Genomic DNA, 57,671 nt, shown 5'->3' with positions numbered 1-57,671 from the left:
CGACGACGAGTACGTCCCCGTGTCGTGGGACGAGCTGACGACGTTGCTGGCGAACGAGTTCCGGCGAGTGATCGACCGGCACGGCAACTCGGCGATCTACGGCGGTTCGTACGGCTGGGCCAGCGCGGGGCGGTTCCATCACGCGCAGAGCCAGGTGCACCGCTTCCTCAACGTCCTCGGCGGCTACACCCGGTCGGTGCACAGCTACTCGCTCGGGGCGACCGGCGTGATCATGCCGCACGTGGTCGGGACGCACTGGAAGCTGTTCGCGCGGTCGACGTCCTGGGAGAACATCGCCGAGCACACCGAACTGCTGGTGAGTTTCGGTGGTGTGCCGCTGAAGAACACCGGCATCAATCACGGTGGGACGAGCGATCATCCGACACGCGGTGCGCTCGACGCACTGCGGGAACGCGGCGGCCGGATCGTGTCGATCACGCCGCTGCGCGACGACGTGCACGGCGAGCACGAGTGGATCGCCCCGGTCCCCGGCAGCGACGTCGCGCTCATGCTGGGGCTCGCGCACACCCTCGTGACGGAGGGGCTGCACGACGAGGACTTCCTCGCCCGGTACTGCACGGGCTACGACCGCTTCGAGCGGTACCTGCTCGGGGAGACCGACGGCGAACCGAAATCGGCGAGGTGGGCCGAGGCGATCACGGGTGTCCCGGCGAGCGACATTGCTGCGCTCGCGCGCGAAATGGCGGCGCGGCGCACCCTCGTGACGGTCACGTGGTCGCTGCAACGGACGCGCTTCGGCGAGCAGGCCCCGTGGATGGGGGTCACGCTCGCGGCGATGCTCGGTGAGATCGGTCTTGCGGGAGGCGGTTTCGGGCACGGCTACGGATCGATGAACGAACCCGGTCTCGCGCCGGTGCCGTATCCGCTGCCGACGCTGCCGCAGGGAATCAACCCGGTGAAGACCTTCATCCCGGTCGCCGCGATCTCCGACATGCTCCTCCATCCCGGCGAGGAGTTCGACTACGACGGGCAGCGGCTCACCTACCCGGACGTCAAGCTGGTCCACTGGGCCGGGGGCAATCCGTTCCACCATCATCAGGACATCGGCCGGTTGCGCCGGGCGCTCACGCGTCCCGACACGATCGTCGTCCACGACCCGTACTGGACGCCGATGGCCAAGCACGCCGACATCGTCGTGCCGTCCACGACGTCGCTCGAGCGCGACGACCTCAGCTGCACCCGCAACGACCCGCTGCTCGTCGCGATGCACGCGGCGGCGCCGCGACACGCGGATGCGCGCGACGACTACGACACCTTCGCGGCTGTCTCGGCGAAACTCGGTGTCGCCGAGAGGTTCACCGAAGGCCGCACGGCGCAGCAGTGGCTCGAGCATCTCTACGACCAGTGGCGCGACTGGGTGCTGCGCGACGGCGGCGAGGCGCCGGAGTTCGGCGAGTTCTGGGCGCGCGGCCATGTCCGGATGCGCACCGAGGACGGCCTCGTCGCGTTCGAGGACTTCCGCCGCGACCCCGACGGACATCCGCTCGCCACTCCGAGCGGGCGCTTCGAGATCTTCAGCGACACGATCGACGGCTTCGGCTACGACGACTGTGCGGGCCACCCACGGTGGTACGCGCCCGACGAGTGGCTCGGCGGCGAGCGCGCTGAGCGGTACGCTTTGCACCTCGTCGCCAACCAGCCGAAGACGCGATTGCACAGCCAGCTCGATCACGGCGGCACGAGCCAGGCGTCGAAGGTGCGCGGGCGCGAGCCGATCCGGCTGTACCCCGCCGACGCCGCCGAGCGCGCCCTCTCGGGCGGCGACGTCGTGCGCGTCTTCAACGATCGCGGCGCGTGCCTCGCGGGCGTCGTGCTCGACGACGGCGTGCGCCGTTCCGTCGTCCAGCTCGCGACCGGCGCCTGGTACGACCCGCTCGACCCCGGCGACCCGAACGCCATGTGCGTCCACGGCAACCCGAACGTCCTCACCGCCGACGTCGGTGCGTCGTCGCTGTCGCAGGGATGCACGGGCCAGCACGTGCTCGTCGAGATCGAGAAGTGGACGGGCGACCTCCCGCCGATCCGCGCATACGATCCGCCGCCGGTCGCGGCGGGCAGCCGATACAGCGAGTGACGAGAGAAGGCGAGTCACGAGAGACAGGTCAGGGCCAGTGCATGTGAGCGACGAACTCCGCAACACCGAGTTCGAGTCGACGGACGTCTACGTCGTCGGCCGCGACATCGTTCGCGAACTCGCATCCGCCGTGATGGCCGACGACGCGATCCACCACGACGTCGACGCCGCGAAGGCCGCCGGTTACGACGATCTCGTGGCGCCCCCGACGTTCACCGCGCTCGTCCAGGCCGAGGTGATCAAGGCGATGATGGACGAACTCGGTGTCTCGCCCGACCCGCACGCGATGGTGGCCGTCCACACCGCGGAGAAGATCGTCGTCGAACACCCCATCGTCGCGGGGGACCGGTTGCGTGCGTCGATCCACATCACCGACGTGATCGAGCGAGGGCCGGCGAGCTTCGTCAGCACGGTCTCCGTCGTCCGCGACGAGAAGGGCTCACCCCGGGCGACGATCGAGTCGTCGATCGTGGTGAGCCCGCACCCGAACGAGGCCGCCTGACCACTCGTTCGCCCGGGCCTGCTCGTTCGACTCGAGCTACTCGCTCGGCTCGAGCTTCAGCGAGACCGAGTTGATGCAGTACCGCTGATCGGTCGGCGTCGGGTAGCCCTCGCCCTCGAAGACGTGACCGAGATGGCCGTGGCAACTCGCGCACAGCACCTCGACGCGGCGCATCCCGAGCGAGTCGTCGGCGCGCAGGATCACGGCGTCGGAGTCTGCGGGATCGAAGAACGACGGCCAGCCGCAGTGCGACTCGAACTTCTCGGTGCTCCGGAACAGCTCGGCACCGCACCCTCGGCAGCGATACACGCCCTCGGTCTTCGTGTCCGTGTACTCGCCCGTGAACGGGCGTTCGGTGCCCGCCTGCCGCAGCACCGCGTACTCCTCGGGAGACAGCCGCTCGCGCCACTGCTCGTCGGTGAGATCGACCTGTGGCTCGCGGGCGACGGGTTCGTTCTGTGCAGCGCTCATGCGTCCACGCTAATACCTTCGACCGCTCGCCCGCCGAGACCGCTGGTCAGCGACCACCGAGACCTCCGGTCAGCGGACGGAGGTCTCGGTTCGCTCGTCCGGATCCCGAGTGGCGGCGGGGGAGAGCCACGCCGGGTCGATCCCGGACTCGAGCCTGCCCTCCTTGCGTGCGACGAGGTACCGGCTCACGAGCACACCCGCGACGACCACGATGAGCAGGCTCCACGCGAGCGTCGTCTTCGTGTACTCGATGTTGCGGCCCACCTCGTTGAAGCGGTGGACCCACCAGTTGTCGAACGTCAGGAAGCCGTACACGGCCAGCCACGCGGGCCAGTTGCGCATCACCGAGTTCTTGAGGACGACCGACATCACGAGCGGGAAGAGCAGCATCGAGTAGTACATCTGGCCGAGCGAGCCGAGCAGCCAGGACGCGACGAGCAGCAGCCCGCCCGCCGTCACGACGAAGAACACCTCGTCTTCGCGGTAGTAGCGCCACAGCAGCCACAGCGCGACCAGCACGAGGATGCCGAGGACGATCCGGAAGAACCAGATCAGCGGATCGGGCAGCCCGAAGTACAGACCGTTTCCGGCGATCGAGCTGTTGTAGTAGTCGCGTGCCTCGCCGACGTACGGCATCGTCCGGCGGATGTAGTCCATCGGATCGGCGGACAGCGGCCACGCGACGACGTTGAGCACGAGCGGGATGCCGACCGCGGTCACCAAGACCTTCCACTGCCCGCGCACGAGGGGTAGCAACAGCAACGGCGCCAGCACCGGTTTGATCGCGAACGTCACGCCCAGGGCGGCGCCCGCCCACAGATCGCGGCGTCGCAGCAGCAGGAGCAGGAAGACCATCTCCGCGAGGAAGATCAGGCCGTTGATGTTGGTGAAGATCAGCGTGTTGGTGACGGTCTCGGAGCTGAAGGCCGCGAACACGAGAATCGGTGCGGCGATCGAGGACAGCGTGAGATCGAACAGCCGCAGCAGCAGGTACAGGCCGACGAGCACCGCGATCGCGTTCGCGCCGATGAACAGCCATCGCGACCGTTCCGGATCGATCACCGCGAGCGGCGCCATGAGCAGCGTCCCGGACGGCGGGTAGAGATAGTGCGGGTCCACCGACCCGAAATCGGCCGTGTAGACGGGCCGGTTGTTGAGGAACGCCAGCGCGGCGTTGTACACCGGACGGAAGTCGTCGGTGATGGATCCGTCCACCGCCTTGACGATCACGCGGTGCAGCACTGTCATGATCGCGAGAGGCCACATCGCGTACCGGATGACGTCCGCGGTCGTCCGTCCGGTGCGGGGCTCGAGCAGGCGTGAGAACACTACGGCACGGTACACCGAGCGGGGTGGCCTCTCGGTGCACCACCCCTGGGCCGGGGGCGTCACGCCGGGCAGGCGCCACCGTTCGGCGGCAGTGTTCCGTCTGCGAGGTATGTCCCGATCGCACGGCGCGCGCACTCGGAGGACGTGGCCGGGTGCCCGCTCCCGTGCCACGTGAGCGTCGAGACCGGCGCGCCCGTCGACGAGATCGCACCCGTCGCGGCGGAGGCTGCCGATCCGACGGCCGGGTCGGCAAGGCCGCTCAACGCGAGCACCGGAACACCGAGCGCGTCCGGCAGCGACGGCGCGGTGGACGACGGCCACGCGCTGCACGCAAGCATCCGCAGGGCCGCGGTCTCGCCGAAGACCGGGTACTGCTCGCCCCACTCGTCGACGAGGGAGCGGACCCGATCCGGTGACGGCCACTGCGTCGTGTCGCTGCACCGCGCGACCCACTGGCCGTCCGACGGGCCTGCGTCGGCCGCCAGCGCGCGCAACGGCGCGGTGTCGCCGCGCACCGCCGCGGAGAACGGTTCGGCGAGCGAGTCCACCCGCGCCCGCGGATCGGGCTGTGCGAGCGCTGCCGACAGCGCCGCGACGACGGGAGGGGCGGTGAGATCGCCGAGGGTGCCCGTCGCCGCCGCGCGCACGACGCCGTCGATCGCTGCGCGAGGGTCGGGCCCGAGTGCACACGCCTGTGCCGTGCACTGCCGGGCGAACGCGTCGAGTGCTGCCTCGAGGCCCTGCAACCGGAGATCGGTGGCCGTCGCGGCGTCCGCGAGCACGGGCTCGGGGGAGTCGAGGACGAGCCGCGAGACGCGATCGGGGAACTGCGCCGCGTACGATAGCGCGACCGTCGCACCGTTGCCGGTGCCGAGCAGCGCGAGAGTGTCGACGCCCCACGCCGAGCGCAGTGCGTCGAGATCGGTCGCGGCGGAGTCGGCGCCGAACGCGAGTTCGTGCGGCTGGAGATAGTCGGTGCACGAGATGGTCGCGGCGACGGCGAGCTCGCTCAGCGTGCCGACGCGGTCGGTCTCGCCCGCCGCCAGGGTGCGCAGGCCGTTTCGCGTGTCCGGTGGCAGGCAGTCGATCGGGGTCGAGCTTCCGATGCCCCGGCGGTCGACCGCGACGATCGGATGCTCGCGCGCGAGATCACCGAGCCCGCTGCGCAAGAGCTGCCCGAGCTGTGTGCCGGACGGCGTGTCCGAGCCCGACGTCAGGACCAGTGGCGGTGCGTCGGCGGGGGTCTCGGGCGTGCGCGCCCGCATCGCGCCCGCCGTGAAGGTGCCGGGCCGCTCGCCCGACGCGTCGATCGGCGCGTCGAAGGCCGCGCAGTCGATCGTGATGCCGGGGACGTCGCCGACGCCGAGTGCTGCGATCCGTTCCGGTGCACACGGCACCCACGCGAGATCGGTGAGCGGCGCTTGCGGCTCGGGCGGGCCCGCGGGCTCCTCGCCGGGCGCGTCCTCGGTGGGGGCAGCGGGGGCGGGCGCACGTTCGACGGCGACGTCCGGACGCGCCGACGGCCCGGCAGAGCAGCCCGCGATCACGGCGGCGAGGACGCCGAGGAGCACGACCGCCCGTCCCGGCGCGGACACGCCCCACCGAGAGTTGCCGGACCGATCCGTCACCCACACCCGACCCATGACCGACAGCGTGCCAGGTCGATCCACCCCGCGCTCCGCGCCCCGGGGTCAGCGCGCACGAACCCACCGGACGAGCAGCGTGCCGTCGTCGTCCGCGAGCACGGCCTCGGGCCGCATCGCGCGCACGGCGTCGGCCGTCGACTCCGCGATCCGGCCCGCGCCGCCGGCGACCAGCATCGGCGACGTCGTCAGACACAACTCGTCGACGGCGTCGTCGGCGAGCAGTGCGCCGAACAGCGTCGGGCCGCCCTCGCACAGCACCCGCACGAGACCGCGCTCGGCGAGGAGCCCGAGAAGATCGGCGCTGGGCACCGACCGTGACCGGGTGCGCACGACATCGGCACCCGCGGCCCGCAGCGCCGCGACGGCATCCTCGTCCGCGTCGCTGCCGACCACGACGATCGGCGCCACCTCGGTGTCCGTCGTCAGGCGCCCGGCCGGATCGATCCGTCCCGACGCCGACACGACACAGACGGGAGGGACCGCGGCCTGCCCTCGCGCGAGCCGCGCGGCGCGGGTCGCGTCGTCGATGCGGACGCCACCGTAGTTCTCGTCCCGTGCGGTGCCGGCCCCGACGACGACGACGTCGGCGAGGCCACGCAGTGCCGAGAACACGCGGTGATCGGCAGGCGTACCGAGCCCGGCCGAGCGGCCCCCGAGGGTACGTGCGCCGTCGATCGACGCCACGAAGTTCACCCGCACCCACGGCGCGGCGGTGTCGGGGTACGCGTACAGCGCATCGAGATCGGGGGTGGCGTCGACAGGTTCCGAGCCGTCGGTGGGTGTGATGCAGGTCGCATGGAGGAGGCTGTGCACAGAAGAGATCACAGCATGCCGATATCCTGAACGTCATGCATTCACGCCTTGTCGACCGGAGCCCTGTGGTACCGGCAGATCAGCTCACTGCGCAGATGGTGCCGCCGGCGATGTTCGACGAGGTGAGCTTCGCGTCCTACATTCCCGACCCCGCGCAGCCGAGCCAGGCGGAGGCGGTCGCGAAGGCCGAAGAGTTCGCGGCGAAGGTCGGCAAGATTCGGAGTGGCGGCGGCCGTCGCGGGTTGTTCGGCAAGAAGACCCCCGCCGTCGGTGCAGGTCTGTACCTCGACGGCGGATTCGGTGTCGGCAAGACCCACCTGCTCGCGTCGATCTTCCACACCGCCCCGTCGCCGAAGGCGTTCGGGACGTTCGTGGAGCTGACGCACGTCGTCGGCGCGCTCGGCTTCAATCAGGCCGTCGAGGAACTGTCCCGCCACAGCGTCCTGTGCATCGACGAGTTCGAGCTCGACGATCCCGGCGACACGATGCTGATCTCGCGCCTGCTCAGCGAACTCTCGAACCGCGGCGTCTCCATCGTGGCGACCTCGAACACCTTGCCCGGCCAGCTCGGTGAGGGGCGTTTCGCCGCACAGGACTTCCTGCGCGAGATCAAGCAGGTCGCGTCGATCTTCGAGCCGATTCGCGTCGACGGTCCCGACTACCGCCACCGCGATCTGCCGCCCGCCCCGGATCCGGTCTCGTCCGACGAACTCCGGGCGACGGCGGACGCGACCCCCGGCGCGACACTGGACGACTTCGACGAGCTGTGCGCGTACCTCAGCACGCTGCATCCGTCGCGATACAAGAAGCTCGTCGAGGGCGTCTCGGCCGTGTACATCGACGGTGTCCACGCCGCACCGGATCAGTCGGTCGCGCTGCGGCTCGTCGTGCTCGCCGACCGGCTGTACGACGCGAGCATCCCGGTGACGGTCTCGGGCGCCAAGCTCGACGAGATCTTCACGCCCGAGATGGTGGCCGGCGGCTACCGCAAGAAGTACCTCCGCGCCACGTCGCGTCTGCTCGCGCTGTCGCGGTTCGAGGTGACGGCGGGCTGACCCGGCCCCTCAGGAGCGCAGGTCGCGCTGCATCACGTAGTCGTGGTGCAGTTGCGTCCCGACGCGAAACGTCTTGGTTCCGGCGACGGCGAAGCCGTGCTTGCCGTAGAAGCGCTGTGCGCGGGCGTTCTGCTGGTTGACGCCGAGCCACAGCCCGGCGCGGTCGCGGCCGCGGGCGTGCTCCACGACGGCGTCCATGAGCCCGCTCGCGACACCCTGGCCGTGTCGGCCCGGCAGCACGTAGAACTTGCTGATCTCGGTCGTCGGCCGCAGATCGACGACGGCCGCGACGTCGGGATCGACCGGGTCGCCGTCGATCAGCATCGCGTAGCCGACGATGTGTTCGCCCTCGGACGCCTTGAGGACGGTCCGCGCGGGATCGGTGAGGTAGTCGGCGAAGCGATCGACCGAGAGCATCTCGTCGACGAAGGCCGCGATGTCGTCGTCGGTGCTGCCGGGCGGGCAGGCCAGCGGGAACGTCGCGGCGGCGACGTCCGCGATCTCTTCGGAGTCCCAGATTCCTGCTGGTGCGACTGCGACCGTCATGGCTACCTCTCGTGTCGTCCGGGCGGGGGAGCGGCCGCGCCGGGCGGTCGTCCCACTCCATCGAAGCACCACGCGCCTCGCGAGGATGCGCCGGGACCGCCCGAGCGAGGCCGCGTGTTGCGGCGATCGCGCGCCGTCGCTAGCATTCGTCGCTATGACGCGCATTCTCGTAGTTCTCCGCCGCCGCGGGGTCTGAATCGGACCGACCCCCCGCTGCGGGTCGTCGAGCTACGCGTTGGTCCTCCTTCTCGGATCAGGAAGACCACTCTCATGCGCACCACCTCCACTCTGTCTCGCACCACTGCTTCTCGAACGGCCCCGTCGCGTACGGCTCCGTCTCGTTCCAGCGCTGCCTGCGCGACAGCCCCGATGCCGATCGCGGACCTGCTTCCGCGCGGGTTGCGTGACGAAGCACGTTGCACCGATCGGGAGTCGCTGCGCCGGACTTATTGCCCCGCAGGGCCGTTCGCTCTGCTCTCGTGGCGTTCTCGCGGCGCCGCCGCCGGTAGCACCCGGTACGAGGCCGAACTCACGACGGCGCGCGGGCGGCGCTGCGGCGAGGCCACCGCGACCGGCCCGCTGGCGGCACTGACCGCGATGCTGCACGACGCCGGCACGCGGATCGAGATCCTCGAGTTCCACCAGCGGCCGGACGGCGGACGCCACTCGACGTCCGTGCGCTGCGAGTCGAACGGCCGCACGTTGTGGGCGTTCGCGGACGACGAGGATCGCACCCGCTCCGCTCTCGGTGCCCTGCTGGCGGCCGCCAATCGATTCGCGGCGCTGCCCGAGGCGTGAGGGTTCTCCGGTTGTCGGAGGACAGACGACAGTAGGGCGGGCCCGGAACTTCCGGACCCGCCCTACTGGTGGTGCGCGATACTGGGATCGAACCAGTGACCTCTTCCGTGTCAGGGAAGCGCTCTCCCGCTGAGCTAATCGCGCGAGACGACACCGCGGTGCGGTCCTCGGCACTCTCGTGACGAAGAACCGCACCGCGGTCTCGGTGGAGCGGATGACGGGATTCGAACCCGCGACCCTCACCTTGGCAAGGTGATGCGCTACCAGCTGCGCTACATCCGCATGCGATCCGGCGAACCGTGTTCCGGTGAGCCGAACCGAGTTCACCTGCCCCGCAGGGCAAGCGTTCGTACCCCGAAGGATACGTGACACTGACCGTGGCCCGTGTCGTCCGGCCCGAAGGCCGTACTGCCTGGCCCGAAGGCCGTGGTGCGCGATACTGGGATTGAACCAGTGACCTCTTCCGTGTCAGGGAAGCGCTCTCCCGCTGAGCTAATCGCGCGAGGTGGAGACGGGAATCGAACCCGTGTGCACGGCTTTGCAGGCCGTTGCCTCACCACTCGGCCACTCCACCGTGAAAGGTTGAGTCCACCCTCTCGAGCGGATGACGGGATTCGAACCCGCGACCCTCACCTTGGCAAGGTGATGCGCTACCAGCTGCGCTACATCCGCATTCGTGCCTCGCCCGGTTCTGCTCTGCTGGGCGAAAGTCAACGCACAGCCTAGCCGATCCGGTGAACACTGGCGCTCCGGGGGTACCCGCTGGGTGACTCCCGGTGCGGTTGAGAACACTAGCCCAGGGTCGCGACGAACCACAAATCCGCAGGTGGGCTACCTGACGGGGGATCGTGTGCACGCCGGATTCGCGGCGGCGTCGAGACCCTCCCCGCGAGCGGTCGCCGATTTTCGTCGGCCGCCGTGCGCGTGCTAGTGTTTCGCTTCGTTCGGCCCGCTTCGGCAGGCCCGACGCGGTCTCGTAGCTCAGTGGGAGAGCGTCCGCCTCACACGCGGAAGGTCGCTGGTTCGAAACCAGCCGGGACCACTCACGAACGGCGGCCCGGTCACCTCGAGGTGACCGGGCCGCCGTCGTCGTCGGAGAAGGATGCTCGCGAGAGCGAGCGATTCAGACGCGCTCGCGGGCGTCGTACGCGGTCTCCTGGTGCATCGCGACGTCCATGCCCGAGTACTCATCCTCTTCGTCGGCACGCAGGCCGATCGTCTTGTCGAGAACCTTGGCGATGATCCACGTGACGCCGAACGCGTACGCACACGTGACGCCGATGCCGACGAACTCACGCCACACGATGTCCCAGCTGCCGCCGAACAGGATGCCCTCGATGCCGGCGGGCGACCCCGCGTAGCCGATGAGGATGACGCAGACCGAGCCCACGATGCCGCCCATGCCGTGCACGGCGAAGGCGTCGAGCGACTCGTCGATGCCGAGCTTGGTCTTCCACGTGCACGCCCAGCAGACGATCGCACCGCCGGCGAAGCCGACGACCAGCGCGCCGATCGCCTCGACGGCGTCCGCCGACGGAGTGATCGCGACGAGACCGGACACGAGACCCGAGGCGGCACCGAGCGTCGTCGGCTTGCCGTTGCGGATCTTCTCGACGAGGCAGAAGCCGAGCATGCCCGCGCACGCGGCGAGCAGCGTCGTCAGATACACGTACTGCGCCAGGAAGTTCGCGCCACCGGCCGTGCCGCCGTTGAATCCGAACCAGCCCATCCACAACAGGCCCGAGCCCAGCAGGATCAGCGGGACGTTGTGCGGGCGCGTCGCGCTCTCGCGGCGCGGGCCGAGCACGAGCGCGAGCGCCAGCGCGCCGAGGCCGGACGCCATGTGGACGGCGGTGCCGCCCGCGTAGTCGTGCAGGCCGAGGTCGTTGCGCATCCAGCCGCCGACCGTGCCGAGATCCTCGTCGTCCGCGGCGAAGACCCAGTGCCCGAGCGGCAGGTACACGAACGTGACGTAGAGGGCGGCGAAGACGAGCCACGCGCCGAACTTCATGCGGCCGACGGCACCCGACGCGACGATCGCGATCGTGATGCCCGCGAACAGGATGTAGAAGGCGAACCAGAACGGATCCGCGAGTCCGCCGTCGCCGGGATCCTCGTAGATACCGGCGAAGCCGAGGTGGTCCATCGGATCACCGAGGATTCCGAGGCCGCCGATCGAGTCGCCGACGACGAATCCGTGGCCGTAGAGGACGTAGATCACGGAGGTGACGGCGAGAGCGCCCATCACCATCATCATCATGTTCAGCGTGTTCTTCGTGCCGACCATGCCGCCGTAGAACAGTGCCAGACCGGGGAACATGACGATCACGAGCGCAAGAGCCGCGAGCATCCACGCGACATCGGCTGCGGGCATAGCTTCTCCTCGGACGTCGTCGACGACGACGTGCGGGAGCACCGCACGTCGTCGCACAGAAAAAGGGTGGGGGCTCGCACCGGCAGAGCGGCTCCGTTGCCGTCCGGGCGAGTGGCGTCATCATGTCCGACTCGGCGGGGATTCGCGCGTCGAACCGGACACCGAAACGCGTCTTCACGGGTCTCCGACCAGGTTCTGTGACGAGCGTCTCGCTTGGTGACGGGTGCGCGACGCTCGGTACTCTCGGGCATGTGGAGAACGGACCGCGCACCGACCACGTCCCGGCTCCCGGCGACGACACCGCCGAGCGCGGGGCCGCGGTGGACGGCGGCGAACGCTCCGTGTTCCGGCGGATCGGCGACGGGATCGGGCGCAGGCGCGCGGCGATCGCGAGCAACCGCACTCTCGACCTCACCTACCGCGCGATCGTGGGTGTCGTCGGCACGATCGTGCTCGTCGTGGGCATCATCGCCATCCCGTATCCGGGGCCCGGCTGGCTGATCGTGTTCGCGGGCCTCGGCATCCTCGCGTCCGAGTTCGACTGGGCGCACCGCATCCTCCACGTCGTGCGCGGTAAGTACGACACCTTCATGGCGTGGTTCGGCCGCCAGTCGTGGTTCGTCCGTGGCCTGGGGGCACTGGGGACGGCTGCGGTCGTCGTCGCGACGCTGTGGGTGCTCGGCACCTTCGGCCTCGTCGGTGGCTGGGTCGGCCTGCACCAGCCCTGGCTGCAGAGCCCGTTCTGACCGTTCACCCACAGGAAACAAACTGGTGGGAACATTTCCGCACGAGGGGAGCGGGATGAACGACGATGACGAATGGCCGGTTGTCGGTGCCACCGGTGCACGCTTCGGCTCGGCGGGCAGGCGCAAGCGCCGTGACCGCGCGCGCACGCAGGCGGCGGCCGAGCCCGTGGCGACCGCCGCGTCGGAGCCGCTCGCGCAGGAGACGACGACCGACCAACGCCCGAGCGAAGGCGTGCCGCAGCCGGCGCAGCAGCGTCGGCCCGAGCGGCCCGCCGCCGATTCGGCGACCGAGGAGTTCTCGCTCGTGCGTCCCTTCGTCCGCAGCGGCGGCAGGACCCGGCCGCGGGTCGAGCTCGAATTCGAGACGCTCGTGTCCGCGACCGCCGACGCGAGCGCGCAGGGCGATCACCGCGTGGTGCTCGAGCTGTGCACGTCACCGCGCTCCGTCGCGGAGATCGCGGCGCTGGCCCGGATGCCGATCGGCGTCGCACGCGTGCTCGTCGGCGACCTCGCGTCGTCGGGAGACCTCGTGGTGCACGCGACGGTGGGGACCGAGGGGCCGGGCCGGGAACTGCTCGAACGGATCCTCCAGGGAATCCGCTCGATCTGAGGCCGCTCCACGCGTCGCGGGCGGGACGACGTCGTCGGGGGAGTCGGGCGCCGGACTAGCATGGTCACGCACGGTGGCTGCCGACGAGCAGCCGTCCCACCGCCATCCGAGGAGACAGCAGTGACCACGCCCGTACCCGACACCTCAGCCGCCCTCGTCCGGGTCGCGGCGGGGACCACGGCGGGCGCCGCGGTCCGGGAAGCCGGATACCCCACCAAGGGTCCCGACACGATCGTGGTCGTGCGCGACGGCGAGGGCCGGCTGCGTGACCTCGCGTGGACGCCCGACGCCGACGTCGAGGTGGAACCGGTCGCCGCGAGCACCGACGACGGGCGCAGCGTCATCCGGCATTCGGCCGCCCACATCCTCGCGCAGGCGGTGCAGCAGGAGTTCCCGGACGCGAAGCTCGGCATCGGCCCGCCGATCACCAACGGCTTCTACTACGACTTCCAGGTCGAGCGGCCGTTCACGCCCGAGGATCTGGCGAAGCTCGAGAAGCGGATGAAGCAGATCGTCAAAGGCGCGCAGCGCTTCTCGCGCCGCGTCGTCGACTCGGTCGAGGACGCCCGCACCGAACTCGCGAACGAGCCGTTCAAGCTCGAGCTGATCGACGACAAGTCCGGCATCGACGACCCCGAGATCATGGAGGTCGGCGGCTCCGAGCTGACGATCTACGACAACCTCGACCCCCGTACCGGCGAGCGCGTGTGGGGCGACCTGTGCCGCGGCCCGCACATCCCGACGACGAAGTTCGTCCCCGCGTTCAAGCTGACCCGCAGCTCCGCCGCGTACTGGCGCGGCGATCAGAACAACGCCGGCCTGCAGCGCATCTACGGGACGGCGTGGGAGTCGAAGGAAGCGCAGGAGCAGTACCTCGAGCTGCTCGCCGAGGCGGAGAAGCGCGATCACCGGCGGCTCGGTGCCGAACTCGATCTGTTCAGCTTCCCCGACGAGCTCGGGTCGGGGCTGCCGGTGTTCCATCCCAAGGGCGGCATCATCCGCACCGAGATGGAGAACTACTCGCGCCGGCGGCACACCGAGGCCGGCTACGAGTTCGTCAACACCCCGCACATCACGAAGGGTCACCTCTTCGAGGTGTCGGGCCACCTCGACTGGTACCGCGAGGGAATGTTCCCCGCGATGCACGTCGACGAGGAACTCGCCGAGGACGGCACCGTCCGCAAGCCCGGCCAGGACTACTTCCTCAAGCCGATGAACTGCCCGATGCACAACCTCATCTTCCGTGCGCGTGGCCGCTCGTACCGCGAGCTTCCGTTGCGGCTCTTCGAGTTCGGCAGCGTCTACCGCTACGAGAAGTCGGGTGTCGTGCACGGACTGACGCGCGTGCGCGGCATGACGCAGGACGACGCGCACATCTACACGACGCGCGAGGACATGCGCAGCGAGCTGTCGAGCCTGCTGCGGTTCGTGCTCGATCTGCTGAAGGACTTCGGGCTCGACGACTTCTACCTGGAGCTGTCGACGAAGAATCCCGACAAGTACGTCGGCGACGACGAGACCTGGGACGAGGCGACCGCGACGCTCGCGGAGGTCGCGGCCGACTCGGGCCTCGAGCTCGTTCCCGATCCGGGTGGGGCCGCGTTCTACGGCCCCAAGATCTCGGTGCAGGTCAAGGACGCGCTCGGCCGGACCTGGCAGATGTCGACGATCCAGCTCGACTTCAACCTGCCGGAGCGGTTCGAGCTCGAGTACACGGCGTCGGACGGGACGAAGAAGCGTCCCGTGATGATCCACCGTGCGCTGTTCGGGTCGATCGAGCGGTTCTTCGGCGTCCTCACCGAGCACTACGCGGGTGCGTTCCCGGCGTGGCTCGCGCCCGTGCAGGTCGTCGGCATCCCGGTGGCGGAGAACTTCGAGGAGCACCTCCTCGGTGTCGCCGCGACGCTGAAGGCGGCCGGCGTCCGTGCCGAGGTCGACACGAGCGACGACCGGATGCAGAAGAAGATTCGCACCCACACGACGCAGAAGGTCCCGTTCATGCTGCTCGCGGGCGAGCGCGACGTCGAGGCCGGTGCGGTGAGCTTCCGGTTCCGCGACGGAACGCAGGTCAACGGTGTACCCGTGGACGAGGCGGTCGCGGTGATCACCGGCTGGATCGCGCGGCGTGAGAACGTCTCGCCCACCGCGGCGCTCGTGCGGCCGGAGGAGACGCAGTGACCTCGGCGGCCGGGGGAGCCTCGCGCGACGAACGCGAGCTGCCCGGCACCGCCGAGCTGATCGACGTCGGCGCCGGCGAACCGGATCGGCTGCAACGGATCTGGTCGCCGCACCGGATGTCCTACATCACCGAGGCGCCACGGCCGGCGGGCGGTACGGGTGAGCCGTTCCTCGACATCCCCAAGATGGCGGACGAGGACGGGCTCGTCGTACGCCGTGGCGAGAGCGTGTACGCCGTGCTCAACCTGTATCCGTACAACCCCGGGCACCTGATGGTCGTGCCGTACCGGAAGGTGGCGGCGCTCGAGGCGCTCACGGCCTCGGAGTCGGCGGAGCTCATGGCGTTCACGCAGTGCGCGCTGCGGGTGATCAAGTCGGTGTCGAATCCCGACGGATTCAACGTCGGCCTCAATCTCGGTGCGGCGGCGGGTGGTTCGCTCTCCGAGCACCTCCATCAGCACGTCGTGCCGCGGTGGCGCGGCGACGCGAACTTCATCACCGTGCTCGGCGAGACGAAGGTGATGCCGCAGTTGCTGCGGGAGACGAGGGCGCTGCTCGCCGCGGCATGGGAGACACTCGCGCCGGAGCCGGCCGGCGACGATGCCTGACCGGCTCCTGCCGGCCACGACGCGCGAGCGGCACCCCGCCGCGGGGCCGCTCGGCGCGCATTCGTGGCACGATGCCTCGGTGGAATCTACGAACTCGGTGCGATCAACGAATGGGGGCGGCTCGTGCTGAGTTTCTTCGGCCGCGCGACCGTGTCGAAGGTGACGGCGCCGATCGGCCGGGCGCTCATCCGGACCGGCCTGACGCCCGACGCCGTGACGATCGTCGGCACCGTCGCGTCCGTGGGCGGTGCGCTCGTGTTCTTCCCGCAGGGCCAGCTCTTCTGGGGCACGCTGTGGATCTGGGCGTTCGTGATGTTCGACATGCTCGACGGCGCGATGGCGCGGGCCCGCGGCGGCGGCACGAGATACGGCGCCGTCCTCGACGCGACGTGCGACCGGATCGCCGACGGCGCGATCTTCGCGGGCCTCGCGTGGTGGGCCGTGTACGACGAGCAGAGCAGGCCGCTGCTGATCGCGACGCTGATCTGTCTCGTGACCTCGCAGGTCATCTCCTACGCCAAGGCGCGCGCCGAGGCCAGCGGCCTCACCGCCGACGGCGGCTGGATCGAGCGTCCCGACCGGCTGATCATCGTGCTCGTCGGCGCCGGGTTCACCGGGCTCGGTGTCGACTGGGCGATCCACGTCGCGATGTGGCTGCTCGCCGCGGGCAGCATCGTGACGGTGCTGCAGCGTGTGCTCGCCGTCCGCAACTCGCCGGGTGCCCGTGACCGGCTGCCGATCGCGCCGACGACGGCCGACGACGAGGCCGACGGGCCGGGTGAGCGTGCATGACGGCCGCCGAGACACTGTCGGACCTCGGGTACGCCGCCGGTTGGCGGCTGGTGCGGGCGCTTCCGGAATCGGTGGCGACGACACTGTTCGATCGCGGTGCCGACCTCGCGTCGCGCGGTGGTGGTCCCGACCAGCTTCGTCGCAACCTGGCGCGGGTCGTGGGCACGTCCCCCGAGGCCGTGCCGGACGAGCTGCTCCGTGACGCGGTGCGTTCGTACGCGCGGTACTGGCGCGAGGCGTTCCGGCTGCCGTCGATGGACCTGCCGGCCGTGGCCGATGCGATCGAGGACTCGATCGCGGGCAAGGAGCACGTCGACGCGGCGATGGCCGCCGGGCGCGGCGCGATCCTCGCGCTGCCCCACAGCGGCAACTGGGACATGGCCGGAGTGTGGTGCGCGCAGCGGTACGACGGCTTCACGACGGTCGCCGAACGGCTGCGTCCCGAGTCGCTCTACCGGCGGTTCGTCGAGTACCGCGAGAGCCTGGGCTTCGAGATCTTCCCGCTCAGCGGCGGTGAGAAGCCGCCGTTCCCGCAGCTCGCCGAGCGCCTCCGCGCGGGCCGCATCGTGTGCCTGCTCGGCGAACGCGACCTCGCGCGTCGTGGTGTACCGGTGACCTTCTTCGGCGAACCGACGCGGATGCCGGCCGGTCCCGCGAAGCTCGCCGAGGAGACCGGTGCCGCGCTGCTGCCCGTCCACTGCTGGTTCACTCCCGGCGGATGGGGCTTCTCCGTCGACCCGCCGGTCGACGTCGCCGCCGGCACCGCTGCAGCGACGCAGGCACTCGCCGACGTCTTCGAACGCAACATCGCGGCGCACCCCGCCGACTGGCACATGCTGCCGCCGCTGTGGCTCTCGGACCTCTCGCAGGGGCGGCTCGAGCGCATGGGCGAGACGCGGGCGGAGGACACGTGAGGATCGGAATGGTGTGCCCGTACTCGCTCGACGTACCGGGCGGAGTCCAGGCGCACGTCGTCGATCTCGCGCGGGTGCTCATCGAACGCGGACACCACGTCTCCGTGCTCGCCCCGGCCGCCGAGGACGCCGTGCTGCCCGAGTTCGTGGTCTCCGCAGGCCGCGCCGTTCCCATCCCGTACAACGGCTCGGTCGCGCGACTCAGTTTCACGCCCGTCGCGAGTGCCCGTGTGCGCAAATGGATCTCGCGTGGCGAGTTCGACGTCCTGCACATCCACGAGCCGAACGCCCCGAGCCTGTCGATGCTCGCGTTGCGGCTCGCGGACGGCCCCATCGTCGCGACCTTCCACACGTCCACGACGAAGTCGCTCGTGCTGAGCACGTTCCAGGGCGTGCTCCAGCCGTACCTCGAGAAGATCAGCGGCCGGATCGCCGTCTCGGAACTCGCGCGGCGCTGGCAGGTCGAAGCGCTCGGGTCCGACGCCGTCGAGATCCCGAACGGCGTGGACGTGCCGGCGTTCGCGGACGCGCCACTGCTCCCGGGATACCCGCGCCGGGGCGGAACGGTCGCGTTCCTCGGCCGCTACGACGAGCCGCGCAAGGGCATGGCCGTCCTGCTCGAGGCGATGCCCGGGCTGCTCGAACGGCACCCCGACCTCGAGGTCCTCGTGATCGGGCGCGGCGACGACGAGAAGCTGCGCCGCGAAGCGGGCCGCGCGCTGTGGCCGCACCTGCGTCTGCTCGGCCAGGTCACCGACGCGGAGAAGGCGTCGGCGCTGCGCAGCGCGGACGTGTACTGCGCGCCGCACCTCGGCGGCGAGAGCTTCGGGATCGTGCTCGTCGAGGCGATGGCGGCCGGAACGTGCGTCGTCGCGAGCGAACTCGACGCGTTCCGGCGTGTGCTGCGCGACGGCGAGGGCGGCATGCTCGTCCCGGTCGGCGACTCCGCCGCGCTCGCGACGGCGCTCGCCCGCGCACTCGACGACGACGACGAGCGGGCGAGCCTCGTGGCCGCCGGGCGCAGGCTCGTCACGGCGTACGACTGGCCGGTCGTCGCCGAACAGATCCTGCGGGTGTACGACACCGTCGTCGTCGGCGGCCAGAAGGTCAGAATTCGTGAGGTGCGCTCGTGACGTTGTCGGCCCTGACCGTGTTCGTCGTCGGGCTCGTGGCGCTCGTCGTCCTGATCGTCGGGCTGTGGGCGTACGGGACGGCGAACCGGCTCGACCGTCTCCACGTGCGCTCGGACCTGTCGTGGCAGGCGCTCGACGCCTCGCTCGCGCGGCGATCCGCCGTCGTGCGTGCCCTCGCCGCGACCCTGCCGGCCGGTCGGCGCCGGCCGATCGTCGCCGCGGCGGACGCCGCCGAGCGAGCGGACCGCGGTGATCGCGAGCGCGCGGAGAACGCCCTGTCGGCCGTCCTCGCGGACCTGGACACCGAGACGCTGCGCCCGCAACTCGTCGCCGAACTCGCGGACGCCGAGGCACGGGTGCTCATCGCACGGCGCTTCCACAACGACGCCGTCCGCGACACACTCGCGCTGCGGACGCGCCGGCTCGTGCGCTGGCTGCACCTCGGCGGAACCGCGCCGCTTCCCGTGTACTTCGAGATCTCCGAACGCACGTCCGCCGCGGGCCGCGTCGAGGGTTTCGAACTCGACGCGACGCGAACCTCGGCGCGCGTCGTCGTCCTCGACGACCGCGGCCGGGTGCTGCTGCTCCGGGGACGTGATCCGGCGGTCGAGGGCGTGCACTTCTGGTTCACGGTGGGCGGCGCCGTCGAGAAGAGCGAGACGCTGCGCGAGGCCGCTGTCCGCGAACTCGCCGAGGAGACCGGACTGCGCGCGGACCCCGCCGCGCTGCGGGGACCGATGTGGCGCCGCGTCGCGGTGTTCTCGTGGAACGGCGAACTGATCCGGTCGGAGGAGTTCTTCTTCGTGCTGCCCGTGCCGGAGTTCGCGCCCGTCTCGGACGGCTTCACCGAGGTCGAGAAGCGCACGATCACCGATGCCCGCTGGTGTGACGCGGACGGCATCCGCGCACTCGACGCGGCCGGGGAGACCGTCTACCCGCGAGACCTCGCGGACTCGCTGCGCGAGGCGGGCGAGATCGCCGCGGGTGTGGGCGACGTCCACGTCCGGCAGATCGCCTGACGACCGACCCTCCGGCCGTGCGGGCCAGCATCCCCGCACTGGCTACCGACAGCGCCGCGGCGACGCCCTAGAATCGGTGGCGAGTGCGCCGCCGCGCGCCGCGTCGCGCCGCTGCGCGACCATCCGTTTCCGATGCATCTTCAGGAGAATTCGCTGTGAGCACCCCCGACACCACATCCACCACCGGCACCGCGCGCGTCAAGCGCGGAATGGCCGAGATGCTCAAGGGCGGGGTCATCATGGACGTCGTCACCCCCGAGCAGGCGAAGATCGCCGAGGACGCGGGCGCCGTCGCCGTCATGGCGCTCGAGCGGGTTCCCGCCGACATCCGTGCGCAGGGCGGCGTCTCCCGGATGAGCGACCCCGACATGATCGACGGCATCATCTCCGCCGTCTCCATCCCGGTCATGGCGAAGGCGCGGATCGGCCACTTCGTGGAGGCACAGGTCCTGCAGAGCCTCGGCGTCGACTACATCGACGAGTCCGAGGTCCTGACACCCGCCGACTACGAGAACCACATCGACAAGTTCGCGTTCACCGTGCCGTTCGTCTGTGGTGCGACGAACCTCGGCGAGGCGCTCCGCCGCATCACCGAGGGTGCGGCGATGATCCGCTCGAAGGGCGAGGCGGGGACGGGCGACGTCTCCAACGCCACGACCCACATGCGGCAGATCCGGCAGCAGATCCGCCGCCTCACCTCGCTTCCCGAGGACGAGCTCTACGTCGCCGCCAAGGAACTGCAGGCGCCGTACGACCTCGTCGTCGAGGTCGCGAAGGCCGGCAAGCTCCCCGTCACGCTGTTCACCGCCGGTGGCATCGCGACTCCCGCGGACGCCGCGATGATGATGCAGCTCGGCGCCGAGGGCGTGTTCGTGGGCTCGGGCATCTTCAAGTCGGGCAACCCGGCGCAGCGTGCTGCCGCGATCGTCAAGGCCACGACCTTCCACGACGATCCCGACGTGCTCGCCAAGGTCTCGCGCGGGCTCGGCGAGGCGATGGTCGGCATCAACGTCGACGACATCCCGCAGCCGCACCGGCTCGCCGAGCGCGGCTGGTGACATCGGGGGAGACTCCGCACCCGCACGACCCGCACGACCGACCCGCGAGCGCTTCGCTCGCGGGTCGTCTCGTCCCGCTCGCTCTCGCGATGGCACTGGTCGGCGCATCGTTCGGTGCCGTCTCCGTCGCGGCCGGAGTGTCCTTGCCGCAGACGATCGCTCTCTCGGTGATCGTGTACGCGGGTGGGGCGCAGTTCCTCGTCGTCGCGGCCGTCGCGGCGGGGGCGGCCCCGGCGGCGATCGTCCTCGCCGGACTCGTCGTCAACGCGCGGCACCTGCCGTACGGGCTCGTGCTGGCCGATGTGCTCGGCGCCGGAGGCTCCCGATGGAGCCGCGTGCTCTCGGCGCACCTCATGACGGACGAGGCGACGGCCTTCACGATCGACCAGCTGCGCCGCCACGGCGATCGCGCCGCGGCACGCCGGCTCTTCCTCGTCGCGGGTGCGGCCCTGTTCCTCGCGTGGAACGCGGGAACCGCGATCGGTGCCGTCGGCGGCAATCTCCTCGGCGACCCCGCCGCGTGGGGGATCGACGCGGCGTTCCCGGCCGCACTGCTCGCTCTCACCGCCGGAGCGTGGCGCGCCCGAATCGACCGCCGCGTCGCCCTCGCCGGGGCGGCGGTCGCCGTCGTCGCGACGCCGCTGCTGCCGGCGGGGATGGGCGTGCTCGCGGGACTCGCCGGGCTCCTCGTCGCCGGGCGCGGCGGGTTCGATCCCGACGGCGCGCCCTCCGGAGCGGTGGGTGCGCGATGAGCTGGTGGGTGATCGCGGCGCTCGCCGCCGGGACTTTCGCGTTCCGCGCCGCCGGGCCGCTCGTGCGGTCGCGCGTGCACGTCCCGCCGCGCGTCGTCCGGGGGCTCGCGCTCGCCGCCACGGCGCTGCTCGTCGCGCTCGGCGTGACGCAGACCGTGTACGACGGCTCGTCCTTCGCCGGCTGGGCCCGCGTCGCCGGGGTTCTCGTCGCCGCCGTTCTGGTGTGGCGCAGGGCACCATTCGTGCTGGTCGTGGTGGGTGCCGCAGCTTCGGCGGCGATCCTCCGGGCCCTCGGCGTCGCCTGAGGCCGCCGCATTACGATCGGAGCGCAGCACGGACGAATCCCGCTGCGCCCTCGATCGGAAGGAGTCCCGTGTCGGGCACGATCACCTCGATCCTCGAACTCGAGCGGCTCGAACGTGACATCTTCCGCGGCAACGCGATCGAGACGACGCTCGTCCGCACCTTTGGCGGTCAGGTCGCGAGCCAGTCGCTCGCCGCGGCGGGCCGCACGACCGAACCCGAGTTCGTCGTCCATTCGCTGCACGGTTACTTCCTGCGGCCGGGTGATCCGTCGATCCCGACGGTGTATCTCGTCGACCGGATCCGCGACGGCCACTCGTTCGTCACACGCCGCGTGCGCGCCGTGCAGGACGGCCGAGCCATCTTCACGATGGCGGCCTCCTTCCACCACGGCGACGAGGGGATCGAGCACCAGGACACGATCCCGGACGTACCCGATCCGCTGTCGCTCCCGCACGTGACCGACGGCGGCGATCCCGAGCAGCTGTGGATCGCCCGGGAATGGCCGCAGTGGGATCTGCGGTTCGTACCGCGCGATCGCGTCGAGCCGCTGGGCGGTTCCGCGGGACGGCAGCAGCTGTGGTTCCGTTCCCTCGAAGAGCTGCCGGACGATCCGATGTTCCACGTCTGCACGCTCGCGTACCTCAGCGACATCTCGCTGCTCAACACCGCGCGCGCCGCGCATCCCCCGGGCCAGCTGCTCCAGCTCGCGTCCCTCGATCACGCGATGTGGTTCCTGCGGCCGTTCCGCGCCGACGACTGGCTGCTGTACGATCAGCTGGCGCCGTCGTCCGCGGAAGGACGCTCGCTCACCCAGGGACGCATCTTCGACCGGTCGGGCACACTCGTCGCCGCGGTGACGCAGGAAGGGCTCACGCGCCACCTGCACGAGTGAGCGCGGCGGACGTGCGGGTTCAGGGCACCGCCGTGCCGGTGCGCACCGCGGGCCGGTCGGGATGGTCCCAGCGGACCTCGACGTCGGCGGGCGGAGCGTCCTTGTCGGCCGCGAGCAGCGGCGCGACGGTCCACTCGTCGTCGGTGAGCCGGCGCAGCGTGCGTTCGGTCATCGCGAGCCGCACCGTGACGTCGAAGCCGAGTCCCTGTCCCAGGAGCATCGGGCCGAACACCACGAGGGTGTGCCGCCCGCGAGCGGCGACGGTGTGCTCCCGTGCGGAGCGATCCGTGCGCTCGTCCCACAGCCGCGGCAACCACTCGCCGCGGTCGTGCAGCGCCCGGACGACCTCGCGATCGAGCCCCGCGTAGTCGAACCATGCAGTGCGATAGGACAACTCGTCTCGGTGCCCGTACTCGAGCCGCAGCGATGCGGGCCGGACGTAGTCGTGGAGATCGACGACGTCCGCCGACCCGCCTTCCGCGATCTCGGCGTCCGCGATCTCGGCGGCGAGCTCGCCCGGGCGCGCGGCGTCGGGCGCGGACACCGCGACGACCGCACGGGGGCGGGCGAGGCGCGCCCGGCCGGCCACCTCACGTGCGAGCGCACTGCGCGTCGTCGGACGATAGAGCACCACGACTCGATTGTGCCGCGCGACGGACGCCCGAACGGATCCGGCGTACCCGCGCGATAGGCTCGAACGCCTGAACCGGGCGAACAGGAGGAGCGAGTGGTCGCGATCGAACAGGTGCTGCGCCTGGAACGCCTCGAACGAGACATCTTCCGCGGCGCGACGTCGCCGAGCGTGTTGCAGCGGACCTTCGGCGGACAGGTCGCCGGGCAGGCGCTCGTGTCCGCTGTCCGCACCGTCGACGACGAGTTCGTCCCGCACTCGCTGCACGGCTACTTCCTGCGTCCCGGGGACCCCTCCATCCCCACGGTGTATCTCGTCGATCGGCTGCGCGACGGACGTTCGTTCGTCACGCGGTCGGTCGACGGGGTCCAGAACGGCGAGACCATCTTCTCGATGTCGGTGTCGTTCCATCGCGGCGACGACGGCATCGAGCATCAGGATCGGCAGCCGGTGGTCCCCGATCCCGACGAACTCGTCGATCTCGCGACGGTCGCCGAACTCGCCGACGCGCCGATGTTCCAGGAGTGGAAGGAATGGGACATCCGCGTCGTGCCGCGCGAGCGCACCGAGACGCTGCCGAACCTCGCGGCGCAGCAACGCGTCTGGATTCGCTATCGCGACCGGCTCCCGGACGATCCCGCTCTGCACGTGTGCGCGCTCGCCTACATGAGCGACATGACGCTGCTCGACTCGTCGCGCGTCCCGCATCAGGACGATCGGCTGCAGCTCGCGTCGCTCGATCACGCGATGTGGTTCCTGCGGCCGTTCCGGGCCGACGACTGGCTGCTCTACGACCAGACGTCGCCCTCGGCCGGTCTCGGCAGGGCCCTGACGCAGGGGCGTATCTTCGACAGGGACGGCCGCCTCGTCGCGGCCGTCGTGCAGGAAGGACTCACGCGGATCGCGCGTGACGCACCACCCCCGTCCGGGGCGGACGAGCGACAGGAATCCGACACTCACATGAACCTCGAGAAGCCGTGACCCGACCGCTGATCGGCGTCCTCGCACTGCAGGGCGACGTCCGGGAACACCTCGCCGCACTGACCGAGTCCGGTGCCGACGCCACCGCCGTGCGCAGGCCGGAGGAACTGGGCAAGGTCGACGGCCTCGTGCTTCCCGGCGGCGAATCCACGACGATGAGCCGCCTGCTCGAGATCTTCGACCTGCTCGAACCGCTGCGCGAACGGCTCGCGGCGGGGATGCCCGCGTACGGCTCGTGCGCGGGGATGATCCTGCTCGCGAGCGAGATCCTCGACACCCGGCCGGACGCCCGGCATCTCGGCGGCATCGACATGACGGTGCGGCGCAACGCGTTCGGCCGCCAGGTCGACTCGTTCGAGACCGACCTCGACTTCGCAGGCATCGCCGGCGAGCCGGTGCGGGCGGTCTTCATCCGAGCGCCGTGGGTCGAGCGCGTCGGCGACGACGTCGAGGTCCTCGCCAGGGTTCCCCACGGCGACGACACCGACGCCGACGCCGCGGGCCGGATCGTCGCGGTGCGTCAGGGCGCGGTCGTCGCCACGTCCTTCCACCCCGAGGTCACGGGCGATCGGCGCGTCCACGAGCTGTTCGTGGACATCGTCCGCGAGAGCTGACGCGCTCGGCCCGGCGGCAGAGGTGCGTCAGGACGCGAGCCGCACGTACGCGTTGAGCAGTGCCGCGCCGTCGTCCGCGTCGTCGATCGTGACACCGAACGGACGTTTGCCGGTGCGCCGCGCCATGATCGCCGGCCCCGAGCGCAGCACGACCACCGTGCCGTGCGGCGTTGTGCGGTAGCCCCACCCGCCCCACTGGGCGGGAACGATGTCGACGACCTCGGCGCGCGAGATGTCGCGGGCCGGGATGCGCCGCCACGGAACGCCCCACGACGAGACCGTGAGGCCGTCGCGGTCGACGCGCACCGTCACCGACGCGAGTGCGCCGCCGAGGACGGCGACCACGACGAACAGCGCGGCGAGCCACCACTGCCCGAACAACGCGGCGACGACGGCGCTCGCCGTCACGACGAGCGCGGCACCCAGTGCGACGCGGGAGCGGGCGTGTTCGATCCAGACGGCGTGCTCGCCGGCGTGGAGTGGCGGGTCGAGCCGGGGGACGAGCCCGCTCGGGCGCGCCGTCCTGGATCGGGGGAGCGACGCGAACGCGAGTGCGCCCCACACGAGGCCCGCGAGCGGCAGGACGATCCACCAGCCGAGGACGGCGTCGGCGGGTGCCTCCGCGGCGGTCGTGACCACGGCGGAGGCGATGTACGTCGCCGCGACGATCCACGCGACCAGTGCGGCGGCGGGTATCCAGAGCCCGGCGTCGGCGGTCGTGCGGGCGGCGGCCACGATCGCGCCGATCGCCGCGAGTCCGCACACGGCGAGCGTCGCGGCGAAGAAGGCGGTGGCGTCGGTGAATCCGTCGGCGGTGGTGCCGGACCAGTGCGTCGCGAGAGTGCCGGGGAGGTCGTCGCGCAGGACGAGCCACACCAGCACCATCGCGACGACGGGGACGGCGGTGGACACGGCCGCGATCGTCGCGGTCCGGATGCGGTCGGGGTGTGATGGTGAGCGGGTCACGAGCGTGCGGTCTCCTCCACGAGTCGGGTCATCAGGTCGGTCGTCATGCCGACGCGGCGGGCGCTCTCGACGAAACGGCGCGCGGCTTCGCGGACCTCGACGTGCGCCGAGTCCGCCGCGGCGGTGACCGTCGCGCCGCGGCCGCGCCGGACCTCGATCAGTCCCTCGTCGCGGAGTACCGCGTACGCCCGCAGCACGGTGTGCAGCCCGACGTCGACCGAGTTCGCGAGGGTGCGTGCCGTCGGCAGGCGATCGCCGGGCGTGAGTTCGCCCCGTGCGAGGGCGCCGCGGATGGCACCCGCGATCTGCTCGGCGAGCGGGATCGCCGAGGAGTGATCGATACGGAACAGCATAGTTCGCATTGTATGCGAACAATACGAACGGCGCGACGGCGCGGTCCGGATCCGTCCCGTCGCGTGCTGCGGGTACGATCGGCACAGCCGAACAGCCTGCGAACGCGAGGAAGACAGCGCGGGTTCGCTGCAGCCGTCTGTTCACCGCACGCGAAAGGGGCACCACACGCATGAGCGGCCACTCCAAATGGGCCACCACCAAGCACAAGAAGGCCGCCATCGACGCCAAGCGCGGCAAGGCCTTCGCGAAGCTGGTCAAGAACATCGAGGTGGCGGCCCGGACCGGCGGTGGCGATCCGGCGGGCAACCCCACGCTGTACGACGCGATCCAGAAGGCCAAGAAGTCGTCGGTCCCCAACGACAACATCGAGCGCGCCCGTAAGCGCGGCGCGGGCGAGGAAGCCGGCGGCGCCGACTACCAGACGATCATGTACGAGGGCTACGGCCCGAACGGTGTCGCCGTCCTCATCGAGTGCCTCACCGACAATCGCAACCGCGCCGCGGGCGAGGTCCGTACCGCGATGACGCGCAACGGCGGCAACATGGCCGACCCGGGTTCGGTCGCGTACCTGTTCACGCGCAAGGGTGTCGTGACGCTCGAGAAAAGCGGGCGCACCGAGGACGACGTGCTCATGGCCGTGCTCGACGCGGGTGCCGAGGAGGTCACCGACCTCGGCGAGTCGTTCGAGATCGTCTCGGAGCCGACCGATCTCGTCGCCGTCCGCACCGCGCTGCAGGACGCCGGGATGGACTACGACTCCGCCGATGCGGACTTCCGCGCCTCGGTCGAGGTACCCGTCGACGCCGACGGCGCCCGCAAGGTCTTCAAGCTCGTCGACGCGCTCGAGGACTCCGACGACGTGCAGAACGTCTATACCAACATCGACGTCTCCGACGAGGTTCTCGCCGAACTCGACGCCGACTGACTCGCTCCCGGGCCGTGCGTGTCGCCGCCGCGTTCGCGGGCGGCGCGCGTTAGGCTGTCGAACAACTGTTCGCAGCGTGGAGGGGTGTCGGTGGTGCGAGTACCGGTGGTGCGAGTGCTGGGGGTCGATCCCGGTCTGACTCGGTGCGGTCTCGGCGTCGTCGACGGCGGCCGTGGCCGTGAGGTGGACCACGTCGACGTCGGCGTCGTGCGTACGCCCCCCGATCTCGACCTCGCCGCTCGCCTGCTCCGAGTCGCCGACGGCGTCGAGGAGTGGCTCGACCGGCTTCGGCCGGACGTCGTGGCGATCGAGCGCGTGTTCGCGCAGCACAACGTCCGGACGGCGATGGGGACGGCACAGGCGGGCGGTGTCGTGGCGCTCGCCGCGGCGCGGCGCGGCATCGCGGTGCACTTCCACACGCCCAGCGAGGTGAAGGCCGCGGTGACGGGCAACGGCTCGGCCGACAAGGCGCAGGTGACGACGATGATCACCCGCATCCTGCGGCTCGAGACCGCCCCGAAGCCCGCCGACGCCGCCGACGCACTGGCCCTCGCGGTCTGTCACTGCTGGCGAGCCCCGATGATCGAACGCATGGCGCGCGCGGAAGCCGCTGCGCAGGAACAGAAACGACGCTACGAGGCGCGGCTGGCCGCAGAGCGGGCGCGCACCGGCACGGTACGGAAAGCGAGTTCTCGATGATCGCGTCGGTACGCGGCGAGGTACTGGACATCGGCCTCGATCACGCGGTGATCGAGGCCGCCGGCGTCGGCTATCGCGTCAACGCCACCCCCGCGACCCTCGCGACCCTGACGCGCGGCAGCGAGTCGGTGCTCGTGACGTCGATGATCGTCCGCGAGGACTCGATGACGCTGTACGGCTTCCCCGACGGCGACTCGCGCGAGCTGTTCACACTCCTCCAGACGGTCACGGGAGTCGGGCCGCGGCTCGCGATGGCGGTCCTCGCCGTCCTCGAACCCGACGCGCTGCGCGCGGCGCTCGCCGACGGCAACACGGCGGCCCTCACGCGCGTGCCGGGTATCGGCAAGCGCGGTGCCGAGCGGCTCGTCGTCGAACTGCGCGACAAGGTCGAACTGCGGGCGGGCACGTCGGCGACACCGGGTACGGCTGCCGCCGGGTCGCCCGTGCGCGAGCAGGTCGTCGAGGCCCTCACCGGACTCGGGTTCGCCGCGAAGGCGGCCGAGTCGGCGACCGACAGCGTCGTCGCCGACGATCCCGCGATCGGAACGTCGGCCGCGCTGCGCGCTGCGCTCTCGCTGCTGGGCAAGCGATGAGCGCCGACGATCGCGCGGCTGCCGACGGCCGCGACCTGTCCGGCGGCGAGGTGACCGACACCGTCAGCGCCGAGTACCTGGCGAGCGACGGCGACATCGAAACGAGCCTGCGCCCCCGCAGTCTCGACGACTTCGTCGGCCAGCCGCGCGTGCGCGAACAGCTCCAGCTCGTGCTGCGAGGTGCGACGCAGCGCGGCAGCGCGCCCGATCACATCCTGCTGTCCGGGCCGCCCGGACTGGGCAAGACGTCGATGGCGATGATCATCGCCGCCGAACTCGGGACCTCGCTGCGGCTGACGTCGGGCCCCGCACTCGAGCGTGCGGGCGATCTGGCGGCGATGCTGAGCAATCTCGTCGAGGGCGACGTGCTGTTCATCGACGAGATCCACCGGATGGCGCGCCCGGCCGAGGAGATGCTCTACCTGGCGATGGAGGACTTCCGCGTCGACGTCGTCGTCGGCAAGGGGCCCGGCGCGACGTCCATCCCGCTCGAGGTCGCGCCGTTCACGCTCGTGGGCGCGACGACCCGCTCCGGCGCGCTCACCGGGCCGCTCCGCGACCGGTTCGGCTTCACCGCGCACATGGACTTCTACGAGACCGACGAACTCCGCCGCATCCTGCTGCGCTCGGCGAGGATCCTCGGTGTCCGCATCGACGACGACGCCGCATCCGAGATCGCCGGGCGTTCGCGGGGAACGCCGCGCATCGCCAACCGGCTGCTGCGGCGCGTCCGCGACTACGCCGAGGTCCGTGCCGACGGGCTCGTGACGCTCGACGTCGCCCGCGCCGCGCTGACCGTGTACGACGTCGACGAACTCGGCCTCGACCGGCTCGACCGCTCGGTGCTCGCGGCGCTCGTGCGGAGCTTCGGCGGCGGCCCGGTCGGTGTGTCCACCCTCGCGGTTGCCGTGGGGGAGGAGCCCGCGACCGTCGAAGAGGTCTGCGAGCCCTTCCTCGTGCGCGCCGGGCTCGTCGCGCGCACACCGCGCGGGCGCATGGCGACCGCGGCCGCATGGGAACAACTCGGCCTCGAACCACCCCCCGAGGCAGCTGCCGGAACTGCGGTGCGGGCGCACGAGGACCAGACCGCATTGTTCGAGGCCGACTGAGCCGACGAGGCCAGGCCGACGGGGCCTGACGTGCGACGCGTCGGTGGCGGTGGCGGACGCGATGCGGCATGGCACACTGGTGAGTTGTGCGGAGCGATCCGGCCCCCGCACGGCGGCGATCGCCCGTCCCGTACGCCCGAGACGAAATCCCGAGGTTGTGACTTTTCGATGGACCTACTCTTTCCGCTGCTGATCCTGCTGCTGCTCGTCCCCATGTTCCTGGGAATCCGACGGCAGAAGAAGGAGATGGCGAAGACCGCGGAACTGCAGGACGCGCTGCAGATCGGCGACCGCGTCGTGACGACCGCGGGCCTGTACGGCACCGTGCGTTCCCTCGCCGACACGACCGTCGAGCTCGAGATCGCGCCCGGCGTCGTGAGCACGTGGTCCCGCATGGTCGTCCGTGAGCGGATCACGGACGAGCCGACGCCCGGTGGCATCCCCGCCGACGAGATGATCGTCGACGAGCAGGCGCCCGGTCGCTCGGACCGCGACACGAACTGATCCCGCGCGTCACACCGACCGCCCGCGGTGACGGTCGGTGTGTTCTCGCGCGTACGGCAAGCCCCTGAGCCCGTGATCTCGAGGAGACAACGACATCGTGGCACCATCGTCCGGACCGCGTCCGGTCCGCACTCTCACCGTGTTCGCGGTGATCGTCGCGGCGCTGTACGCGCTGGTGTTCTTCACCGGTGACCGATCACCGGAACCGAAGCTGGGTATCGACCTCGAGGGCGGAACCCGGGTCACCCTGACCGCCCGCACCCCGGACGGCAGCGCCCCGTCGCAGGACAGCCTGCGGCAGGCACAGAGCATCATCGAGTCGCGAGTCAACGGCCTCGGCGTGACGGGCTCGGAGGTGATCGTCGACGGCGACAATCTCGTGATCACGGTGCCGGGTGACGACAGCTCGCAGGCACGCACGCTCGGCCAGACGGCCCGGCTGTACATCCGTCCCGTCGCGACGTCGCAGGCTCCCGGAACGCCCGTGCCGGGCGAGGCACCCGCGACCGCACCCGGTGATCCGGCGGCACCGGGCGATCCGGCTGCACCGGCCGCACCGGCCGATCCCGCGGCGCCCGCCGAGGTTCCGCCGGCCGAGGCTCCGGCCCCCGAGCAGCCCGCCGACGCCCCCGTACCGCAGAGCCGCCCCTTCCTCTCGCAGGATCAGCCGGCGACGCCCGAGCCCGCGCCCGCCGAGACGCCGGACGGCGTCGTCCCGGAGCAGGCCCCGAGCCCGACGGATCCCGGCGACACGGACGCCGACACCCTCGACAGCGAACGCGCGGCAGCGGAAATCGCGCAGGCGCGCGAGACGCGGCAGAGCAGCGACCCCGCGGTGCTCCAGCAGGCGATGGCCACGATCGACTGCGCGGCACCCGACCCGTTGCGCGGCAACGACGATCCGGAACTGCCGCTGGTCGCGTGCTCGACCGACGGACAGGCCGTGTATCTGCTCGAACCGGCGATCATCGACGGCCAGGAGATCGCCGACGCGACGTCCGGCTTCAACCAGCAGCAGTCGCGCCACGAGGTCAGCCTGACCTTCCGTTCGGGCGCGAGCGACACGTGGGCGGCCTTCACCGCGCAGAACATCGGCCGGCAGGCCGCGTTCACACTCGACTCGCGGGTCGTCAGCGCCCCCCAGATCCAGGGTGCGACCCCCGCCGGCAGCGCCACCTCCATCACCGGCAACTTCACCGCCGACCAGGCGGCCGAACTCGCGAACACGCTGCGCTACGGCTCGCTGCCGCTTTCGTTCGCGTCGTCGGAGGCCGAAACCGTCTCCGCGACGCTGGGACTGGCGTCGCTGCAGGCAGGTCTGATCGCGGGCGCGATCGGTCTGCTCCTCGTGCTCGCGTACTGCTTCCTGTACTACCGGCTGCTCGGTCTGCTCACGATGTTCTCGCTCGTGTGCTCGGGCGTCGCCGTCTACGCGATCATGGTCCTGCTCGGCCGCTACATCGGGTTCACGCTCGATCTCGCGGGCGTCGCGGGCCTCATCATCGGTATCGGTATGACGGCCGACTCGTTCGTCGTGTTCTTCGAGCGCATCAAGGACGAGATCCGCGAGGGACGAAGTTTCCGCTCCGCAGTGCCGCGCGGCTGGGCTCGCGCCCGCAAGACGATTCTGTCGGGCAACGCGGTGAGCTTCATCGCCGCGGCGGTGCTGTACTTCCTCGCCGTCGGGCAGGTGCGCGGGTTCGCGTTCACCCTCGGCCTCACGACGATTCTCGACGTCGTCGTCGTGTTCCTCGTGACGGCTCCGCTCGTGCTCCTCGCGTCGAAGTCGCCGTTCTGGGGCAAGCCCGCCGTCAACGGCCTCGGGGCCGTCCAGCAGGTCGCGCGTGAGCGCAAGGCCGCCGCCATCCGCAAGGCCGACGCGGCCGCGTCGACGAGGGAGACGAACCGATGACCGACCGTCCGGACAGCGTCGTGGACGACGAGACGATCGCGGACGAGCGGGTCGACCAGTCGTCGATGCCCCGTCACGGCGTGCTGCAGCGCCTCTACACCGGAACGGGCGCGTTCGAGATCGTCGGACGCCGCCGGCGCTGGTACCTGATCACCGGAATCATCGTCGCCGTGGCGATCCTCGGGATCGCGATCCGCGGCTTCACGCTCGGAATCGACTTCGAGGGCGGCACGCGGATCCAGTTCCCGGCGTCCGGGGAGATCGAGACGAGCCAGGTCGAGGAGGTCTTCGCCGAGGCCACGGGCACCGAGCCGGAGGCCGTGCAGACGGTCGGCTCGGGCGCGGGTGCGGCCGTCGAGATCCGCTCGGTCACCCTCGACCAGAACCAGGTCGAGGCCGTCCAGCAGGCGCTGTACGAACGGTTCTCGCCGGTCGGCGCCGACGGCACCGCGAGCCCGAACGCGATCAGCGTCGCCGACGTCAGCGAGACGTGGGGCGGTCAGGTCACGCAGAAGGCGCTGCTCGGCCTCGTCGTGTTTCTCGTGCTCGTGATGGTCTACATCACGATCCGGTACGAACGCGACATGGCGATCGCGGCGATCGCAGCGCTGTTCTTCGACATGGTCGTCACCGCGGGCGTCTACGCCTGGGTCGGGTTCGAGGTGTCGCCCGCGACGATCATCGGCCTGCTGACGATCCTCGGTTTCTCCCTCTACGACTCCGTGATCGTCTTCGACAAGGTCGAGGAGAACACGAGGGGTGTGCTGCATCTGCACCGCCGCACGTACGCCGAACAGGCGAACCTCGCCGTCAACCAGACGTTCATGCGGTCGATCAACACCTCGCTCATCAGCGTGCTGCCCGTCGTCGCCCTCATCGTCGTCGCGGTGTGGATCCTCGGGGTCGGCACGCTGAAGGATCTCGCGCTCGTGCAGTTCGTCGGCATCCTCGTCGGCTGCTACTCGTCGATCTTCTTCGCGACGCCACTGCTCGTGTCGATCAAGGAGCGGTGGGGACCGATCGCCAAGCACACGGTCAAGGTGAAGCAGAAGCGTGCGGAGGCGGCCGAGCGCATCGCCGCCGGTGGTTCGCCCGCTGCCGCGACCGCCACCGCCACCGCCGACGTCGACATCGACGCGGCGCCGGCGCCGCGCGGCCGTGCCTCGTCGCCGGCCCCGGGAGCGCGTCCCACCGGAAAGCGCGCGAGGAAGAGGCGCTGACGTGCCGCGCCCAGCGGGTCGCCGCACCGCCGCCGTCGTCGCGGCGGTGGCGGTGACGGCGGGCCTCGCGAGCGCGTGCACGTCCGACGAGGGCGAGCAGGTTCCCACGATCGGGTACGCGATCGCGGGCGACGTCCCGACCTACAATCCCGCGACGTCGACCGGTCGCTGGTCGGGAGCCCTCGCGGGGCTCAGCCGCGTGCTGCCCGGCTTCTCGTACACCGACCCGAGCGGTTCGGTCGTCGCGGACACCGACATCGGCAAGGCCGCGCCGGTGCCCGGTGATGCGCTCGCCGTCACGTACTCGTTCGCGGAGAGCGCGGTGTGGTCGGACGGTGTTCCGATGACGTGCGACGACCTCGTGCTCACCTGGATCGCCCACAGCGGCCGTGCGCCGGAGTTCGACGTCGCGAGCACGGCCGGCTACCGCGACGTCGACCGGATCGACTGCGCGCCCGGTGACAAGACCGCGACCGTGATCTTCGGTCAGGGTCGGTCCGTCGCCGACTGGAAGTCGCTGTTCGGCGCGGGCGAGGTCCTGCCGGCGCACGTCGCGGGCGCTGCGGCGGGTGTCGACGACACGACGGCAGCCCTCGTCGACGGCGATGCCGACGCGACCGCGCGGATCGCCGACTTCTGGAACACCGGGTGGACGCTGACGCCCGGCGAGCCGGTCGACGCGGCGCGCTTCGTGGCCTCCGGTCCCTACCGGCTCGAGGCGGTCGACGAGTCCGGAGTTCTCGAACTCGTCCCGAACGACGCGTGGTGGGGCAACCGGCCGCGCACCGAACGGATCGAGGTGTACCCGAGGTCCGCGGACGTCGCCGCGCTCACGGCCGACGGCGACGTCGAGATCGTCGACGCCGTCGGGACCAGGTCGGGTGACCTCCCCGACGGCTTCGCCCTCACGGACGTCGTCTCGCCGGCCGTGGAGCAACTCGTGCTGGGCGGCGGCCTCGACGATCCGGCGTTGCGCCGCGCGTTCGCGAGCTGCGTCCCGCGGGACGCGCTCTTCGCCGAGCACGGCAGCCCCGGCACGGGCGCACCGCCCGCGAGCGGGCCCGGTTCGGGAGTGGCCGACGCTCGCTTCACGCCACGCAACTCGCTCGTGTACGGCCAGGTCGCCGGAGTCGCCGACGGGCGGTACCGCGCCGGCGACAGCGCTGCGGCGGCCGACGCCCTGAGCGGGGCCGGCAGTGACGGCGCGACCGTCAGGATCGGCTACCGCGCACCGGACGACCGCCGCGCCGCCGTCGTCGCACGGATCGCCGCGGCGTGTGCACCCGCGGGCATCGTCGTCGAGGACGCGTCGTCACCGGACTTCACACCGGCCGCGCTCGCCGACGGGGCCGTCGACGCCGTACTCGGTGCGGAAGGCGGTGCGCAGGGCGCCGCGGGATCGCAGCCGGCGACCCGGCGACTGCAGGCACTGCGCTCCGGCGAGCGCGCGAACATCGGCGGCTTCTCCTCGGTCCGGTACGACGAACTCGTCGATCAGCTCGCGACCGCGGCGTCGTCGTCGGCCCGGCTGGGACTCGCGACCGACGCCGAACGGATCCTCTGGGACGAGCTGCCGACGCTGCCGCTCTTCGACCAGTTCCGGACCGTCGCGATCGCAGACGGAACCGAGGCGGCGACACCGAACCCGACCGAGACCGGCACGGGGTGGAACATGGACAGGTGGGTGTTCCGGCGATGACGACAGGTGGGTGTATCGACGATGACGGCACGTGACGAGATCACGCGACTGACGCACTGGGTGGAGGACTTCCCGGTCGCCGGTGTGCGGTTCGCCGATCTCACACCGGTGTTCGCCGACGGCGGCGCGTTCCGCGAGATCGTCGGTGAACTCTCGCAGTGTGCGGGCGACGACGTCGACATGATCGCCGCGATCGACGCCCGCGGATTCCTCGTCGGTGGCGGTGTGGCCGACCGCCTCGGCACCGGGCTGCTCGCCGTCCGCAAGAAGGGCAAGCTGCCGCCGCCCGTGCACGCGCAGGAGTTCGCGCTCGAGTACGGCAGCGACCGGCTGGAAATTCCGGCGACGAGCGTGTCGTTGAAGGGAACACGGGTGCTCGTCGTCGACGACGTGCTGGCGACCGGTGGCACCCTGGTGGCGGCGTCGGCGTTGCTCGAGGCGGCGGGCGCGACCGTCGTCGGCGTGGGCGTCGTGCTCGAGATCGGCGCACTGCGCGGCCGTGAGCGGATGCGCGAACGACTCGGGGGCACCCCGGTGTCGGCGCTGCTCACCGTGTAGGACACGATCGCCGGGGGCCGGTGGGCCGCCGAGGTGCGGTATTAGACTCGTGTGATGCGGGAGGAGGCGGTATGACCCAGAATCTCGACCGTTCGAGCGACCCGGCCGGCGCGGAGAAGCCCGCCGCGCCTCGTGACGCGCGCCCCGCCCCCGTCACCACGTCGGCGTCCCGCCGCGTCAGGGCCCGCCTCGCCCGCCGGATCACCGGATCGCGCTCGGCGCAGATTCGCCCCGTCCTCGAACCGCTCGCCGCGTCGCACCGCGAGCTGTACCCGAAGGCCGATCTCGCCGTTCTGCAGCGTGCGTACGACGTCGCCGAGGAACGCCACGAGGGTCAGCGCCGCAAGTCCGGCGACCCCTACATCACGCATCCGCTCGCCGTCGCGACGATTCTGGCCGAACTCGGCATGGACACCACGACACTCGTCGCGGCGCTGCTCCACGACACCGTCGAGGACACGGGGTACTCGCTCGATCAGCTGCGCGGCGAGTTCGGCGACGAGGTCACCCATCTCGTGGACGGCGTGACCAAGCTCGACAAGGTCGTGCTCGGCAACGCGGCCGAGGGCGAGACGATCCGCAAGATGATCATCGCGATGGCGCGCGATCCGCGTGTTCTCGTGATCAAGGTCGCCGATCGGCTCCACAACATGCGCACGATGCGCTTCCTGCCGCCCGAGAAGCAGCAGCGGAAGGCGCGCGAGACCCTCGAGGTCATCGCCCCGCTCGCTCATCGGCTCGGCATGGCGACCGTCAAGTGGGAGCTCGAGGACCTCTCGTTCGCGATCCTGCATCCCAAGAAGTACGACGAGATCGTGCGGCTGGTCGCCGACCGCGCTCCGTCCCGCGACACCTACCTCGCGAAGGTGCGCGCCCAGATCTCGAGCACGCTCGGCGGCTCGCGGATCAACGCCGTCGTCGAGGGCAGGCCCAAGCACTACTGGTCGATCTATCAGAAGATGATCGTCAAGGGCCGCGACTTCGACGACATCCACGATCTCGTCGGCGTCCGTATCCTGTGCGACGAGGTTCGCGACTGCTACGCCGCGGTCGGCGTCGTCCACTCGCTGTGGCAGCCGATGGCGGGCCGTTTCAAGGACTACATCGCGCAGCCTCGCTACGGCGTGTACCAGTCGCTGCACACGACCGTCGTCGGGCCCGAGGGCAAGCCGCTCGAGGTGCAGATCCGCACGCACGACATGCACCGGACCGCCGAGTTCGGCATCGCCGCGCACTGGCGGTACAAGGAGACGAAGGGCCGTTCCGCGTCGGACGCCGCCGAGATCGACGACATGGCGTGGATGCGGCAGTTGCTCGACTGGCAGCGTGAGGCCGCGGATCCGGGGGAGTTCCTCGAGTCGCTGCGCTACGACCTCGCGGCGAAGGAGATCTTCGTCTTCACGCCGAAGGGCGACGTCGTGACGCTCCCGTCGGGATCGACGCCCGTCGACTTCGCGTACGCGGTGCACACCGAGGTGGGGCATCGCTGTATCGGTGCCCGCGTCAACGGGCGCCTCGTCGCGCTCGAACGGCGCCTCGAGAACGGCGAGGTCGTCGAGGTGTTCACCTCGAAGGCCGCCAACGCGGGACCGAGCCGCGACTGGCAGTCGTTCGTCGTCTCGCCGCGCGCGAAGACCAAGATCCGGCAGTGGTTCGCGAAGGAACGCCGCGAGGAAGCCGTCGAGGCCGGCAAGGACGCGATCACGAAAGAGGTTCGCCGCGTAGGACTTCCGCTGCAGCGGCTGATGAACGCCGAGTCGATGACAGCCGTCGCGCACGAGTTGCGCTACGCCGACGTGTCGATGCTGTACTCCGCTGTCGGCGAGAACCAGGTCTCCGCGCATCACGTCGTGCAGCGACTCGTGGCGCACTTCGGTGGTGTCGGCGGCGTCGAGGAGGAGCTCGCCGAACGGTCGACGCCGTCCACGGTGCCGATGCGTCCGCGCGCGACCGGCGACTCCGGTGTCCTGGTCCCCGGTGCGGAGGGCACCGTCGCGAAGCTCGCGAAGTGCTGCACCCCCGTGCCCGGCGACGAGATCATGGGCTTCGTGACGCGCGTCGGCGCGGTCAGCGTCCACCGGACGGACTGCACGAACGCCGCCGACCTGCAATCGAAATCGGAACGGATCATCGACGTCGAGTGGGCGCCGTCGCCGTCGTCGGTGTTCCTCGTCGCGATCCAGATCGAGGCGCTCGATCGCCATCGGCTGCTGTCGGACGTCACCAAGGCGCTCGCCGACGAGAAGGTCAACATCCTCTCGGCGTCCGTGACGACGTCCGGCGATCGTGTCGCGATCAGCAAGTTCACCTTCGAGATGAGCGACCCGCGCCACCTCGGCCACGTGCTGGGCGTCGTGCGCGGCGTCGAAGGTGTCTACGACGTCTACCGGCTCACGTCCGCGGCGTAGCGCGCATCTCCTGAACCGCCCGGTCGGCGGCGTCCGTCACGAGATCGAGGTTGACGGCGGCGCCGGCCTGCACTCCCGCAGCGGCCGCCGCGGCGACGGTCGCACCTGGATCGGTCACATTGCCGACGGCCCACACGCCCGCGACGTCCGTCGCGCCCATGACGCCGGTCGGGATGTGCGCCATCCCCGACGGGTGCAGAGCGACGGCGCCGCCGAGTCGGGTGAACAGCTCCGCTCGCGGCACGATGTGCGGAGCGACGACGAGCGCGTCGACCGAGACGGCCTCGCCGGAGCCGAGGAGTAGATCCAGTGCGGCCCCGGACGTCTCGATGCGGTCGACACGCGCGTCGACGATGCGGACACCGAGCGCGGCGAGTCGCTCCGCCGTGTCGGTGTCGAGGCCGTCCATGTCGTGGCGGAACAGCGTCGTCTCGCCCGCGATCTGCTGGAACAGCAGGGTCTGGTGGACGCTTCCCGGCGACGTCCCGAGCACGCCGACGCGGGTGCCGCGCACCTCCCATCCGTGGCAGTACGGACAGTGCAGGACGCGGTGACCCCACTCGTCGCGAAGGCCGGGGACGTCGGGCAGCTCGTCCACCACGCCCGTCGCGAGGACGATCCGGCGCGTGCGCACGGACTCGCCGTCGGCGAACGTCACTGCGAAATCGCCCGAGGCGCGGTCGATCTCGTGAACACGATCGTTGCGGAACTCGACGCCGTAGCCGACGGCCTCGGAGCGGCCGCGCGCGAGTAGGTCGTGCGGCGCGATTCCTTCGTGGCCGAGGACGTTGTGCGCCGCGGGGGACGGGGCGTTGCGTGGCTCGCCGGCGTCGACGACGAGGACCGACCGCAGGGATCGGGCGAGGACGATGGCGGCGGACAGGCCCGCGGGGCCGCCTCCCACGACGGTGACGTCGTACTGCACGGTGTGCTCCTTCGGCTGGGCGTGCCCTCCACGCTACCGAGCAGTGCCGGTAGAGCATAGACTCTTGCCTATGACGCAAGAACTCGATGCCGGTCAGTCGATCGAGGCCGTGATCCGGCAGCGCATCCGCGGCCTGCGCGTCGCGCGGGGGTGGTCGCTCGACGCACTCGCCGCACGCTGCTTCCTCAGCCCGTCGACGCTCAGCAGGATCGAGACCGGGCGGCGCCGCATCGCCCTCGATCAGCTCGTCCCGATCGCGCGGGCACTGGGAACCACACTCGACCAGCTCACCTCGCCCACGAGCGACGAGGACGTCGTCATCCGCCCGGAGCCCGACTGCGCACCGGGACGGACGACGTGGATCCTCACGCGCGACAGCGCGCGGGCGTCGATCGTCGCGGCGAAGATGCGATTCGACCCCGCGCCCGTCGGCGAACTGGGTGTCCATCCGGGAACCGAATGGTTCACGGTGCTGTCCGGGACGGTGCGCCTGCACCTGGGCGACCGGGTGATCGATGTCGGCGAGGGCGAGGCGGCGGAGTTCGACACGATGACGCCCCACGCGATCGAGGCGCACGGCGGCCCCGTCGAGATCCTCAGTCTCTTCGACCGCGACGGCCAGCACGCGCACCTGCACACCTACAGGGACGGCGGGCGGTGACCGGCGGAAACCTGCCGGACCCCGGTACCGGCGTCAGAGCCGGCCGCGGAAATGCAGGACGTGGTACGGCTTTCCGCGACGCGTGTTCCACTGCGAGACGATCAGGTGCAGGTCGTCCGGCGTCGAGAGCGGATGCACGAAGCCGCCGTAGATCTGCGCGTACGACCCGTCGCGGTCGCCCCACGCGCCGCCGCGCACCTGGATGCGGGGCTCGCTCCACCGCCCGTCGACGCGCTCGGCCGTCCGTGTGACGATCGCGTAGGCCGCGGGATCGAAGTACGCCAGCACCCACAGTCCGCCGACGCGGCGCAGACTCATCTCGCCGAACGGGCCCGGCAGGAACGGCGTCGCCGGTGCGCCCCACCGCCACCCGGCGGCGTCCTCGAAGCCCCACGGCTCGTACGCGGCGGGATCGAGGATGCGGTCCTCGCGGACGCGCCGCAGGATTGCGCCGTCCCCGGCGGCCCGCCCGAACGCGGACGACACGACGTACACGAATCCGCCGTCGCGCTCCATCGTCCAGTGCTGATCGAGTGCGCCGGGCCGGTTGTCCCAGCGAGCCGGGCTGAGCTCCCAGCTCGCGCCGGAGTCGTCGGAGTATGCGAGATAGGTGAAGTTCGACATCCACCGCTGCGCCCGCCACGAATGGACGCTCACGACGGACAGATACGTGCGGGCCCCGATCGTCACGGCGTCGGACGGCACGACGGTGAACTCGGTTCCCGGTGCCTCGATCCGTGGGAGTTCGCGGCGATCCCGTCGATTCGGCAGGATCTGGCGCGCACGGCGGCCGCCGGCTGCGCTCGTGAACCGGATCCCGGCAGCGGGATCGGTGGCGGGGCCGCGCAGCAGCACCGGCGAGCGCCAGTTCCGGCCACCTGCCCGCGCCGACGCGAACGTGTCGCCGAGGAAGTACCCGATGTCGCCGTTCGCGAGCACGACCGGGATGCCGAGATCCGTGCCGCCCACACCCCACGGGCGCGTCGCACGACCGGTGAGCGTCGCGACGAGATCCGCGGTCACGGCAGCCGGACGCGCTCCGCCGGATCGTCCGCCGGGAGCGCGCCGGGCACGGTCGCGGTGATCGTCGTGCCCGTCAGATTCAGGGAGCCGCCGTGATTGTCGAGAAAAGCGGTGTCGGCGGCGTCGCGTCCGGTCGCGATCCGCACGAGCGAGTTGCGCGGCGCGAGCCCCGTCGGGTCGTACACGCGCCACCCGTCCGGGCCGAGCGCCTCCGCGACGGCGTGGAAGTCCATCGGATCGCACCCGGGGGCGTAGACCGCGACGAAGCGTGCCGGAACATTCAGTGCGCGCAGCAACGCGATCACGAGGTGCGCCTGATCGCGGCAGACACCCGCCGACGCGAGCAGCGTGTCGGCGGCGTCGGTGTGGCTGTCGCTGACGGGCAGATAGGCCATCCGCTTCGCGACCCACGACGTCACGGCTGCCGCCGTCTCGTACGGCCGCTCGGCCGGAATCGGGTCGGCGGTACCGAACTCGCTGGCCGCGAACGGGTAGAAGCGGTCGACGGGAACGTAGCGACTCGGCCGCAGGTACAGCGAGCGGTCGTGGAGATCCGCGGTCGCACCGGCCGTGCCGGCGTCGTCGCGGCCGTCCTGCACCTCGATGCGAGCGCGGTACCACGCGGTGCCGGACGTCGGGGCGACGTCGCGCAGCACGTGGATCCGGCCCCCGTGCGACGCGGCGAACTCGGTGGCGGCGACATCGCGACCGTTCGCAGTGAACGTCAGCTCCTCCTCGACGAGGACACCGCGCCGGTGGGCGACGGCGATCTGGAACTCGAGTTCCGTCGCCTCGGTCACCTCGAAGTCGATCCGTGCCGAGACCTCTCGTGTGGGCACCGCGTTCCTTTCGCATCGGGATATCCCGCACGCGAGGTGCGCCGGGGAATCTCCCCACGATCCCACGGGACGCGGTCGCCCGCCGATCAGCCGGTCGTGCCGATCAGCTCGTCGTGCCGATCAGCTCGTGGTCGCCGAGTCGATCGTGACGGACCGGTTCGGTGCGCCGTCGCCGGGGCCGTTGCGGTTGTCGGTGCCCTCGGCCGCGATCTCGTCGAGCACCTCGAGTCCCGTCTCGGAGATGGTGCCGAAGACCGTGTACGCCGGCGGCAGGACGGAGTCCTCGTACACCAGGAAGAACTGGCTGCCGTTGGTGCCGGGCCCGGCGTTCGCCATCGCGAGGGTGCCGCGCGGGTACCCGACCGCCTCCGACGACTCCGCGGCGGTGGCCGGGTACTCGTCGGCGAACTGGTAGCCGGGCCCGCCGTTGCCGCGGCCACTCGGATCGCCGCACTGGAGCACGCTCAGCCCGCTCGCGGCGGTGAGGCGGTGGCACGGCGTGCCGTCGTAGAAGCCCTGATCGGCGAGGCTCACGATGCTCTGCACCGTGCACGGCGCCCACGCGCGGTCGAGCGTCGCGTCGATCGCGCCCGCATCGGTCGCGAGGGTCAGGACGGTGGTGCCCGTGGCGGGGACGTCGGTCGCAGCGGGCGGCTGCGCCGGCGCGGCGGGTTCGCCCTGCGCGTCGTACTCGCACGTCACCGGGTCGCCGCCCTCGGGCGGGGTGGGAAGCGCGGGGAAGTTCCCGAGATCCGCAGCCGGCGCATCGGCCGTGCTCGTCGTGTCGGCCGCCGTCGCGTCGCCCTCGGTGTCGTCGCCGTTCGAGCATCCCGCGAGAACGAGAACGCTGCCGAGCGCGATCGCCGCGCCCGTCCTGATGCGCATGGTCATGCGTGCCTCCGTGCGTGGTGCGGTGGGGGAGAAGTGCAGTGGAGAAGTGAAGGGCGGTCAGTCCATCCGGATGGAGGTGATGTCCACCGGCTGCGTCGGGGCGCCGTCCCCGGGGCCGTTCGCGTCGTCGCTGCCCTCGGCCGCGATCTCGTCGAGAGTGGCGAGTCCGGTCTCGTCGACCGTTCCGAACACGGTGTACTGCGGCGGGAGCTGCGAGTCGCCGTACACGAGGAAGAACTGGCTGCCGTTGGTGTCCGGCCCGGCGTTCGCCATCGCGAGCGTGCCCCGCGGGTAGGTGACGGGCTGCTGTGCCGCAGGATCGGCGTCCGAGTACTGATCGGTGGGGAACTCGTTGGCGAACTGATAGCCGGGACCGCCGGCGCCGGAGCCCGCCGGATCACCGCACTGCAGCACCTTCAGGGCGTCGCCCGTGGTGAGCCGATGGCAGGTCGTCGCATCGAAGTAGCCCTGCGAGGCGAGCGAGACGAAGCTGTTCACCGTGCACGGCGACGTCGCGTTGTCGAGCACGAGACCGAGATCGCCCCGGTTCGTCTCCATGCTGACGCTCACCGTCTCGAGGGTCGTGTCGATGCCGTCGGTGCGCGGCGGTTCGACGGGCTTCGCCGCGGGCTGCGGCGACGCCGGGTACTCGCACGAGACGAGTTCGGGCAGCGGCTCCGCGCGACCCGAGGGCAGCACACCGGCCTCGGGCGGTGCCGCGGTCGTCGCGGTGGTGTCGGTGTCGGCGTCGTCGCCACCCGTGAGGGTCACGACGGCCGTGACCGCGGCCACGACGACCACGACGCCGACCGCGGCACCCGCGATCGTCAACTGCGTGCGGCGCCGAGCGCGCTGGGCACGGCGTTCGAGTTGACGTTCGAGTTTCCGCTTGGCGGCGGCGCGACGCTGCTCGTTGCTCGGCACTGCGATGTCCCTCCCGTTCCTGCGTTCACCGCTCGGCCGCGGCGCTCTCGACCCCAGAGTCTGCCACTCCGGCTCCCCGAGCCCGTCGTGCGACCCGGCCGCATACTCTTGAGGCCGACCGACGACGACTCGACCGAGGAGCGGACAGCGTGCTCGTCACTGGCTTTCCCGCCGGCATGTTCCAGACCAACTGCTACGTCGTGGCGCACGACGACGCGCGCGAGTGCGTCGTCGTCGATCCGGGGCAGGACGCCGCCGCCCCGCTCGCCGGCTTCCTCGACGAACGAGGCCTCGTTCCCACCGCGGTCCTCGTCACCCACGGGCACCTCGATCACGTGTGGAACGTCCGCGAGGTGTGTGAGACGTACTCCGTCCCGGCCTACATCCACCCCGCCGATCGCGGGATGCTCACCGACCCCGCGAGCGGCATCGGACCGACGATGGCGCAATTCGTCGCCGGGATGGAGTTCAGCGAGCCCGAGCGCATCGTCGAACTCGCTGACGGCGATGTCGTGACCGAAGCGGGGATCGAGTTCACCGTCGACCACACGCCGGGCCACACCCGCGGCGGCGTCGTCTTCCGCGCCGTCGCGGACGGGTCGACTCCCTTCGCGCTGACCGGCGACACGCTCTTCCAGGGGTCGATCGGGCGCACCGATCTGCCCGGCGGCGATCACGAGCAGCTGCTGCAGTCGATCGCGGACCGCCTGCTCGTGCTGCCCGACGAGACCGTCGTCCTCCCCGGTCACGGGGCCGCCACCACGATCGGCACCGAGCGGACCGGGAACCCCTTCCTGGTTGGACTCTCCGAATCGCGATAAGGAACACTTCGTCCAGTGAGCAAAGCGAGCGCGTTCTCCGCCCCCAAGGGCATCCCCGACTACCTGCCGCCGGCATCGGCCGACTTCGTCGCGGTGCGCGACGCCTTCGTCTCGGCCGCGCATCGCGCGGGATACGGACACATCGAGCTCCCCGTCTTCGAGGACACGGGACTGTTCGCGCGCGGTGTCGGCGAGTCGACCGACGTCGTCTCCAAGGAGATGTACACGTTCACCGACCGCGGGGATCGCTCCGTCACGCTGCGGCCCGAGGGGACGGCGGGCGTGATGCGTGCCGTCGTCGAGCACGGGCTCGACCGCGGCGCGCTCCCGGTGAAGGTCTGCTACAACGGGCCGTTCTTCCGGTACGAGCGCCCCCAGGCCGGACGCTACCGCCAGCTGCAGCAGGTCGGCATCGAAGCGATCGGTGTCGACGATCCCGCGCTGGACGCCGAGGTCGTCGCGACGGCCGATGCAGGATTCCGTGCGCTCGGACTCACCGACTATCGGCTCGAGATCACCTCGCTCGGCGACGACAGCTGCCGCCCGCAGTACCGGGAACTGTTGCAGGACTTCCTGTTCGGGCTGCCGCTCGACGACGCGACCCGCGAACGCGCGCGGATCAATCCGCTCCGGGTCCTCGACGACAAGCGGCCCGAGGTGCGGGAGATGACCGCCGACGCCCCGCTCATGCTCGATCACCTGTCGGACTCGGCGAGACGCCACTTCGACGCGGTCCTGGCCTATCTCGACGCGCTCGGTGTGCGCTACACGATCAACCCGCGGATGGTGCGCGGCCTCGACTACTACACCAAGACGACGTTCGAGTTCGTGCACGACGGGCTCGGCGCGCAGTCCGGCATCGGTGGCGGTGGCCGTTACGACGGGCTGATGGCACAGCTCGGCGGGCAGCCGCTGTCCGGGATCGGCTACGGACTCGGTGTCGACAGGACGGTCCTCGCACTCGGCGTCGAGGGCAGATCGACGGCCGCCGCCGGCCGGGTCGCGGTCTTCGGAGTGCCGCTCGGCGACGACGCCAAGCGGGTCCTCGTCGTTCTCGCCGCGAGCCTGCGTTCGGCCGGAGTCTCGGTCGACCTCGCGTACGGCGACCGTGGCCTCAAGAGCGCGATGAAGGCGGCGGACCGCTCGGGTGCGCGGTTCGCTCTCGTCCTCGGCGACCGCGAGGTGGCCGAGGGGACGATCGGGCTCAAGGACCTCTCGGACGGCAGTCAGGAGACCGTCGCGATCGACGCCGTCGTGGCGCGGCTCGCGGAATCGCTCGGCGAGGTGCCCCGGTGAACGAACCGGCCGGCGGCGCCGACGGGCCCGTCGCGCTCGACCTGGTTCCCGTCGCACTCGTCGCTCCGCGTGTGCGCGCGGTCGCGACCGGGGCGGTCGTCGTCGCCGTCGTCGTCGGCGCGCTCATCGCCCTGCTCACCACGCCCGTCGCCGGGCTCGTGACGGGACTCGTCATCGCGGTTCCCGTCGTCACGGTCTCGGTTCTGGGTCTGCGCCGCGGCATCACACTCGACCGGACGACGTTGACCGCGGTCGCGGGACTGCGCAGTCGCAGTGTCGACGTGACGCATGCGCAGTCGGTGGATCTCGTGGTCCGGTCGCTGCGGATGGCGGAGGTGGCGGTGCGTGTCACCGACGACAGGACGACGGTCACCGTCCCGCTCGCGCTCTACGTCGGATCCGACGGTGGCCGCGAACTCGAGATCCTGCCGTTGCGGCGGCTCGCCGACGCCCTCGCTCGGGCCGAGGACGTCTCCGCCGCCGCCGTCTCGGCGGTGCTCGTCGACCAGCTGCGCGCCGAGGCCCGGGGTGCGGGCCTCGGCGAACGTCCGCTGTACCGGGCCGTCGAGCTGGCCCGGTCCGGTCATCCCCGGGTCGCCGTGCTCAGCGACTCCGAAGTCGCCTCGCTGCTGTCCGACAACTGAGCGCTGCCGTCGGACGACCGCCCGGGACGGTCATTCGCCGAAGTCGACCCCGTCGAGTTCCTGCTCGCCGATCACGGCGGGTGCGACGAGGGGCATGTCGCCGGCGAACTCCGAGCGTGAGTCGCCGACGCCCTGCAGGTAGTTCGGGGAACTGCGGTGCTCGGAGTCCGATCCCTGCCCGCCGCGCGCGCTCGCCCCGGCGCCACCACCCATCATGCCGCCGCCTGCCGTCGGCGGAACGGCGCCGCCGGCCATGCCGGCAGCACCGGTCGCGAACGCCGCGCCGCCCACCGCGCCGCCGACGGCGCCGGCGACCGACGGTGCCGCGGTGGGGGGAGTGGCGCTCACGCCGCCACCCCCGAATCCGCCGCCGACCCCACCGACACCACCGGCGCCCCCGCCTCCGCCTCCGCCCAGACCGGCAGCAGTGCCGAGCCCGGCCGCCGAGGTCCGCGCCGGGTCGCCGGGAGCGCCGCTCTCACCGAGCGACGGCGTCGCGTGCGACTGCGCGACCTGGCTCAGTCCGTCGGTGACCGTCGAGAGCAGCGGCTTCCCGACGCCCTCGATGACCTGGTTCGCGATCTGGAACGGCGAGACACCGCCGACCGCGGGCGGCGGCGGAACCGGCACCGGGGCCGCGAGGCCGTTCATCGTCAGCGTGTACTCGTTGAGCTCGGTTCGGGTACCGGTGACGATCGCGATCGCGGCCTTGAGGTGCTCGGCGGCCGACGCGAGCAGCATCGCCTGCCCCGGCGGGGTCAGGATCACCGGGGCGGCTGCCGTCGCCGTCGCCGCGAACGACGACGCGACCGTCTCGAGATTCGCGTTGCCGCGCGCGACGCACGCCGCGGCCGTCTGCGTCGTGGTTCCGATCGCACGGCCCTGATCGGAGAGTTCGGCGCCGCTCGTGGTGGCGGCCCTGCCCTCGCTCTGGACGTTCTGCGCTGCCTGACTCTGCCAGACCTGATCGAGGGTGGAGAGCGCACTCGTGCTCATGCCCATGACCTGATCGAGGACTCCCGAGAGCCCCTGCAGCAGCGACGTCGGATCGAAGCCACCGCCGAACGACCCGGAGCCGAACAGCCCGCCGAGTTCGGTCAGCGGCGCCAGCAGGGTGTCGATGCCAGGGAGGCCGGCGAGGCCCTGTCCCGAGAGCAGCGCTTCGATGGGATTCGGTGGGAGCGGCGGCAACTGCGGGAGTGGTGGCAGTTCCGGGAGCGTGCCCAACGGGGTGTCGAGCAGACCGCCGAGCGGCGACTCGCGCAGCGCGTCCATCGGCGTGTCCGGCAGCGGAGCCGAGAGGAAGTCGCCGAGCGGTCCGGCGCCGAGGGCGTCCGCGACGGTGGGTGCGGACGCGGCGGCGGCGTCCGGGCCGGGGGAGGGTGCAGGGCCCATTCCCAGGTCGATGCCGCCGTCTTCGGGTGTCGCGAAGGTGCTCATGCGAGAGACTCCCCGATCCCGCCGAGGGCGTCCCCGGATGCGCGGTCGGTGCCGTCGTAGCCGGCGGCCGCCGAGTCGGCGGCGGCGGCGGTGCCCGCGTAGTGCGCTGCGAGTTCCGCGACGCTCTGTGCGTGCGTCGACTGCGCGTGCGCGAACGCCGCGAGGAAGTCGGCGCCGATCGGCCCGAGGACCGGCGTGAGGGCCGCGATGTTCGCGGCGAGATCGTAGGCACCGGCGCTGCCGATCTGCTCGGCGGACTGTGCCGCCGAGCGTGCGTAGGCGCGGATGCCGTCGGTGTCGACGACGAGGTCGCTCAAGACGTGTCTCCCCCCGGGAACATGCTCGATGAAGGCCGCGGTGCGCGGCAGGCACGACTGTATCCCACGCCGGGCCGCCGGACCGCCGCGCCACGTGCGGCTGTGGATTGACAAGAGTTCGTACAGATGTTCGACTGAACGGCGTGAGGTGGAGTGGACAAGCGATCGACGTCGACGACGGAGCTCTTCCCGGTCTCACACGATCGGGGGTGCTGCGTACGGTGCAGACGCCGGAGTTCGAGGGAATCACCTTCCATGAGGTGCTCTGCAAGAGCGCGCTGAACACGGTGCCCGCAGAGTCGCGACTTCCGTTCCGGCACACCGTCAACGCCTACCGGGGGTGCTCGCACGCCTGCCGCTACTGCTTCGCCAGGCCCACGCACGAGTACCTCGATCTCGACGCCGGCGACGACTTCGACCGGCAGGTCGTCGTGAAGCTCAACGTCGCCGCCGTCCTGCGCCGCGAACTGCGCCGCCGGTCGTGGCAACGCGAACCCGTCGCCCTCGGCACCAACACCGACCCCTATCAGCGGGCCGAGGGACGCTACCGGCTCATGCCGGGCATCATCGGCGCGCTCACCGAGGCCGCGACGCCGTTCTCGATTCTCACCAAGGGGACGCTGCTCCGGCGCGACCTGCCGCTGCTGCGTCAGGCGTCGGCACGCGTGTCGGTGGGTATCGGCGTGTCGCTCGCGATCGGCGATCACGACCTGCAGCGCGCGCTCGAACCGGGCACGCCCTCGCCGCGGGCGCGGCTCGACCTCATCCGTGCGATCACCGACGCCGGCCTCGAATGCAGCGTGATGGTCGCACCCGTCATCCCGTATCTCACCGACTCGGTGTCCCATCTCGACGCGCTCCTCGCGGACATCGCGGCGGCGGGCGCCGTCGGTGTCACGGCGTTCCCGATGCATCTGCGCGGGAGCACGCGCGGCTGGTTCCTGTCGTGGCTCGCGGCGGAGCACCCCGCGCTCGTGCGGCGCTACCGCGAGCTGTACGGCCGCGGCGCGTACGTGAGTCCCGAGTACGCCCGCTGGCTCGCGGACCGGATCGACCCGCTGATCGACCGGCACGGGCTGCGTCACCGCGCCGAACTGCGCGACGTTCCGTTCCACAACGCCGAATCGCCCGGGGCGGCGCCCACGCGTGACGCGGTGAGCGCCGCCCCTTCCGAACGAACGCTCTTCTGATCGACCCGCCGGGGGCCGCCCCACGGTGAGCCGTTTCACGTTAGGGTGCCCGAAGTGAGGGCAGCCTTTCCTGTTCGTCCTCGACGTGGAATGTCGCTCTCGACGTGAGGCCGAGGGAAGAGTGAGGGAGAGACAGTGAACGGACCCGGACAGTGAACAGACCTGCTCGTATCGTCGCCGCCCTGATCGCGTCGGCCGTCCTCCTGACCGCGTGCGGTGGCGGCGGCACCGACTCGGAGGACGATGCCGCAGGCGAGGCCGCCGCGACCCGCATGCTCGACACCCCGGCCGGCCCCGTCGAGATCCCCGTCGATCCGCAACGCATCGTCACCACGCACAACATCGGCACCCAGCCGCTGCTCGACCTCGGGATCACCCCGATCGGCGTCGCGTCGGTGCCCGAGTCGATCGTCGTGCCCGAGTACCTCGACCGGCTTCGGGACGTACCCGTCGTCACCGACGGCGAGACCGTCGCCGTCGAACAGATCGCGACCCTCGAACCGGATCTGATCCTGTCGCACAGCGGTACCGACCCGAACGTGCTCGACTCGCTGCGGGCGATCGCGCCCGTCGTGCTCGTGCCGATCGAGGGTGAGCTCCGCAGCGACTGGCGCCGCCGCATCGACGTCGTCGCCGACGCCGTCGGCCGCACCGACCGCAAGAACGAACTCGACACCGAACTCGACGCCCGCGCAGCCGAGATCGCCGACGAGCACCAGGCGACGCTGTCGGAGGCGACCGTGTCCTTCCTCGACTCGTACGACCCGGCCGATTTCTGGGCATACGGGCCCGAGTCGATGGTCGGCGAGATCCTCACCGAGGCGGGGGCACGATTCGCGCCGTCCACCGAGGGGATGACGCCGACGCGCGGCCCGGGGGAGCGCAACATGTCCCGTGAGGACCTCGCGACGTACGCGGACGGATCGATGCTGCTCTACAGCTCGACGATGACCGATCCCGCCGAGATCGAGCCGTACGGGCAGGTCGCCTCGCTCGTCGAGACACCGATGGTCACGGGATCGGACGCGGGCCGTGTGGGGCACGTGTACCCCGGCGGCTACGCGCTCGTGAGCAACTACGGTCAGGCGCTGTTCATCCTCGACAGGTTCGACGACGCGCTCACCGCGTACGCAGAGCCCTGACCTCACGCTCCGGCCGGGTCGAGGAGCTCGAAGGTGTCGCACGCCTCGACCCGGCCGGTGTCGTAGCCCTCGAGGAACCAGTCCCGGCGCTGCTCGGCCGAGCCGTGCGTCCAGGATTCCGGGTCGACGCGTGCACCCGACGAACGCGCGATGCGGTCGTCGCCGACGGCCGCGGCCGCCGAGAGCGCGTCGTCGACGTCGGCGGTCGAGAGCGGCAGCAGGAAGGGCGTGCCGTCCGGCCCGGCGGTGTCGTCGGCGTGATGGGCCCACACACCCGCGTAGCAGTCGGCCTGGAGTTCGGTGCGCACGCTCGCCGACGTGGCGCCGCGCGAGTCGGCACGGCCACGGCCGAGATCGCCGAGCTGGTTCTGGATGTGGTGGCCGAACTCGTGCGCGACGACGTACTCCTGCGCGAGCGGTCCCGTGTTCGCGCCGAACCGCGACACCAGGACGTCGAAGAACGTCGTGTCCACGTACGCGGTGCGGTCGGCGGGACAGTAGAACGGGCCGACCTCGCTCGTCGCGTTGCCGCACGCCGTCGCGACCGACGACGTGAACAGCTCGACACCGGGCGGCTCGTACGCGACGCCGGTCTGCGCGGGCAGTTGCGTCTCCCACACCGCGTCCAGGCTGCCGACCGTGTAGAGCACGCGGCAGTCGACGTACGCGTTCGCGTCGGCGCCCGTCTCGCAGTGGTCGAGGCTCGGCGCGGCTCCCTGCGACTCCGTGTTCCCGCTCACCGTTCCGAGCAGCGTGCCCGGGTCGCCGCCGAGCAGCAGCGCCACCAGCAGTGCGACGACGACGCCCGCGCCGCCACCCATGACGACGCGTCCACCGGCGCCGCTGCTCGTCCGGACGCGGCCGGTGTCCATGCGCGTTCCGCGGTCGAAGGTCATGGTCGCCGTCGTCCTCTCCTCCGGTGCGGCGGGGAACGCGTTTTCGCTCGCACCGGTCGCCTCCGTAATATCGCAGGAGAGCGAACGCGTCCGCGTGCGTTTCCACACGCGCGGGCCGTCTCCCGACCCCACGCCTTCCGACATGCCTTCCGAAAGGATCCCCGTGCTGCGCACCCACCTCGCCGGCTCCCTGCGGCCCGAGCACGCCGAGCAGACCGTCACCCTCACCGGGTGGGTCGCGCGGCGTCGCGATCACGGTGGGGTGATCTTCATCGACCTGCGGGACGCGTCCGGCGTGGCGCAGGTCGTCTTCCGTGAGAGCGACGTCGCCGAGCAGGCACATCGGCTCCGCGCGGAGTACTGCGTCAAGGTCACCGGTGTCGTCGAGGAGCGCCCCGAGGGCAACCAGAACTACGAGATCCCGACCGGCGCGATCGAGGTCGACGCGCGCGAGCTCGAGGTCCTCGCCGAGAGCGCGCCGCTGCCGTTCCAGCTCGACGACCAGCCCGGCGAGGAAGCCCGGCTGAAGTACCGCTACCTGGACCTGCGCCGTCCCGGTCCCGGTCACGCGCTGCGGCTGCGGTCCAAGGTCAACGCCGCTGCCCGCGAGGTGCTCGGCGGCCACGAGTTCGTCGAGGTCGAGACCCCGACGCTGACGCGGTCCACGCCCGAGGGCGCACGCGACTTCCTCGTCCCCGCGCGGCTGCATCCGGGCGAGTTCTACGCGCTGCCGCAGAGCCCGCAGCTGTTCAAGCAGCTCCTCATGGTCAGCGGTGTCGAGCGCTACTACCAGATCGCGCGCTGCTACCGGGACGAGGACTTCCGCGCGGACCGGCAGCCGGAGTTCACGCAGCTCGACATCGAGATGTCGTTCGTGACGCAGGAGGACGTCGTCCTGCTCGCCGAGGAGATCCTCGTCGCGCTGTGGCGGCTCGTCGGACACGAGATCACGACGCCGATCCCGCAGATGACCTATGCCGAGGCGATGCGTCGATTCGGCTCCGACAAGCCCGACCTGCGCTTCGGCCTCGAGCTGGTGGAATGCAAGGAGTTCTTCGCGGAGACGACGTTCCGCGTGTTCCAGGCCGAGTACGTGGGCGCCGTGGTCATGCCCGGGGGTGCGAGCCAGCCGCGTCGTCAGCTCGACGCCTGGCAGGAATGGGCCAAGCAGCGCGGTGCCAAGGGCCTCGCGTACGTCCTCGTCGGCGAGGACGGCGAACTGACCGGCCCGGTCGCGAAGAACCTCACCGACGCCGAGCGCGCCGGTCTGGCCGATCACGTCGGCGCGAAGCCCGGCGACTGCATCTTCTTCGCCGCGGGACCGACGAAGCCGATGCGTGCGCTGCTCGGCGCGGCCCGCGGCGAGATCGCGCGCAAGCAGGATCTCATCGATCCCGACGCGTGGGCCTTCGTGTGGGTCGTCGACGCGCCGATGTTCGAGCCGACCGCGGACGCGACCGAGAGCGGCGACGTCGCCCTCGGCCACAGCGCATGGACGGCGGTGCACCACGCGTTCACCTCGCCCAAGCCCGAGTCGATGGACACCTTCGACACCGACCCCGGATCGGCACTCGCGTACGCCTACGACATCGTGTGCAACGGCAACGAGATCGGTGGCGGCAGCATTCGTATCCACCGCAAGGACATCCAGGAGCGCGTCTTCGCCGTCATGGGCATCTCGCACGAGGAGGCGCAGGAGAAGTTCGGCTTCCTGCTCGACGCGTTCTCGTACGGCGCGCCGCCGCACGGCGGTATCGCCTTCGGCTGGGACCGCATCACCTCGCTCCTCGCGGGTGTCGACTCGATCCGCGAGGTCATCGCGTTCCCGAAGTCGGGTGGCGGCGTCGATCCGCTGACCGACGCGCCCGCGCCGATCACGCCGCAGCAGCGCAAGGAGTCCGGGATCGACGCGAAGCCGGAGCCGAAGGGCGCGGCGAGAGGCGGCGCGACGTCCGAGACGGAGCCGTCCGCGAACTGACACCGGTCCGGCGCCCGCAGTGTTCGGGCGGGCGCCGCGCGGCGTTTCGGGCCCGGCGTCCCCTCTCGGTGGGGCCGAAGGTCGCATGCGCGGCACGGAGGTCTCGGAATCGACAAGATGCACCGCGCACCGGGTGATCGTCGCCCGGCACAGGTAGATTCGTACGCGATGACGGCACTATTGGCAGACCCCGTTTCAGAGGTCGTGGCGGCAGCGGAGACGCTGCTCACCCGCCGGACCGGGGCAACGGTGACATTGGTGGATCCGATCGACCTGGGGGGCAGCGGCCGTTCCGTCGTGGTGCGGGTCCGCGTCGCCGAGAACCCGTTCTCGCTTCCCCGGACGCTCGTCCTCAAGCAGTTCCACCCGTCACGCAAGGCACACGACTCGGCCGCCTTCCCGGCTGCGCCGAGCACGGGCAGTTCCGCCGCCGACGACGCTTCGCCCGGGGGCACGTCCTTCCTCCGGGAGATCGTGTCCTACCGGTTCACCACGGCGCTGCCGGTCGAGAGCCGGCCCGGCGCCGAGCTGATCGCCGCCGATCCCGACGACCGGCTGCTCGTGCTGAGCGATCTCGGCGACTCAACCCCGTTCGCCGAACTCGTGCGCGGAGCGGACTCCGACAGCGTCACGAACAACCTCATGGCAGCGTCGCAGGCGCTCGGCCGCATGCACGCGGCGACGGTCGGGCGCGAGGAGGACTTCTCGGTGCTGCTCCGCCGCGCCGGACTTCCCGCGGAGAACGACCCGACAGCCGATCACATCGACGACGCCGTCGCTGCCCTGCCCGCGATGCTCGCGACGCGCCTCGGCGTCAGCGTCCCCGACGAGGTCGTCGACACCGTGCGAGAGAACGCCGAGTTCTTCCGCAGCGGCGGGTTCCGGGCGTTCAGCTCGTTCGATCTGTGCCCCGACAACGTCATCATCGGCGCGGAGGGGGTGCGCTTCCTCGACTACGAGGCGGGTGGCTTCCGTGACGCGATGTTCGACATCGCGTACGCACGGATGTCGTTCCCCGGTTGCCTGTGCCGGGTCGACCTTCCAGCGGACCGCGCCGACGCGATGGCGGACGCATGGCGTGCCGAGGTCGTCGGGATGTGGCCCGCGCTCGCCGACGACGAGTTCTTCGCGGCCCGGATCGCGCGGGCCGAGCTCGTGTGGGCCTGGTGGAGCACGTACCTGTTCCTGCCCGGCGACGACGAACGCGTCGCCGCAGCCGGCACACACAGCCTCGCCGCACCGCGTCTCGACGTTCTGCGCCAGCGCTGGATCCAGGTCGCGCGGTCCGCGGAGCGTGCCGGTGACACCGCCCTCGCGGACCACGCGACGTCCGTCGCCGCCGTCCTGGCCTGACCCCCCGTCCGCGTCCGGTCGGGGGGCGGCGTCAGCGCCGCGACGCGACGGGCGGGAGCGGACCGGCGGGGGCGGAGAGGCCCCCGCCCGCGGGAACGCGGCGGCTCGCGCCGAGGATCGCCGGTGCGCCCGGGACGGCAGGATCGACGAAGTACCAGTCCATCTGCGCGCCGTCGGGCGTCACCTCGAACACGCCGTACCCGTGCGAGTCCAGTTCGACGTACCGGATGTGCCGGTTGACCGAGGTGATGGCCGCCTCGATCGCGACGGACGTCGTGCGCGGCGGCATGTGCAGGATCTCGTCGAAGTTCTGCGACGTCACCGACGTCACGACCATCTCGCACGCGACGACGGGTGACGCGGGATACGACGCGGCGTCGAGCGGCAGGTCCGAGCACCAGCTCGAGTGGATGTCGCCGGTGAGGAAGACCGTCGAGGTGCGTCCCGACGACGCGAGGGCGTCGAAGAGGCGGCGACGGTCCGCGGTGTAGCCGTCCCACTGATCGGCGTTGAGCGGGATGCCGGCCTGGGGGATGCCGGTGAGTTCCGTGAGCGCCCGTGCGTGCTCGGGTTCGAGCGGCGGCGCCACGAACGGCGCGATCATCACGGGGTTGCCGACGAGATTCCACTGCGCGGTGGACGTCGTCGTGGTCCGGACGAGCCAGTCCATCTGGTCGGCGCCCGTGATCGAGCGTGCGGGCGAATCGATGTCCGCGCCCGAGAGCGAGGACACCTGCTCGTCGCGGTAGCTGCGCAGATCGAGCATCGACAGTTCGGCGAGAGCCCCGAACCGCAGTCGGCGGTAGAGCCTCGGATCGTCGGCGGTCCCCGACGGCCGGACCGGCATCCATTCGAGATACGCCTGCAGCGCGGCTCCGCGGCGCTCCGCCCACGAGCCCTCGGTGACGGGGTCGTGGTTCTCGGCGCCCGTCGCGTGCGCGTCGTTCGCCGACTCGTGGTCGTCCCACGTCGTGATCCACGGCAGCCGGGCGTGCAGTGCGGCGAGATCCGGATCCGTCTTGTACTGGGCGTGCCGGATCCGGTAGTCCGCGAGCGTCACCATCTCGTGCGCGGGTTCGTGGATGCGCACCGAACCGCCTCGGCCGCCGTACTTTCCGGGTCCGTACTCGTAGAGGTAGTCGCCGAGGTGGACGATGGCGTCGAGGTCGTCGCGCTCCGCGAGATGCCGGTACGCGCCGAACCAGCCCGCCTCCCAGTTCGAGCACGAGACGACACCGAGGCGCAGCCGGTCGAGGGCGGCGTCGACGTGCGGTGCCGTCCAGGTGCGCCCGACCGGGCTGTCGACGCCGTCGCATCGGAAGCGGTACCAGTAGGTCGTGTCGGGCGAGAGGCCCGTGACGTCGACCTTGACGGTGTGATCGCGCTGCGGGCCGGTGCGCTCGGTTCCCGACCGCACCACGCGACTCATCTCCGGGTCGAGTGCGAGCTGCCACGAGACGTCCACCTCGGGCCCGCTGCCGGATCCCGGCAGGGAGTCGGCGGACGGGGTGACACGCGTCCACACGAGCACGGCGTCGGGCAGCGGTGTCGCCCGAGGCGACGCCGTGCGCGAAGACCGCCGGTGCGGCGCCCGCGAATCGGGGGAGGGCGAGGGCCGCGCCGGTCGCGAGCGCGGCGGAGCCGAGGAAGGTGCGGCGCCGGAACGCTCGTGAGCCGCGGGAACCGGGCGACGCCGAATCGGAGGTCGGATGCACGCGGTGATTCCAGCAGTGAACCGGTCGTGTGTCCAGGACGGATCGCCCACGACCGGGAAGTTCACCGGTCGTTCGGCACGTCGTCACCACAGCGGCACGAGTGGACCGTCGCCGCGACCCGGTAGCGTCGACGCCGTGGAGGATCTGTTCGGCGGAGACGACCTGCTCGGCGACGGCGCCGCGACGGAAGCGAGCGCCGACGCCGCACCCCCGCGCGGCGACCGGGTCCCGGCCGGCGCGCCGCTCGCCGTCCGGATGCGGCCGAGCACGCTCGACGAGGTCGTCGGCCAGCAGCATCTGCTCGGTCCCGGTGCGCCGCTGCGACGGCTCGTCGAGGGATCGGGCGCGGCCTCCGTGATCCTCTTCGGCCCGCCCGGCACCGGGAAGACGACGCTCGCGTCGCTGATCTCCGGTGCGACGGGCCGCCGCTTCGAGGCGCTCTCGGCGCTGTCCGCGGGTGTCAAGGAGGTGCGCGGCGTCATCGACCTCGCGCGCCGCCGCCTGCTGTCGGGCGAGCAGACGGTCCTGTTCATCGACGAGGTGCACCGGTTCTCCAAGACGCAGCAGGACGCACTGCTCGCGGCCGTCGAGAACCGGATCGTCCTGCTCGTCGCGGCGACGACGGAGAATCCGTCGTTCTCCGTGGTCTCGCCGCTGCTCTCGCGCTCGCTCGTGCTGCAGCTCCAGCCGCTCGGCGACGACGACATCGCCGCGCTGCTCGAACGCGCCCGCGTCGACGAGCGCGGCCTCGGCGGTGCGCTCACGGTGGACGACGACGCGCTCGCGCATCTCGTGCGGCTCGCATCCGGCGACGCCCGGCGCGCGCTCACCGCACTCGAGGCCGCGGCCGGAACCGCGCTGGCCGCGGCGGGAGACGGCGACGCCGTGCTGGATCTCGCGACGGTCGAGGCGAGCGTCGACAAGGTCGCGGTGCGCTACGACCGCGACGGCGACCAGCACTACGACGTCGTCAGCGCGTTCATCAAGTCGATCCGCGGGTCCGACGTCGACGCCGCGCTGCACTATCTCGCTCGCATGATCACCGCGGGGGAGGACCCGCGCTTCATCGCGCGCCGTCTCGTCGTCCACGCGTCGGAGGACATCGGCATGGCCGATCCGTCGGCACTGCAGACGGCGACGGCAGCGGCACAGGCCGTGCAGCTCATCGGCATGCCCGAGGCGCGGCTCGCGCTGGCCCAGGCGACCATCCATCTCGCGACCGCCCCGAAATCGAGCGGCGTCGTCGCCGCGATCGGCGCCGCGATGAGCGACGTCGCTGCGGGGAAGTCGGGGGCGGTGCCGCCGCATCTGCGTGACGGGCACTACGCCGGGGCCGCGGGCCTGGGAAACGCCGTAGGCTATAGGTACCCCCACGACCACCCCGACGGCGTCCTCGAGCAGCAGTATCCGCCCGACGAACTCGTCGGCGTGGACTACTACGAGCCGACCGGTCGCGGTGTGGAACGCGCGATCGGGGAACGACTCGATCGGCTGCGCGCGATCGTGCGCGGTATCGGCCGGCGCCGCGGGTAGCAGTGGGGAGCCGGTTCGGCGAAAGGCGACGACATGGCGGTACATCCCACGTTGCACTCGGCGTTCGATCCCTTCTGCTCGGCCGCGGCGACCCTCGTCGCCACCGTCGAGCGCCTCCCGCACGACGGATGGGACGTGCCCGGCCTCGGCGAGTGGTCGATGCGCTCGCTCGTCGGGCACGCGGGCCGGTCGCTCAGCACCGTCGTGACGTACTGCGGGACGCCGGCGTCCCGCGTCGACATCGAGTCCGCCGCGGACTACTACGCCGCGATC

Annotated in this window: 55 protein-coding genes, 6 tRNA genes and 1 pseudogene (2 of these 62 only partly in view); 39 read left to right on the top strand and 23 right to left on the bottom strand. The window is 71.0% G+C overall.

The features are described from left to right. Positions 1-2,095 carry the 3' portion of a molybdopterin-dependent oxidoreductase gene (locus RR1_RS03865; RefSeq protein WP_040773822.1) on the top strand. 212 nt of this gene lie to the left of the window's left edge, so the window shows 2,095 of its 2,307 coding nt (coding positions 213-2,307); its start codon lies off the left edge, out of view; it ends in the stop codon at positions 2,093-2,095. A 43-nt stretch (positions 2,096-2,138) separates the two neighbouring features. Then, the gene (locus RR1_RS03860) at positions 2,139-2,597 is read left to right on the top strand and encodes an FAS1-like dehydratase domain-containing protein (protein WP_010838808.1); all 459 of its coding nucleotides are present in this window, start codon (positions 2,139-2,141) and stop codon (positions 2,595-2,597) included. Between the two features lie 36 nt (positions 2,598-2,633). Here the strand turns inward: RR1_RS03860 and msrB are convergent, their stop codons facing one another. The 4 genes from msrB to RR1_RS03840 all read right to left on the bottom strand — a co-directional run bounded on the left by msrB (position 2,634) and on the right by RR1_RS03840 (position 6,865). Beyond that, positions 2,634-3,068, bottom strand: a complete 435-nt coding sequence (gene msrB / locus RR1_RS03855) for a peptide-methionine (R)-S-oxide reductase MsrB (protein ID WP_010838809.1) — start codon at positions 3,066-3,068, stop codon at positions 2,634-2,636. Positions 3,069-3,137: 69 nt separating this feature from the next. After that, positions 3,138-4,397: a glycosyltransferase family 87 protein gene (locus tag RR1_RS03850; RefSeq protein WP_010838810.1), complete on the bottom strand. Its 1,260-nt coding sequence runs from the start codon at positions 4,395-4,397 to the stop codon at positions 3,138-3,140. Between the two features lie 59 nt (positions 4,398-4,456). Further along, positions 4,457-6,067: an alpha/beta hydrolase gene (locus RR1_RS03845; protein ID WP_010838811.1), complete on the bottom strand. Its 1,611-nt coding sequence runs from the start codon at positions 6,065-6,067 to the stop codon at positions 4,457-4,459. Between the two features lie 21 nt (positions 6,068-6,088). Further along, complete coding sequence (locus RR1_RS03840) at positions 6,089-6,865, bottom strand: pyrimidine reductase family protein (RefSeq protein WP_371836777.1); 777 nt, start codon at positions 6,863-6,865, stop codon at positions 6,089-6,091. Positions 6,866-6,891: 26 nt separating this feature from the next. Here RR1_RS03840 and zapE point away from each other — a divergent pair, with 26 nt between their 5' ends. Beyond that, positions 6,892-7,911 carry a cell division protein ZapE gene (zapE, locus tag RR1_RS03835; protein ID WP_040773827.1) on the top strand — a complete coding sequence of 340 codons (1,020 nt, stop codon included), beginning with the start codon at positions 6,892-6,894 and terminating at the stop codon, positions 7,909-7,911. A 9-nt stretch (positions 7,912-7,920) separates the two neighbouring features. On the opposite strand, the gene RR1_RS03830 is transcribed toward zapE, so the two are convergent. Next, the gene (locus RR1_RS03830; RefSeq protein ID WP_010838814.1) at positions 7,921-8,457 is read right to left on the bottom strand and encodes a GNAT family N-acetyltransferase; all 537 of its coding nucleotides are present in this window, start codon (positions 8,455-8,457) and stop codon (positions 7,921-7,923) included. 369 nt (positions 8,458-8,826) lie between these two features. On the opposite strand from RR1_RS03830, the gene RR1_RS03825 reads away from it, so the two are divergent. After that, positions 8,827-9,255: a hypothetical protein gene (locus RR1_RS03825; protein ID WP_010838815.1), complete on the top strand. Its 429-nt coding sequence runs from the start codon at positions 8,827-8,829 to the stop codon at positions 9,253-9,255. A 69-nt stretch (positions 9,256-9,324) separates the two neighbouring features. Here the strand turns inward: RR1_RS03825 and RR1_RS03820 are convergent. The 5 genes from RR1_RS03820 to RR1_RS03800 all read right to left on the bottom strand — a co-directional run bounded on the left by RR1_RS03820 (position 9,325) and on the right by RR1_RS03800 (position 9,927). Continuing rightward, positions 9,325-9,399, bottom strand: a tRNA-Val gene (locus tag RR1_RS03820). A gap of 62 nt (positions 9,400-9,461) precedes the next feature. Next, positions 9,462-9,537 (bottom strand) — tRNA-Gly (locus RR1_RS03815). Between the two features lie 145 nt (positions 9,538-9,682). Beyond that, positions 9,683-9,757 (bottom strand) — tRNA-Val (locus RR1_RS03810). Between the two features lies 1 nt (position 9,758). Continuing rightward, positions 9,759-9,829: transfer RNA gene (locus RR1_RS03805), tRNA-Cys, on the bottom strand. Between the two features lie 25 nt (positions 9,830-9,854). Beyond that, positions 9,855-9,927: transfer RNA gene (locus tag RR1_RS03800), tRNA-Gly, on the bottom strand. Positions 9,928-10,225: 298 nt separating this feature from the next. Between RR1_RS03800 and RR1_RS03795 the strand changes: the two genes are divergently transcribed. Next, positions 10,226-10,297 (top strand) — tRNA-Val (locus RR1_RS03795). Between the two features lie 81 nt (positions 10,298-10,378). On the opposite strand, the gene RR1_RS03790 is transcribed toward RR1_RS03795, so the two are convergent. Next, positions 10,379-11,629, bottom strand: a complete 1,251-nt coding sequence (locus RR1_RS03790) for an ammonium transporter (RefSeq protein ID WP_051111222.1) — start codon at positions 11,627-11,629, stop codon at positions 10,379-10,381. Positions 11,630-11,949: 320 nt separating this feature from the next. Between RR1_RS03790 and RR1_RS22770 the strand changes: the two genes are divergently transcribed. The 12 genes from RR1_RS22770 (at position 11,950) to RR1_RS03730 (ending at position 22,637) form a co-directional block, all read left to right on the top strand. Further along, on the top strand, positions 11,950-12,375 hold the full coding sequence (locus RR1_RS22770; protein ID WP_051111223.1) for a TIGR02611 family protein: 426 nt from the start codon (positions 11,950-11,952) through the stop codon (positions 12,373-12,375). A gap of 55 nt (positions 12,376-12,430) precedes the next feature. Next, positions 12,431-12,985 carry a DUF742 domain-containing protein gene (locus RR1_RS03780; RefSeq protein WP_010838818.1) on the top strand — a complete coding sequence of 185 codons (555 nt, stop codon included), beginning with the start codon at positions 12,431-12,433 and terminating at the stop codon, positions 12,983-12,985. A gap of 120 nt (positions 12,986-13,105) precedes the next feature. Then, positions 13,106-15,163, top strand: coding sequence for a threonine--tRNA ligase (gene thrS, locus RR1_RS03775; protein WP_010838819.1), 2,058 nt, complete (start codon positions 13,106-13,108; stop codon positions 15,161-15,163). After that, a complete protein-coding gene (locus RR1_RS03770; protein ID WP_010838820.1) occupies positions 15,160-15,771 on the top strand; it encodes an ATP adenylyltransferase in 612 nt (203 codons plus the stop codon). Before thrS ends, RR1_RS03770 begins: the two co-directional genes overlap by 4 nt. 123 nt (positions 15,772-15,894) lie before the next feature. Further along, positions 15,895-16,563, top strand: a complete 669-nt coding sequence (gene pgsA / locus RR1_RS03765; protein WP_040773892.1) for a phosphatidylinositol phosphate synthase — start codon at positions 15,895-15,897, stop codon at positions 16,561-16,563. Beyond that, complete coding sequence (locus tag RR1_RS03760; RefSeq protein ID WP_010838822.1) at positions 16,560-17,477, top strand: phosphatidylinositol mannoside acyltransferase; 918 nt, start codon at positions 16,560-16,562, stop codon at positions 17,475-17,477. Before pgsA ends, RR1_RS03760 begins: the two co-directional genes overlap by 4 nt. Continuing rightward, the gene (locus RR1_RS03755) at positions 17,474-18,610 is read left to right on the top strand and encodes a glycosyltransferase family 4 protein (protein WP_010838823.1); all 1,137 of its coding nucleotides are present in this window, start codon (positions 17,474-17,476) and stop codon (positions 18,608-18,610) included. The genes RR1_RS03760 and RR1_RS03755 overlap by 4 nt, the downstream gene beginning before the upstream one ends. Continuing rightward, positions 18,607-19,629 (top strand): NUDIX hydrolase, encoded by a 1,023-nt coding sequence (locus tag RR1_RS03750; RefSeq protein WP_010838824.1) that lies wholly within the window; start codon positions 18,607-18,609, stop codon positions 19,627-19,629. Before RR1_RS03755 ends, RR1_RS03750 begins: the two co-directional genes overlap by 4 nt. 155 nt (positions 19,630-19,784) lie before the next feature. Next, complete coding sequence (gene pdxS / locus RR1_RS03745) at positions 19,785-20,687, top strand: pyridoxal 5'-phosphate synthase lyase subunit PdxS (protein WP_010838825.1); 903 nt, start codon at positions 19,785-19,787, stop codon at positions 20,685-20,687. Then, positions 20,684-21,439 carry an AzlC family ABC transporter permease gene (locus RR1_RS03740; protein ID WP_238559023.1) on the top strand — a complete coding sequence of 252 codons (756 nt, stop codon included), beginning with the start codon at positions 20,684-20,686 and terminating at the stop codon, positions 21,437-21,439. The genes pdxS and RR1_RS03740 overlap by 4 nt, the downstream gene beginning before the upstream one ends. Continuing rightward, the gene (locus RR1_RS03735) at positions 21,436-21,744 is read left to right on the top strand and encodes an AzlD domain-containing protein (RefSeq protein ID WP_010838827.1); all 309 of its coding nucleotides are present in this window, start codon (positions 21,436-21,438) and stop codon (positions 21,742-21,744) included. The genes RR1_RS03740 and RR1_RS03735 overlap by 4 nt, the downstream gene beginning before the upstream one ends. Positions 21,745-21,812: 68 nt before the next feature. Further along, entirely contained in the window at positions 21,813-22,637 is an 825-nt protein-coding gene (locus tag RR1_RS03730) for an acyl-CoA thioesterase (protein WP_010838828.1), read from the top strand. A 19-nt stretch (positions 22,638-22,656) separates the two neighbouring features. On the opposite strand, the gene RR1_RS03725 is transcribed toward RR1_RS03730, so the two are convergent. Beyond that, entirely contained in the window at positions 22,657-23,271 is a 615-nt protein-coding gene (locus RR1_RS03725) for a hypothetical protein (RefSeq protein ID WP_010838829.1), read from the bottom strand. Positions 23,272-23,364: 93 nt separating this feature from the next. Between RR1_RS03725 and tesB the strand changes: the two genes are divergently transcribed. Together tesB and pdxT are read left to right on the top strand one after the other, a co-directional pair. Then, positions 23,365-24,249: an acyl-CoA thioesterase II gene (tesB, locus tag RR1_RS03720; protein WP_010838830.1), complete on the top strand. Its 885-nt coding sequence runs from the start codon at positions 23,365-23,367 to the stop codon at positions 24,247-24,249. Next, positions 24,246-24,863, top strand: coding sequence for a pyridoxal 5'-phosphate synthase glutaminase subunit PdxT (gene pdxT, locus RR1_RS03715; RefSeq protein WP_010838831.1), 618 nt, complete (start codon positions 24,246-24,248; stop codon positions 24,861-24,863). The genes tesB and pdxT overlap by 4 nt, the downstream gene beginning before the upstream one ends. A gap of 27 nt (positions 24,864-24,890) precedes the next feature. Here pdxT and RR1_RS03710 read toward each other — a convergent pair whose 3' ends face one another. Both RR1_RS03710 and RR1_RS03705 read right to left on the bottom strand, forming a co-directional pair. Beyond that, complete coding sequence (locus tag RR1_RS03710; RefSeq protein WP_010838832.1) at positions 24,891-25,829, bottom strand: hypothetical protein; 939 nt, start codon at positions 25,827-25,829, stop codon at positions 24,891-24,893. Further along, positions 25,826-26,182 carry a GntR family transcriptional regulator gene (locus RR1_RS03705; protein ID WP_010838833.1) on the bottom strand — a complete coding sequence of 119 codons (357 nt, stop codon included), beginning with the start codon at positions 26,180-26,182 and terminating at the stop codon, positions 25,826-25,828. The genes RR1_RS03710 and RR1_RS03705 overlap by 4 nt, the downstream gene beginning before the upstream one ends. A 170-nt stretch (positions 26,183-26,352) precedes the next feature. Here RR1_RS03705 and RR1_RS03700 point away from each other — a divergent pair, with 170 nt between their 5' ends. The 10 genes from RR1_RS03700 (at position 26,353) to RR1_RS03655 (ending at position 37,810) form a co-directional block, all read left to right on the top strand. Continuing rightward, entirely contained in the window at positions 26,353-27,108 is a 756-nt protein-coding gene (locus RR1_RS03700) for a YebC/PmpR family DNA-binding transcriptional regulator (RefSeq protein WP_010838834.1), read from the top strand. 108 nt (positions 27,109-27,216) lie between these two features. Then, positions 27,217-27,807, top strand: coding sequence for a crossover junction endodeoxyribonuclease RuvC (ruvC, locus tag RR1_RS03695; RefSeq protein WP_040773903.1), 591 nt, complete (start codon positions 27,217-27,219; stop codon positions 27,805-27,807). Then, positions 27,804-28,400, top strand: a complete 597-nt coding sequence (ruvA, locus tag RR1_RS03690) for a Holliday junction branch migration protein RuvA (protein WP_010838836.1) — start codon at positions 27,804-27,806, stop codon at positions 28,398-28,400. Before ruvC ends, ruvA begins: the two co-directional genes overlap by 4 nt. Continuing rightward, on the top strand, positions 28,397-29,509 hold the full coding sequence (gene ruvB / locus RR1_RS03685) for a Holliday junction branch migration DNA helicase RuvB (protein WP_010838837.1): 1,113 nt from the start codon (positions 28,397-28,399) through the stop codon (positions 29,507-29,509). The genes ruvA and ruvB overlap by 4 nt, the downstream gene beginning before the upstream one ends. A gap of 168 nt (positions 29,510-29,677) precedes the next feature. Continuing rightward, the gene (gene yajC / locus RR1_RS03680; RefSeq protein ID WP_010838838.1) at positions 29,678-30,013 is read left to right on the top strand and encodes a preprotein translocase subunit YajC; all 336 of its coding nucleotides are present in this window, start codon (positions 29,678-29,680) and stop codon (positions 30,011-30,013) included. A gap of 97 nt (positions 30,014-30,110) precedes the next feature. Continuing rightward, positions 30,111-31,925, top strand: a complete 1,815-nt coding sequence (gene secD, locus RR1_RS03675) for a protein translocase subunit SecD (RefSeq protein ID WP_010838839.1) — start codon at positions 30,111-30,113, stop codon at positions 31,923-31,925. Continuing rightward, positions 31,922-33,145, top strand: coding sequence for a protein translocase subunit SecF (gene secF / locus RR1_RS03670; RefSeq protein WP_010838840.1), 1,224 nt, complete (start codon positions 31,922-31,924; stop codon positions 33,143-33,145). The genes secD and secF overlap by 4 nt, the downstream gene beginning before the upstream one ends. A gap of 1 nt (position 33,146) precedes the next feature. Continuing rightward, complete coding sequence (locus tag RR1_RS03665; RefSeq protein WP_010838841.1) at positions 33,147-34,844, top strand: ABC transporter substrate-binding protein; 1,698 nt, start codon at positions 33,147-33,149, stop codon at positions 34,842-34,844. 21 nt (positions 34,845-34,865) lie between these two features. After that, positions 34,866-35,402, top strand: coding sequence for an adenine phosphoribosyltransferase (locus tag RR1_RS03660; protein ID WP_051111219.1), 537 nt, complete (start codon positions 34,866-34,868; stop codon positions 35,400-35,402). Positions 35,403-35,473: 71 nt separating this feature from the next. Beyond that, positions 35,474-37,810: a RelA/SpoT family protein gene (locus RR1_RS03655; RefSeq protein WP_010838843.1), complete on the top strand. Its 2,337-nt coding sequence runs from the start codon at positions 35,474-35,476 to the stop codon at positions 37,808-37,810. Here the strand turns inward: RR1_RS03655 and RR1_RS03650 are convergent. Then, positions 37,794-38,735 carry an NAD(P)/FAD-dependent oxidoreductase gene (locus RR1_RS03650; protein WP_010838844.1) on the bottom strand — a complete coding sequence of 314 codons (942 nt, stop codon included), beginning with the start codon at positions 38,733-38,735 and terminating at the stop codon, positions 37,794-37,796. The two genes, RR1_RS03655 and RR1_RS03650, sit on opposite strands and share 17 nt — an antisense overlap. 70 nt (positions 38,736-38,805) lie before the next feature. Between RR1_RS03650 and RR1_RS03645 the strand changes: the two genes are divergently transcribed. Next, on the top strand, positions 38,806-39,396 hold the full coding sequence (locus RR1_RS03645) for a helix-turn-helix domain-containing protein (protein WP_010838845.1): 591 nt from the start codon (positions 38,806-38,808) through the stop codon (positions 39,394-39,396). A 33-nt stretch (positions 39,397-39,429) separates the two neighbouring features. Here the strand turns inward: RR1_RS03645 and RR1_RS03640 are convergent, their stop codons facing one another. The 4 genes from RR1_RS03640 to RR1_RS03625 form a co-directional block, all read right to left on the bottom strand. Then, on the bottom strand, positions 39,430-40,419 hold the full coding sequence (locus tag RR1_RS03640; RefSeq protein WP_010838846.1) for a glycoside hydrolase family 183 protein: 990 nt from the start codon (positions 40,417-40,419) through the stop codon (positions 39,430-39,432). Continuing rightward, on the bottom strand, positions 40,416-41,258 hold the full coding sequence (locus tag RR1_RS03635) for a transglutaminase-like domain-containing protein (protein ID WP_010838847.1): 843 nt from the start codon (positions 41,256-41,258) through the stop codon (positions 40,416-40,418). The genes RR1_RS03640 and RR1_RS03635 overlap by 4 nt, the downstream gene beginning before the upstream one ends. A 120-nt stretch (positions 41,259-41,378) precedes the next feature. Continuing rightward, positions 41,379-42,149, bottom strand: coding sequence for a peptidylprolyl isomerase (locus tag RR1_RS03630; protein ID WP_010838848.1), 771 nt, complete (start codon positions 42,147-42,149; stop codon positions 41,379-41,381). A gap of 57 nt (positions 42,150-42,206) precedes the next feature. Next, a complete protein-coding gene (locus tag RR1_RS03625; protein ID WP_010838849.1) occupies positions 42,207-43,073 on the bottom strand; it encodes a peptidylprolyl isomerase in 867 nt (288 codons plus the stop codon). Between the two features lie 149 nt (positions 43,074-43,222). On the opposite strand from RR1_RS03625, the gene RR1_RS03620 reads away from it, so the two are divergent. From RR1_RS03620 to RR1_RS03610, 3 genes are read left to right on the top strand one after another with little or no spacing between them, the layout of a single operon-like run. Continuing rightward, complete coding sequence (locus RR1_RS03620; protein ID WP_010838850.1) at positions 43,223-43,894, top strand: MBL fold metallo-hydrolase; 672 nt, start codon at positions 43,223-43,225, stop codon at positions 43,892-43,894. A gap of 15 nt (positions 43,895-43,909) precedes the next feature. Beyond that, entirely contained in the window at positions 43,910-45,190 is a 1,281-nt protein-coding gene (hisS, locus tag RR1_RS03615) for a histidine--tRNA ligase (protein ID WP_010838851.1), read from the top strand. Further along, positions 45,187-45,834 carry a hypothetical protein gene (locus RR1_RS03610; RefSeq protein WP_010838852.1) on the top strand — a complete coding sequence of 216 codons (648 nt, stop codon included), beginning with the start codon at positions 45,187-45,189 and terminating at the stop codon, positions 45,832-45,834. The genes hisS and RR1_RS03610 overlap by 4 nt, the downstream gene beginning before the upstream one ends. A gap of 30 nt (positions 45,835-45,864) precedes the next feature. On the opposite strand, the gene RR1_RS03605 is transcribed toward RR1_RS03610, so the two are convergent. Together RR1_RS03605 and RR1_RS03600 are read right to left on the bottom strand one after the other, a co-directional pair. Then, positions 45,865-47,274 (bottom strand): hypothetical protein, encoded by a 1,410-nt coding sequence (locus RR1_RS03605; RefSeq protein WP_010838853.1) that lies wholly within the window; start codon positions 47,272-47,274, stop codon positions 45,865-45,867. After that, complete coding sequence (locus RR1_RS03600) at positions 47,271-47,591, bottom strand: type VII secretion target (RefSeq protein WP_010838854.1); 321 nt, start codon at positions 47,589-47,591, stop codon at positions 47,271-47,273. The genes RR1_RS03605 and RR1_RS03600 overlap by 4 nt, the downstream gene beginning before the upstream one ends. A gap of 143 nt (positions 47,592-47,734) precedes the next feature. Here RR1_RS03600 and RR1_RS03595 point away from each other — a divergent pair, with 143 nt between their 5' ends. Both RR1_RS03595 and RR1_RS03590 read left to right on the top strand, forming a co-directional pair. Next, on the top strand, positions 47,735-48,781 hold the full coding sequence (locus tag RR1_RS03595) for an Rv2578c family radical SAM protein (RefSeq protein ID WP_010838855.1): 1,047 nt from the start codon (positions 47,735-47,737) through the stop codon (positions 48,779-48,781). Between the two features lie 152 nt (positions 48,782-48,933). Continuing rightward, positions 48,934-49,923 (top strand): ABC transporter substrate-binding protein, encoded by a 990-nt coding sequence (locus tag RR1_RS03590; RefSeq protein WP_010838856.1) that lies wholly within the window; start codon positions 48,934-48,936, stop codon positions 49,921-49,923. A 2-nt stretch (positions 49,924-49,925) separates the two neighbouring features. Here the strand turns inward: RR1_RS03590 and ypfJ are convergent, their stop codons facing one another. Further along, positions 49,926-50,819 carry a KPN_02809 family neutral zinc metallopeptidase gene (gene ypfJ, locus RR1_RS03585; RefSeq protein ID WP_010838857.1) on the bottom strand — a complete coding sequence of 298 codons (894 nt, stop codon included), beginning with the start codon at positions 50,817-50,819 and terminating at the stop codon, positions 49,926-49,928. 163 nt (positions 50,820-50,982) lie between these two features. Between ypfJ and aspS the strand changes: the two genes are divergently transcribed. Next, positions 50,983-52,797 (top strand): aspartate--tRNA ligase, encoded by a 1,815-nt coding sequence (gene aspS / locus RR1_RS03580; protein ID WP_010838858.1) that lies wholly within the window; start codon positions 50,983-50,985, stop codon positions 52,795-52,797. A gap of 168 nt (positions 52,798-52,965) precedes the next feature. Then, positions 52,966-54,150 (top strand): protein kinase family protein, encoded by a 1,185-nt coding sequence (locus RR1_RS03575; protein WP_040773832.1) that lies wholly within the window; start codon positions 52,966-52,968, stop codon positions 54,148-54,150. A gap of 31 nt (positions 54,151-54,181) precedes the next feature. Here RR1_RS03575 and RR1_RS03570 read toward each other — a convergent pair. Then, positions 54,182-55,865: pseudogene (locus RR1_RS03570) on the bottom strand (alkaline phosphatase D family protein). Between the two features lie 135 nt (positions 55,866-56,000). On the opposite strand from RR1_RS03570, the gene RR1_RS03565 reads away from it, so the two are divergent. Continuing rightward, on the top strand, positions 56,001-57,398 hold the full coding sequence (locus tag RR1_RS03565; protein WP_010838862.1) for a replication-associated recombination protein A: 1,398 nt from the start codon (positions 56,001-56,003) through the stop codon (positions 57,396-57,398). Between the two features lie 33 nt (positions 57,399-57,431). Continuing rightward, positions 57,432-57,671: the beginning of a maleylpyruvate isomerase family mycothiol-dependent enzyme gene (locus RR1_RS03560; protein ID WP_010838863.1), read on the top strand. 420 nt of this gene lie beyond the right edge of the window; 240 of the gene's 660 nt are visible here — the first part of the coding sequence; the start codon lies at positions 57,432-57,434; its stop codon lies beyond the right edge, outside the window.

Source organism: Rhodococcus rhodnii NBRC 100604, from assembly GCF_001894925.1.
Taxonomy (GTDB): domain Bacteria; phylum Actinomycetota; class Actinomycetes; order Mycobacteriales; family Mycobacteriaceae; genus Rhodococcus_F; species Rhodococcus_F rhodnii.
This window is presented reverse-complemented; position numbering and strand designations above follow the sequence as displayed.

Coding starts and splice junctions, on each gene's coding strand:
- msrB (WP_010838809.1), bottom strand. CDS start 3,068: ATGAGCGCTGCACAGAACGAACCCGTCGCCCGCGAGCCACAGGTCGAT.
- RR1_RS03645 (WP_010838845.1), top strand. CDS start 38,806: ATGACGCAAGAACTCGATGCCGGTCAGTCGATCGAGGCCGTGATCCGG.
- RR1_RS03660 (WP_051111219.1), top strand. CDS start 34,866: ATGACGGCACGTGACGAGATCACGCGACTGACGCACTGGGTGGAGGAC.
- RR1_RS03630 (WP_010838848.1), bottom strand. CDS start 42,149: ATGACCATGCGCATCAGGACGGGCGCGGCGATCGCGCTCGGCAGCGTT.
- RR1_RS03825 (WP_010838815.1), top strand. CDS start 8,827: ATGCCGATCGCGGACCTGCTTCCGCGCGGGTTGCGTGACGAAGCACGT.
- RR1_RS03760 (WP_010838822.1), top strand. CDS start 16,560: ATGACGGCCGCCGAGACACTGTCGGACCTCGGGTACGCCGCCGGTTGG.
- RR1_RS03780 (WP_010838818.1), top strand. CDS start 12,431: ATGAACGACGATGACGAATGGCCGGTTGTCGGTGCCACCGGTGCACGC.
- RR1_RS03790 (WP_051111222.1), bottom strand. CDS start 11,629: ATGCCCGCAGCCGATGTCGCGTGGATGCTCGCGGCTCTTGCGCTCGTG.
- RR1_RS03605 (WP_010838853.1), bottom strand. CDS start 47,274: ATGAGCACCTTCGCGACACCCGAAGACGGCGGCATCGACCTGGGAATG.
- secF (WP_010838840.1), top strand. CDS start 31,922: ATGACCGACCGTCCGGACAGCGTCGTGGACGACGAGACGATCGCGGAC.
- RR1_RS03705 (WP_010838833.1), bottom strand. CDS start 26,182: ATGCTGTTCCGTATCGATCACTCCTCGGCGATCCCGCTCGCCGAGCAG.
- RR1_RS03655 (WP_010838843.1), top strand. CDS start 35,474: ATGACCCAGAATCTCGACCGTTCGAGCGACCCGGCCGGCGCGGAGAAG.
- RR1_RS03700 (WP_010838834.1), top strand. CDS start 26,353: ATGAGCGGCCACTCCAAATGGGCCACCACCAAGCACAAGAAGGCCGCC.
- ruvA (WP_010838836.1), top strand. CDS start 27,804: ATGATCGCGTCGGTACGCGGCGAGGTACTGGACATCGGCCTCGATCAC.
- yajC (WP_010838838.1), top strand. CDS start 29,678: ATGGACCTACTCTTTCCGCTGCTGATCCTGCTGCTGCTCGTCCCCATG.
- RR1_RS03735 (WP_010838827.1), top strand. CDS start 21,436: ATGAGCTGGTGGGTGATCGCGGCGCTCGCCGCCGGGACTTTCGCGTTC.
- ypfJ (WP_010838857.1), bottom strand. CDS start 50,819: ATGACCTTCGACCGCGGAACGCGCATGGACACCGGCCGCGTCCGGACG.
- zapE (WP_040773827.1), top strand. CDS start 6,892: ATGCATTCACGCCTTGTCGACCGGAGCCCTGTGGTACCGGCAGATCAG.
- RR1_RS03575 (WP_040773832.1), top strand. CDS start 52,966: ATGACGGCACTATTGGCAGACCCCGTTTCAGAGGTCGTGGCGGCAGCG.
- RR1_RS03830 (WP_010838814.1), bottom strand. CDS start 8,457: ATGACGGTCGCAGTCGCACCAGCAGGAATCTGGGACTCCGAAGAGATC.
- ruvB (WP_010838837.1), top strand. CDS start 28,397: ATGAGCGCCGACGATCGCGCGGCTGCCGACGGCCGCGACCTGTCCGGC.